Raw genomic sequence first — 57,671 nt, forward strand, 5'->3', positions numbered from 1 at the left:
ATGCTACTTGTTTCTGGCTACGCAAAACGAACTCAAATAAAGTTCATTTCAGCGTAAGCAATTTGGTTCATCACCAAGCGCCTACGCTTATCGGTTGTATCTTGTTAAAGAGCGGTGCTGATTTTTTTGCTTCGCTGCATTCGTTTCGTTTGCTGCGTCGCATTCAGCGAGAGGCCGAACTATACGTGGCTTTTAAAAGTGCGTCAACACCTTGAGTGAAGATTTTGCGAACTAATTACATAAGTCGTTGTTTTAAATGAAATCAAACTTTTCATTTTATTCGCAAGAAAACACGCCTTGCAAAGCATGCACACCACCCTAATCTAGTGAATAAGTCGTTTACGCCACTTAAAGGTGGCCTTGAAGGGTAAAATCATGCCGCACGTACTGATGTATTCCACCGCCGTCTGCCCTTATTGCATTCGTGCCGAACAATTGCTCGCCCGCAAGGGGATTACCGACATTGAAAAGATTCGCGTAGATTTGATGCCCGATCGCCGCGAAGAGATGATGACCCGTACCGGGCGTCGTACGGTTCCGCAGATATATATAGGCGAAACACATGTGGGTGGTTTTGATGATCTGGCTGCGCTTGATCATGCAGGCAAGCTGGATGCACTACTGTCACAGTCGTGATACATCAGACAATCAATGAAGGTGCTTGGCGCTGCGCGGGCGAATCTGCGATGATCTCGCCTGACGTGCGCTATGCATGCTGTCTTTCAATTTAGTTTCAAGTTTGCACAATATAGTCAGGAGTCGCCATGAGCGATCAACAAGTACAACAACCGATCTTCCAGATTGAAAAGATCTACGTGAAGGATATGTCGCTGGAAGTGCCGAATGCCCCTTCGGTCTACCTCGAAGCTACGCAGCCCGAAGTGGAAATGCAGATCCATACAGAAGCCCAGCCGCTGGACGAAGGTTTCTTTGAATCGACCGTTACCGTGACCGTGACCGCCAAGGCGGGTGACAAGACTCACTTTCTGGTTGAAGTGGCTCAAGCCGGTATTTTCCAGTTGCGCAATATTCCGAACCAGGATCTGGAACCGCTGCTGGCTGTATCCTGCCCGAACATTCTGTTCCCGTATGTGCGCGAGACCGTCTCCGACGTGGTGAGCCGTGCTGGCTTCCCGCCGATTCTGCTGGCTCCGATCAATTTCGAAGCATTGTACGTTCAACGCCAGGCACAACAAGCTGATGCTCAAGAAGCTCCCGCTACCATTCAGTAAGGTGCTGTTCGCCACACTCCTGTGTGGCGCAGCACTTCAGGCAGCCGCACTTGAGTTCCGCAGTATTGCGGAACACGGTGCGGTTTTTTATGACGCTCCGGGCGGCAAAGGTAAACCGCTGTTTGCAGTCAGCCGAGGCTATCCGGTTGAGGTGCTGGTCGGTCAAAAGGACTGGAGTCGCGTACGCGATCAGGCCGGTGCGCTGGCATGGGTTGCGACCAAGCAACTCTCTGCGCAACGCAATATTGTCGTGGTGAGGGATAAGGCTGAAGTGCATGCGACCGCTGACAGCAACTCTGCCATTGTGACCCGCGCGGAGAAAAGCGTGATTCTGGAATTGCTGGAGCAAGGCAAAACGGGCTGGATCAAGGTTCGCCATCGCGACGGTGCCGTGGGCTTTGTGAAAGTGGACGAGGTATGGGGCGTATGAAGATTGCGGTGTTAGGTGCTGGTGCATGGGGCACCGCGCTAGCCATCCATTTTGCGCGCTTTCATGCTGTCTCACTGTGGTCACGTGATGCGCAGCAGGCTTCCTCCCTACAGTCAGACCGTGAAAATACGCGCTATCTGAAGGGTGCCACCTTTCCTGACTCATTGACCGTCACCTCAGACCTGATCGCCGCAACATCAGCAAGTGATCTGATCCTGGTGGTGACGCCGATGTCCGGATTGCGCCCGTCCTTGACGTCCTTGGTCGCACTCAATGTGACAACACCGGTACTCTGGGCGTGTAAGGGGCTGGAAGCCAGTACGATGTTATTAGGGCACCAGATTGCAGATGCAATCCTGCCAGCCTCGCAAGCACGCGGGGTGTTGACTGGCCCCAGCTTCGCCCAGGAAGTGGCCGCTGGTTTGCCTGCTGCACTGACACTGGCCTCCGAAGATGGTGAGTTCGCCGCCGATATGGCTGCCAAGTTGCATTCCAATAAGGTGCGGATTTATTCGTCGACTGACATCGTCGGCGCTGAAATTGGCGGTGCAGTAAAGAATGTCATGGCGATTGCTGCAGGTGTAAGTGACGGACTAAAGCTGGGTCACAATGCACGCGCCGCAATGGTCACACGTGGGCTGGCCGAAATTATCCGCTTCGGTACTGCACTGGGTGCGCAGGCATCTACCTTTACTGGATTGTCCGGCTTGGGCGATCTGCTACTGACGTGTACAGGCGATCTGTCACGCAACCGACGCCTGGGTCTGATGCTGGCAGAAGGTAAATCTCTGGAGCAGATTCTCGAAGCACTGGGTCATGTCGCCGAAGGCGTGCCCACCGCACGGGAAGTCTTGCGCCAGGCCGCTCAGCTTGGGGTAGATATGCCGATCACCGCAGCCGTATGTGCCATGCTGTTTGACAGTGTATCCGCCAAGGATGCAGTGGACGGCTTGATGGCACGTATGCAGCGTGACGAAGGTCGCTGATCCGGAATGGCCGACTGTTAAGCTTGCTCAGTCGGCCACTTTTCTAAATCTCTTGTCTCACCCTAATGCCTGGCCCAAAACGCCAGCTGTGCCTCGATGAAGGCGGCTTCATGCGAGATAAAGGGTGCATGCCCTGCCCCTTCGTGCATCACCATTTCCGCACCTGTATTTGCTTGTAGCCAGTGACCCGCTTCCGGTGGCGTCATGCGATCACGATCGCCATATTGCAATAGCATGGGACAGGACAAAGATGGTATCTGGGAACGCAAATCTGCATCGCGCAGAATGTCGAGTCCGGCCATCAGTGCTGCTCGCTGTGGAATTGGACGTGTCGCGAGATGGGCTTGCAGGGTGCGCAACACGCCCCTCCCTTCTTTGCTTCCCATGACCTGCAGACCAAGAAACATATCCAGTGTGGCTGCATAGTCCGAAGCGAGGCTACTGGCAAACTGGCTCAGCGTGGATTCGGGGGTAGCGCATTGCCAGTCAGCCCGCTGCATAAATGCCGGGGATGAGGCGCACAGCGTCAGCGAACGCACCTTCTCGGGTTGATGCTGCGCCCAGGTTACACCGACTGCGCCACCGAGTGACCAGCCAAGCACGTGAACAGGTAAGGGAAAGTGACGATCGAGGGCACCCGCCAGACCCGGCAGCGTGTACGGCTCGATCATTTCACTATGTCCACACCCCGGCAGATCGACAATGTGTACGCAGTATGCTGCGGCAAGCGCATCGGCAATACGCTCCCATACGGCGCCATGAATGCCCCAGCCATGAATCAGCACGACATCATCGCCGCGGCCTCGGGTATCAATATACAGACTCACACAATGTCCTTAAGGGTGCCGATGAGTTGATCAATATCGTCGCGACTGTGCGCAGCTGACAAGGTAATGCGCAGACGTGGTGTCGCGACAGTTGGCGGGCGGATGGCACTGACCCAGAGGCCTCGCTCCCATAACAACTTTGATGCAGCCAATGCCTGTTCGCTGGATGGCATCAGTACAGGCTGAATGGCCGTATGGGAGGACATGAGATCGAGCTGCAGCCCCGCCATTTGCGCACGAAAATAGCCAATATTGTCGTGCAGTGACTGAATGCGCGCAGGCGATTGCCGGATCAGTCGAAGCGCAGCAATACCCGCTGCAGCATTGGCGGGCGGAACGGCAGTGGTATAAATGGCGGTGTGAGCGTGATTGATGAGCCAATCGATCAAGACTGTCTCACCCGCGACAAACGCACCACTACATCCAGCAGCCTTACCCAGCGTTGCCATATAGATGAGCTGCGGAGACTGAATTTTCGCCTCCGCGAGACTGCCTCGCCCGCCACCCAGCACACCGAAGCCATGTGCATCATCGACATACAGCCAGGCCTGGTAACGCTCGGCCAGCATCAGCAAGTCAGCCAGCGGCGCGCAATCACCATCCATGCTGTAAACCGCATCGACCACGATGAGTTTGCGACGCGCCGGCGCATCACGCAGCAGACGTTCAAGATCGCCAAGATCGTTGTGCCGGAAACGCTTGAAGTCGGCACGACTGAGAATGCAGGCATCGTTCAGCGACGCATGATTCAGTCGATCGGCAAATACTGCATCACCGCGCCCAACCAGTGCAGCGATGACGCCGAGATTGGCCATATAGCCGGTCGCAAAGGTCAGCGCAGCAGGCATCCCGACACAGTCGGCTAAATCCTGTTCCAGTTGTGCATGCAACTGATGATGTCCGCACACTAAGTGCGAAGCACCGGAGCCACTCCCTGCTTCATTGAGCGCTGCAACTTGCGCTGCGATCAGATCGGGATGATTGGCCAGCCCGAGATAGTCATTGCTGCAGAAGTTCAGACGGGATTGCCCGTCCACTTCCACATGAACATGTTGCGGGGAAGACAGGATTTTACGCTGACGATAGGTGTGATTGATTTGCCGCTGGTGCAAATCTTCAGCAAGTGCATCAAGCAGAGGGTGCGGGGTTTCCATGGGTGGGATTGTATGCGGCTTGCGCACAGTCTGCTATTGTTCGCATCCATTCCCTCTTTGAATCAAGAAGCCTTTGCAATGCTGATTACTGCAACCCGTATCCCGGATGTGCTCGTCCTTGACCCCAAGGTGTTTGGCGATGAGCGCGGTTTTTTCTACGAAAGCTTTAACGAAAAGGCTTTCCTGAAAGAGACAGGCGTCACCACCACCTTTGTGCAGGATAACCATTCGAAGTCTGCCAAAGGCGTGCTTCGCGGATTGCATTATCAGATCCAGCAACCACAGGGCAAACTGGTGCGGGTGATTGCGGGTGAAGTATTTGACGTGGCTGTCGATCTCCGCCGCACCTCACCGACATTCGGCAAATGGGTGGGCGAATTCCTGAGCGCGAACAATAAACGCCAGATGTGGGTGCCGCCGGGATTCGCCCATGGCTTTCTGGTCGTGTCCGATTACGCAGAGTTTCTGTACAAGACCACAGATTACTGGGCACCGGAATTCGAACGCAGCATTGCCTGGGATGACCCCGACCTCGGCATCGAATGGCCGCTGGAAATGCCGCCGATTTTATCGGGCAAGGACCAGAAGGCCGTTCGCTTCAATGAAGCTGAGTTATTTGATTAACCCGTTGCTACAGTTCTCTGACCACCCACTTCAGGCCGCTATCGTCGGGATGCGGCTTGATGGTGAAGGCAAGCTTTTTCATCAGCCCCAGCATGGCGGTATTGGACGATAAAATCTCGCCTTCCATGGTCTGCAGGCCTTTGTCACGGGCGGCATCAAAGAGCGCCGTCATCAGCAAGGCACCCAATCCCTTCCCCTGCCATTGATCGCCGATAGAAATGGCAAATTCGCACGTCTTGCGATCGGGATTGATGGTGTAACGGGATACACCGGCCATGCGTTCTTCTCCGTCCACAGTCACCGTTGCAACGAGCGCCATTTCACGGGCGTAATCAAGCTGGGTAAAGCGTACCAGCATGACCGGCGAGAGTTGTTTCAGTGTGCTCATAAAGCGGTTGAAGCGGCTTTCCTCGGACAAATCCTCGGTCACAAATCGTTGCAGCTCATCGGCATCTTCCGGGCGAATCGGCCTGAATACACACGGCGAGCCATCCTTGAGTGTGCCCTGACGGATCAAATGGCTCGGCCAGGGATGAATCGCCATGTGTTCGTAGCGCTCCATGCCCTCAGGCTGCGAGGCAACGATCACGCTGGCATCCACTGCCACAACGCCATGCTCATCCACAATCAGCGGATTGAGATCGAGCTGTGCAATTTCCGGTAGCTCGCACACCATTTCCGACACGCGCACCAGCACATCGGCCACGGCTTCGATATTGGCCGGCGGCAGATTGCGGAAGGCATGCAATGCCTTCACGATGCGGGTGCGTCTGATCAGGGAGTGCGCGATATCTTCATTAATCGGCGGCAAGGTAACGGCGACATCGCCAAAGACTTCCACCGCAATCCCGCCTGCGCCGAAGGCAATCACCGGACCAAATACCGGATCGCGGCTGACCCCGATCATCAGTTCGCGGGCATGTCGTCGGCCATGCATGGCCTGAACCAGTAAGCCATGCACAGAACCTGCAGGCAAGCACGCGTCCATCCGCGCCAGCATATCTGCGGCAACTTCGCGCACCTGATCTGCATTGCGCAGATTGAGCGCGACCGCATCAATATCGGTTTTATGGATCAGGTCGTCAGCGTCTACTTTCAGCGCTACCGGAAAACCAACAGTGCTGGCGGACATGGCTGCTGAATCGGCATCGGCAGCAAATGCAGTGGTGACAAAGGGAATCTTGAACGCCCGCATCAGCGACAGGGTTTCCGAAGCATTCAACAAGGTACGGCCTTGCGCAAGGGCTTCGCGAATGCGCTTGCGGGCAGTCGTTACATCCGGCTCACTACGTAGATCGAGCGGGCCGGGCGTTTGCAAACTCAGCTTCTGAATGTACTGGTACAGTGCCAGGCTGGCGAAGGCTTCGATCGCATACTCGGGGGTGGAGAACCAGGCCATTTTTGCTTCGGCCAATAGTCGGCGTGATTGCGCTACGCGCTTGTCACCCAGCCAGACCAGCATCAGTAATTTGCCGTATTTCGCCTTCAGATCAATCATCGCCTGTGCAGTGGCAATGTGATCCGTGCCTGCTTGCGGGGTATAGATCACCAGCACGCCATCGACCTTGCTGTCTTGCAGGCAGGCTTCGGTGGCGGCAAGAAAGCGTTCAGGCGGTGCATCGCCGAGTAAATCCACCGGATTGGCGTGATTCCCTACCTCGGGCAGGATCTCGTTCAGGCGGGCAATGGTTTCATCACTGAGTTTGGGGCATTCGATCTGCATGTCGCGCGCACGATCAAGTGCCATGCGCCCCGTGCCGTAGCCATTGGAAATGATCGCTAGCTTGCGACCGGAGGTGCGGTAGTTGGCGGCCAGCATGCGCGCAGCAATATTGAGCTGCGCCATGGTATTCACCCGCAGCACGCCGACGCGGCGCATGGCGGCATCGAAGGCATCATCACTGCTGATCAGCTTACCCGCATGGGTGCGCGCACCTTCCGCCCAGCCATTCCCGCGACCGACTTTCATCGCCACCACGGGTTTGACACGGCCAGCGGCACGCACGGCACTCATAAAGGTACGTGCTTCACCAATATCTTCGAGGTAAAGCAAGATCCCGCGTGTATGCCCGTCATGCGCCAGAAAATCGAGAATCTCACCAAAATTGACGTCGGCTGCGGCCCCCAGCGAGATGACATGGGAAAACCCGACATCGTGAGCCTCCGCCCAATCGAGCATCGCACTCGCGACCGCACTGGATTGCGATACCAGCGCCAGATTGCCGGGCTTGATGCGCCCTTCGTAGTTCAGGGCGACGAGTCCATCTGAGGGTTTGGCCAGCCCCAGCAGATTGGGGCCGAGCAGTCGAATCTTGAGCTTGGCGGCCAGCGCCTTGGCCGCTTCGAGGATCGGGCGATTGTGGCGATCTAGCGCCACAAAATCACGGGAGATAATGAGCACGTGGCGCACACCCGCCTTGCCGCACTCTTCTACGAGTCCGAGCAGAGTACTGGCAGGCGTCGTGATGATAGCCAGATCGACCGGGCCATCGGGCAGATCGCCCAGACGATGCCAGACTTTATGATCGAAGACTTTGCTGTGGCGAAGGTTGACGCCGTAGAGTCGCCCTTTGAATGGCGCATCCAGCAAATTGCGATATACGCGGCTGCCAACCGAGCCTGCCGTTTCCGATGCGCCAATCACGGCGACGGACTGCGGCTGAAACAAGGGGGCAAGATAATGCGCCTTCATGGCACTCCAGTGATCCATGATCGGGCTCCACAGGCAAATCAACGAGGTACGCGGCAGACCCTCTTCCGCCGACTGTCGCCGAAAACACCGGGCGACACGCTATGAAGTGTAGTGGCTTTGCAGCGATTCGCCTTGTGCTGGATCAGAGGTTGTACTTGACCCAGCGCATCCACTGACTGAAAAGCTGCGGGTCAAGCCCCGCGATTACGGAGCGCTGCCACACGTCGTCATCCCAGTAATCGTCGTGATAGAGGCTGGTCATCTGTCCGCCTGCTTCCGCCAGAATCAGGCATCCGGCAGCGTAATCCCACAGCTTCTGACCACCATGTACATACACATCAAGGCGACCTGCAGCCAGAAAGCACCAATCAAGGGTGGAAGCGCCAAAGTTGCGCTGGCTACCATACGGTGCAATCGCGGCAAGGCGCTGCGGCAGACGGCCCCCCAGCCATTTCACTTCAACGCCCGCAACTGCATCCGACATCGCGGGTACGTGTTTCTTCAGTGGCAGCCGCTGACCATTCATCCATGCGCCCTGCCCAGGCTCGGCGTAAAACAGTTCATCGGCGACCGGATTGTAGATGACAGCAAGGATCGGACGCCCCTGCTGCATCAGCCCGACCGAAATGGCGAAGTAAGGCAAACCATGGACGAAATTGGTGGTGCCATCAATCGGGTCGATCACCCACAGCTTGTCATGCTCGCGCCAGAGATCCTGCTGCTCGGCATCGGTCATTTCCTCACCCAGCACCGGACAATTCACAATGGTGGGGAGGGAGCGCTCCAGTGCATGCTGGGTTTCGACATCTGCCTCGGTGAACAGGGTGCCATCTTCCTTGCGATTGCTGCCGACGCGCAGGAAACGCGGCATCAACTCGGTGGCTGCCGCTTCCTTTACAACCGCTACTACCTGTTCAACCAGAGGGGACATCGTCATGGTGATTCCTGTATTCGGACTATTGCACTGCCCGGCAGACCTGCTTCATTCAAAAAAATAACGCGCGCCTTGCGTTTTGAGCCACTGACGATGCTGTTTCCATGCAGGACAGGCTGACTCGACCAGCGCCCAGAATCGCGGCGAATGATTTAACTCGGCGAGATGGCACAGCTCGTGTACCACCACATAATCGATCACCTCTTTCGGTGCCTGCATCAGCCGCCAGTTGAGGCGAATCGCCCCACTGGCACTGCAGGATCCCCAGCGCCCGCGCGCACCGGTCAGCGCCAGCGATTTCGGGGTCAGACCTCTTTCGGCCGCGATGGCATCAAGCCGCTGGCGGAGATAAACCCGCGCCTCGCGCTGCATCAGCGTCTGCAATTGCTGCGCAGGGCTGTGCGCACTCGTTGCGCTGAGACGAATCTCGCCCGAGGGCACATCCACGCCAACGGGCTTGCCATGCACAATGCGCATTGGACTCCCTAGCCAGTCCACTGTTGCACCAAAGGTAATCTGCGGCACAACCAGCGCTTCGCGTCGGGCCAGGCGATCGAGAATCCAGCGCGCTTTACTGTGCAGGACCTCATCAAGATCACGCATGGGGAAACGGGCGGGCACTGCCACCCGCAATCCGGAGGCATCTACCATCAGGCCGATGCTGCGCCGGGACCGCCGCTCCACCGTGTACTCGATGGATTGACCACCCAGCTCGATGGCACGGCGCACTGCAGAACTAGTCATCCCCGGCTTCGGCAAGCAAATGGTCGACAACATCGGCGAGGTTATCCATCACCAGCGTCGACTCCGGCAATCCGCCAGCTGCCAGCGTGCGCATGCCCTTGCCTGTGCGCACCAGAAAGCTGGGGGCACCCACGGTTTCGGCGGCCTGCACATCGCGCAGACTGTCGCCCACCACCGGTGTGAGCGACAATTTGACATCAAACCGCTGCGCGATATCGAGATACATGCCGGGCGCCGGTTTGCGACAGCTGCATTTCATATCGGCCGTATGCGGGCAGAAGAAAATGCTGTCGACACGGCCTCCCACCTTGGCCAGCAAGCGATGCATTTTGGCGTGCATGGCATTGAGGTCGGCCGTGGTAAAGAACCCGCGGCCAATGCCGGACTGGTTGCTGGCAATCACCACCTTCCAGCCTGCATGGTTCAGCCGCGCAATCGCTTCGAGACTGCCTTCCAGCGGCACCCATTCGGCCGCTGATTTGACGAAATCGTCGCGATCCTTGTTGATGACACCATCACGGTCGAGAATGATCAGTCTGGTCGGCACGTTGATTACTCGGCAAGCAAGGACAAATCAGCGACCTGATTCATCAGCGCGGACAGCGCCGACAACAGGGCCAGACGGTTGTTTCGCACAGCCAGATCATCAGCCATCACCATCACGGTGTCGAAGAAGGCATCGACCGGTGCCTTGAACGCGGCCAGTTGTTTCAGCGCACCGGTGTAATCGTGCGCAGCCAGTGCAGTCTCAATGGCCGGGCTCAGCTTAACCAGCGCGCCATGCAGATCCTTTTCGGCGGCGTCGGCCAACAGATCAGTACGAATCGCTGGCAGCGACTGGCCTTCAGCGACATTCTTTTTCAGAATATTGCGGATGCGCTTGTTGGCGGCAGCCAGCGACGTGGCTTCCGGCAGTGCCTTGAATCCGGCAACGGCATCGAGACGCAGTGTTACTTCGTCGAATGTGGCCGGCAGAATCGCCAGCACTGCATCGATATCAGCAGCAGGATAGTTGGCTACCAGCAGATTTTTCAGGCGATCCAGTGCAAAGGTGTACACGCCATTGACCGTATCTGCTGCTACAACGCCAGCCGGGAAAGCAGCAGCCACCTCAGCCAGCACGGCACGCAGATCCAGCGGCAAACGGGCTTCTACCAACATACGCATCACACCCAGTGCGGCACGGCGCAGCGCAAACGGGTCTTTGTCGCCGGTCGGGATGAGACCAATGCCCCAGATACCCACCAGCGTTTCCAGCTTGTCGGCCAGCGCAACCGACAGGGCAATCGGCCCTTGCGGCAGGGAATCGCCGGCAAAGCGCGGGTGATAGTGGCCTTCGATCGCTTCTGCCACCGCTTCATGCTCGCCATCCAGACGTGCGTAGTAGGTGCCCATGATGCCTTGCAGCTCGGGGAACTCACCCACCATATCGGTCAGCAAATCGGCCTTGGCCAGATGTGCGGCACGGCCTGCAATGGCTGCATCGCCGCCCAGCAGGGTTGCAATCTTGCCCGCAATGGCTTCCAGACGGGCAACACGTTCGAGCTGGCTACCAATCTTGTTGTGGTACACCACATTGGCCAGACGCGACACACGGCTATCCAGACGATGCTTCTGATCCTGCTCGTAAAAGAACTTGGCATCACTCAGGCGGGCGCGCAGCACGCGGCCATTACCGTGAATGATGTGGCTCGGATCGGCGGTTTCCAGATTGGATACGATCAGATAGCGGTTACTGAGCTTGCCTGCGGCATCCAGCAGGGGGAAATACTTCTGATTCTGCTGCATGGTCAGAATCAGGCATTCTTGCGGCACCTTGAGGAACTCGGCCTCGAATTCGCCTTCAACTACAACAGGCCATTCAACCAGACCATTCACTTCGTCGATCAGGTCGTCGCCCGCAGCAATCGTCGCGCCCAGTGCAGCAGCACGTGCATTGAGCTGCTCGACGATACGCGCACGGCGCTCGGTCCAGCTGGCCACAACCTTGCCGGCGCTGCGCAGGGTCTCGGCATAGGCATCCGCGTGCGCGACCGACACGTCGCCGGTACTCAGGAAGCGGTGACCGCCAGTCACACGGCCAGCCTCAAAACCCAGCGCGCTCACCGGCACCACATTGGCACCATGCAGTGCGATCAGGCCATGCACGGGACGGATAAACTGGGTTTCCAGTGCGCCCCAGCGCATCAGCTTGGGTGCGGGCAGCTTTTTCAGTGCGTCGGCAATCACACCGGTCAGCAGGCTAGCCAGTGGCTCGCCCTTCTTTTCGCTCTTGAACAGAAACACGTCCTGCTTGCCATCCGAACCACGTTCGAGCTGATCCAGCTGATCAGCACCCAGGCCCACCGAACGTGCAAAGCCCAGCAAGGCGGGCGTCGGCAGGCCATCCTTGAAGCCTGCCACCACAGCCGGCCCCTTGCGTTCAACGACGCGGTCGGGCTGCACAGCGGACACGCCCGCAATGGCAACCGCCAGACGGCGCGGACTCGCAAACTCAGTCACAGCTGCATCTGCAGCGGCGAAACCCAGTTTTTTCAGCTCATCGGCAATCGTGCCAGCAAAGCTGGCAGACAAACGTGCCAGCGCTTTCGGCGGCAGTTCTTCGGTAAACAGTTCAATCAGCAGCGTATCGGTGGTCATTGTCGTGAGTTCTGTCGCAATTCATTGTTCGATGCGCCATCTGGGCACATCGGCTTAATCATCATCTGAAGCGTGCTTGGTAGCCGCAATCTTGCATACCTGCGAATAAAAGTTTTCCTGGAAGGTGCCGGGTAGCGGCCGAGAAAATTCCCATGAATATCCGGGAATATCGCGGCGAATGACAAGATCGTCATCTTTGTCCCAGCGCTCCACAGCGACACCGGCCATCTTGCCGCTCTCGCAATCAATTGCAAACCGCGCAAATTCCTTGCGGAAGCTGTCCTCATCCTCGGCAGAGGACTTCTGGTCTTCCTTGAAGGTGCGCAACACCCAGACGTAGGTCCAGGGCGTGACCGGCTTTGCAGGCTCGCTCTTGATATGCAGCGCTCGCTTGATCTTCTTCCAGGTCGGACTTTCTTTCGGCTTCCGAACCTTTTCCGGGCCGATACTGGCATACGACACCTTAATGTCGAAATCCTTCATCTGCCCGAATAGCCTCCAGTCCCCTTCTTTTTCTTCGGGAACAGGTTCAGGCCCCAGTGCCTTGATATCGCTTTCGTAACTACCGCAACCGGCCAGCAACACGACACCAAGCATCAGGACCCGGGATTTCATGGCTAATCCTTTTTCAACATGGGGAAGCCCAATGCCTCGCGCGCGTCGTAATACGCCTGCGCCACACCGCGTGACAGATTGCGGATCCGGCCAATATACGCCGCACGTTCGGTCACCGAAATGGCACCGCGCGCATCGAGCAAGTTGAAGGTATGACCCGCCTTGAGAATCATTTCATAGGCAGGCAGCGGCACCGCAGCTTCCAGCAGACGCTTGGCTTCGGCTTCGTAATCGTTAAACTGGCGGAACAGCAGCTCGACATTGGAATGCTCAAACGCATACTGCGACTGTTCGACTTCGTTCTGATAGAACACGTTGCCATAGGTGACAGGCGTGCCATCAGGCAGATGCGTCCAGATCAGGTCGTATACGTTTTCGACGTTTTGCAGGTACATGGCCAGACGTTCGAGGCCATAGGTAATCTCGCCCAGTACCGGCTTGCAATCGAGGCCGCCAACCTGCTGGAAGTAGGTAAACTGCGTCACTTCCATGCCGTTCAGCCATACTTCCCAGCCCAAGCCCCATGCACCCAGTGTCGGATTTTCCCAGTCGTCCTCGACAAAACGGATGTCATGAACCGTTGGATCAATGCCCAGTTTCTTCAAGGAACCGAGGTAGAGATCCTGAATATTGTCCGGCGACGGCTTCAGTACGACCTGAAACTGGTGGTGCTGGAACAGGCGGTTGGGGTTTTCACCATAGCGGCCATCCTTGGGGCGGCGGCTAGGCTGCACATAGGCGGCATGCCACGGTTCCGGGCCTAAAGCTCGCAGAAAGGTGGCAGTGTGAGAGGTGCCTGCGCCGACTTCGGTATCGTACGGCTGCAAAAGCGCGCAGCCCTGGGCATTCCAGTAGTGCTGCAGCGTGAGAATAATTTCCTGAAAAGTCAGCATTGTTACTATATCTGATCGCATTGGCGGACATTCGATTCTACTTGCTTTACGCAGTACCACAAGTACTTGACTCAATTACCCTGCTGCAATGCCACAATTTGGCGACGCCTGGCGTGCCCAAAACCATTCGGACAAGGCACTTGCCTCCATTGGCCGGGCAAAAAGCCACCCTTGCGCCACATCGCACCCCTGCTCTTTCAGGAATGCGAGCTGCACTGCCGTTTCGACACCTTCTGCGACCACGCTCAGATTCAAGCTCTGCCCGATTCTGACCACGGCACTTGCCAGCGCCCTGTCTTCGGCATCCTCGCCTAAATCTCGTACAAAACTCTGATCCAGTTTGAGTTCATGCACCGGAAAGCGTTTCAGATAGCTCAGACTGGAATAGCCCGTCCCGAAATCATCCACAGAAAGACATACACCCAGCTGCTTGAGTGCCTTAAGTGTTTCAAGTGGATGGTATTCATCGAGCATCATCACACTTTCCGTGATCTCTAGCGTCAGGCGATCGGGCGCAATGCCAAACTCATCCAGCAAAGCCGCAACTTCATGCTCTAGCCCCTCCTGACGGAATTGCTGTGGCGACAAATTAACCGACAGGGACGGCACGCGTACCCCCTGCGCATCCCAGCGCGCCAGCTGTGCGACGGTTTCACGCAGCATCCACGACCCCAGCGCCTCGATCAGACCGGTCTCTTCTGCCAGCGGAATAAACCGGGCGGGAGAAATCATGCCCCACTCGGGATGCATCCAGCGCGCCAATGCCTCCACGCCATACAATGACTCGTCCCGAATCAGAATTTGCGGTTGATAGTGCGCCAGCAACTGACCTTCATCCAATGCCGTCCGCAAGGCCGCTTCCATGCGCAGACGTTCGGCAGCCGCCTGATTCATCTCTTCGTGATAGAAGCGGAAGACCCGATTGGGGGATGCTTTAGCCTGATGCATAGCCGTATCGGCATTACGCATCAGGGATTCGAAATCTGCCCCATCCTCCGGATAGACGGCAATACCGATACTGGCGCCGACAACCAGAATATGTTCCCCGAGCGTGATGGGTTCATTCACTACGCCAATCACCTTACCTGCGACCCGCTCTGCGCCCTGACGATTGCAGTTGGCCAGAACAATGACAAACTCATCCGCACCGATCCGGCCGACGGTATCGTACTCTCGCACCACCGCATCCAGCCGATGCCCCATGATGTCGAGAAATGCATCGCCAGTCTGATGCCCGAGTGAATCATTGATATTCTTGAAACGATCCAGATCCACATACAGGAGCGCCATCGAGCGCCCCTCCCGCTCGGCTCGCAAAATGGAATGCTGCGCACGTTCAGCCAGCATCGCCCGGTTGGGCAAACCGGTCAGAGGATCAAAAAAGGCAAGATGATGTATTTGCGCCTCGGCTTCACGCTGCGACAGAGCCAGCGTCACAAGATGCACACAGGCATCCACCACACGACGATGAAATCGGTCTGCGTCACGTACTTCGCGGTAGTAAATGGCAAATGTCGCCTGCACCTGACCAAGACGCGTCAGAATAGGAGATGACCAGCAGGCTCGCAGGCCATGTTGCAGTGCCAGATCCTTATAGGCAGCCCAAAGCGGATCATGCGCGATATCTCTTACAAACACCGGCTTTCGCAACCAGGCAGCCGTCCCGCAAGAGCCAACATCCGGTCCGATGGATAGCCCATTGATTGCATCGCAGTACGCTTGTGGCAATCCCGGCGCTGACCCCGGTCGCAAATATCCTTGCTCATCCACCATCACAATGGATGAAATCAGCTCGGGTGCAATCTGATCCACACCTGAGGTAATCAGATCAAGAATGGTATCCAGTGCCTGCCCTTCGGCTAGCGCTTCAATGACTCGATACTGCAGATCAAGCAACTGATCCAGCCGACTCATGGATGCAAGATCGCGTATGGTCGCCACCAGATAGATCTGGCCGGAATACTGGATGGGAAAGGTTGAAACTTCGATCAGCCCGGTGCGCTGTTTGGTGTTCCAATGGGCACGAAAGGTATCCACCCCCGTGAGCATGGTGCGCTCCCAGATGCGCTGCCAGTCTGACTCCGCCATCTGCTCGCTAAAAATCGCCGCCTTCTGACCGATCAATTCATCTTTATGCGCACCCGTCATACGCGCCACGGTCGCATTCGCAAATACCACCAGACCTTCTCGATCGAACCACAGCACACCAAAACGCGCAGCCTCAATCGTCATTAAGGCCATCAGCTTGGATTGACGCATGCTACCGGTCAGACCGCTGTCATGCACCATGGAGATAATAACCGGGCGCTCATTCAGCAGCGTGGTTGATGCATAGACATCTACGGCGCGCACTGCACCGGACGCCAGGCGATGATCAAAATGGAAATACCGGCGCCCTTCAGCTGCCGCATGCTGCATCTCTTCTGCCACGCGATTGGGCGGCAGAACATTGATGTCAAAGATTCGCATCGTCCGCAATTGCGCTACTGGCCAGCCATAGAATGCGGCAGCCGCACCATTGGCATCCAGCACACTACCATCATCCGGATCAATCACCAGAATGGGGGCGCGCGTTGCGTCGAACAGCTCACCACACAGGTGATTGCCGATTGTCTGTCCAGCAGGAAGAGCAGGTGGCAGGTTGGAGTCGGACATGGCATAGGTAACGCGAGCTCAGTCAGATTCAGTCTAGACTCTGGCGCGCATTTTTGCCCCGATAACACACCCCACCCATCAGACCGATGAATAAAATCAACAAAAGTGGTGAATTTCTACACCACCCATGTTTAAATATCCGCAACGTTACCCAGACCTTATTCCGGAGTTTTTCATGGCAAACAATGCAGAACTACATGCCCGCCGCCAAGCCATTACCCCCCGTGGCGTAGGTGTGATGAGTGATTTCTTCATCGACCACGCCCGTAATGCAGAACTCTGGGATATTGAAGGTCGACGCTTTATCGATTTCGCGGCAGGCATCGCCGTCCTGAATACCGGCCACTGCCATCCGAAAATTACAGCCGCAGTTCAAGCCCAGCTGGGCCAGTTCAGTCACACCTGCTATCAGGTTGTACCGTACGAAAGCTACGTGACACTGGCAGAAAAGCTGGCCGAACTGACGCCGGGCTCGCACCAGAAGCGCGTGTCCTTCTTCACTACCGGCGCTGAAGCCGTAGAAAATGCGGTCAAGGTGGCGCGCGCCGCCACCGGACGCGCTGGCGTGATTGCTTTCTCGGGCGCCTTCCACGGTCGCACCCACATGGGCATGGCACTCACTGGCAAGGTGGTGCCGTACAAGGTTGGCTTTGGACCGTTCCCTGCCGAAATCTACCACCTGCCCTTTCCGATCGAATCCCATGATGTCAGCGTCGATGACTCGATCAAGGCACTGCATACCCTCTTCAAGGCCGATGTCGATCCCAAGCGCATTGCCGCCATCATCATCGAGCCTGTGCAAGGCGAAGGCGGCTTCTATGTTGCCCCGCCGGAACTCATGCGCGCCATCCGTAAAGTGTGTGATGAACACGGCATCCTGATGATTGCCGACGAAATCCAGACCGGCTTTGCACGTACCGGCAAGATGTTTGCCATGGACCACTACGATGTTCTGCCCGACATGATGACGCTGGCCAAGAGTCTCGCCGGTGGTTTCCCGATTTCCGCACTGGTTGGCCGCGCAGAGATCATGGATGTCCCCGCACCGGGCGGCATGGGCGGCACTTACGCCGGTAGCCCGCTGGCTACAACAGCAGCGCTGGCGGTGCTTGACGTGATCAAGGAAGAAAAGCTGTGCGAACGAGCCAACCAGCTGGGTGCAGCCCTGAAAGAGCGGCTGAACAGCCTGAAATCGTCGGTGCCGCAAATCGCCGACGTACGTGGTCTGGGCTTTATGGTGGCGGTCGAATTCAACAAGGCAGGCACACACGAACCGGATCCGGATTTCACCAAGAAGGTACAGGCCGAAGCCCTGAAGCGTGGCCTGATTTTGCTGACCTGCGGCGTGTACGCCAATGTGATCCGTTTCCTGTCGCCCATTACCATCGAAGATGCCGTGTTTGCCGAAGCACTCGATATCATCGAAGCCGCGATCAAAGCGTAAGGAATAGACCATGCTGAATCTGAACGATCCAAGCCTGCTCAAACAGCAATGCCTGATCAACGGCGAATGGTGTAATGCCGACAATGGCGAAACCTTCCCGGTGACCAATCCGGCGACGGGCGAGATCATCGCCCATGTGCCGAAGATGGGTGCCACTGAAACGCAGCGCGCGATTGATGCCGCCGAACGTGCCTGGCCGGCCTGGCGCAGCAAGACGGCTAAGGAACGCGCTGCTGTCCTGCGTAAATGGTATGAACTGATTGCCGCCAATATTGATGATCTGGCACTGATCCTGACCAGCGAACAAGGCAAGCCCCTGACTGAGGCCAAGGGGGAACTAATGTCCGGCGCAGGCTATATGGAATGGTTTGCCGAGGAAGCCAAGCGTGTCTATGGCGAAACGATTCCGTCGCCATGGGCTGACAAACGCATCATGACTCTGCGCCAGCCCATTGGCGTTGCAGCAGCCATTACGCCGTGGAATTTCCCGCACTCCATGATCCCGCGCAAGGCAGGTCCGGCGCTGGCAGTGGGTTGCCCGATGATTCTCAAGCCCGCCAGCCAGACACCGCTCTCGGCTCTGGCACTGGGCGAACTGGCGCAGCGTGCAGGCGTACCAGCGGGCATTTTTTCGGTGCTGACCGGCTCTGCTCGTGCAATTGGCGATGCGCTGTGTGCATCCGACACCGTTCGCAAACTCAGCTTTACCGGCTCGACAGAGGTCGGCCGCCAGCTCGCAGCCAATTGCGCGCCGACTTTGAAGAAGCTGTCGCTGGAATTAGGCGGGAATGCCCCCTTCATCGTGTTTGACGATGCCGATATCGATGCAGCGGTCGAAGGTGCGATTGCGTCCAAGTTCCGCAATGCTGGTCAAACATGTGTCTGTGCTAACCGTCTCTATGTCCAGTCTGGCATTTACGATACATTCGTGGAAAAGCTGGCAGCCGCAGTTGCCAAGTTGAAGATCGGCAATGGTACTGATGCAGGTACGCAAATTGGCCCGATGATTGATGCCAATGCGGTACTTAAAGTGGAAGAACACCTGCAGGATGCGATCGCCAAGGGTGGCAAAGTTGTTCAAGGTGGCAAACGTCATGCATTGGGCGGCACCTTCTTTGAGCCAACGGTTGTATCCGGCGTGACACCCGCCATGAAAGTAGCCAAGGAAGAGACCTTTGGCCCGCTCGCACCTGTCTTCAAGTTCGAGACAGAAGCCGAAGTCATTGCCTACGCAAACGATACCGAATACGGACTGGCATCGTACTTCTTTGCCAAGGATCTGGGACGGGTGTTCCGTGTTGCCGAGGCACTGGAATACGGCATGGTGGGCGTGAATACGGGCTTGATTACAACAGAGGTCGCGCCATTTGGCGGGGTAAAACATTCTGGCCTTGGACGCGAAGGCGCACGGCAGGGCATGGATGAATATCTGGAAACCAAATATGTCTGCCTGAGTGGAGTGTAGTCTTTTCGCTCAACGGCTTGCTTTATGCTTGCATTAGCGCTTGCACGAAAATCAAGCAAGCGCTAATATAGCGTTAATCACGTAGATTTTGTATGTGAACTGTTTCCTCCTCCTCTTCCCGTGTAGGCCTTGGCCGAAGCGGGAATTTTTTTATCTATTAGATTCGTTTTATTTATCTTTCGCGTCTATTTCAAGTCTTAGTTAAACAATTTATATTGCAATCGTTTGCATTAACGTGCATTTGCTTTTGCAACACTTCCACACGTTTTTACACTTTCTTGTCAAACCTTTCCGCCCCCTGAATGCCTTACAATGCCGAGCCTGCACGAGGCAACAGTGCGTCGTGCATTTTTTGTATATTGAAAGAGTTGGCAGCGCATGCGTTCAAGTGACGCCTCATTGACCTGTGAGTTTCCACCCGCCAGTCAGGCGGATGTTGTTGTGCCTATTCGCAGAAATACCTTGCGCGGCGCAAGTGTATCCCTTGTCGTCCATGTCATCGCCTTGCTGCTCATGCGCCCGCTCATCATGGATCAGAACGGTGATGGCGGTGAAACACCCATTTCAGTCGAACTGAATCTGGAAGACTTACCCGGCAAACAGGCAGCGGAAAGCGCCCCGCCTCCACCTCAAGGTCAGCCGGATCAAGTGCCTCGCGAGACCCCCCCGCAACATCCGGTTCAAGCGCACCCGGCAGATACCCGCCGCATCATCGCGACTAATCGCCCTGCTACGCCGGACACCCCCACCATTCCTGCATCGCCCCCCGAGCCACAACCGCGTCGCGTGCCACCGCCCCCAGAAGAAGTCCCTCCGCCTCCGCCCGGCATGGATTTTTCTACTTATGTGCAACAACGCATGTCGCAACTGCCAAAATCGCAGGGCGGCGCTGGCAGGACTGCTGAACAAGATGCCAATGCAGCACGTGACGCCATCATTGCCCGCAATCTGAAACGGCCGGGCACAAGTGGTTTATTCGAGATTAGGGACAGATCTGCCTACAAGGCGACCATTAGCTTCAAGGGCTGGACCGTATCGCAAAGCAGCGCCAGACAGTCCCTATTTGATGTCAGAGTTGAACCGGGTGATGATATTGAACGTGCGATTATCCGCAAGGTGATCGAGATCACACGCCAGTACTATCCAACCGAAGCACCGTGGCATATCGAACGACTGGATCAAACGTATCCGCTCTCCATGCGCCGCGAAGATCAGGCTGCAACAGAGGATTTTCTTATGCGTGAGTTTGGATTCTCATCCGGTAAATCTACTCCCGGTAGAGGACGCTAAGTTATCATGCAGGCAGAAGATCTGATCAAGCTCGTCCACACCAAGATGCCCTTTGGCAAACACGCCGGGACACTGATTGCCGATTTGCCGGGCAACTATTTAAACTGGTTTGCCCGCGAAGGATTTCCCAAGGGTGAAATCGGACGACTGCTGGCCTTGATGCAGGAAATGGATCACAACGGGCTGCGGTCCATGCTGGATCCGCTTCGCCACCCATGACGACTACACCTTAACAACGGGACGGGAAACGCATGAAACTCGGCTACACCATCATTTACGTTCCAGATGTCCCGGCCTCACTGGTGTTCTTTGAGCAGGCATTTGGACTTTCACGCAAGTTCCTGCATGAGTGTGGCACCTATGGAGAGCTGGATACGGGTGCAACTACCCTGTCATTTGCCTCACACGCGCTAGGCGACATGAACTTTGCCGGTGGACATGTGCATGCCGATACATCGCAACAGCCGCTGGGCTTTGAAATTGCATTGGTGACCGCGGATGTCGCATCCGCCCATGCCCGTGCACTGGACAGTGGCGCACGCGAGCTTGCTCCACCACAGGTGAAGCCTTGGGGTCAAACGGTTTCTTACGTCAGATGCCCGGATGGCATCCTGGTCGAGCTGTGCTCGCCTATTCAAGCCTGATCCATGCTGGACAGACTATCCAGCACCTAATCGGTTGGCCAGTCGTATTCATGATAGACACAAAGCAAAAACCCCACGCCGGAGCATGGGGTTTTCTGTATTCTGTGGTCGGCGTGAGAGGATTCGAACCTCCGACCCCTTCGTCCCGAACGAAGTGCGCTACCAGGCTGCGCTACACGCCGACTTGCAAAGAGCTGCGCATTTTAGGATACCCGCATCCGCCTGTCAACATTGCGGACGGTGCGTCAAAATACGCGACACTCAACAATCAGTTGCTGCGCTCAACTGCAAATACCGCCAACTCACGCATCGCACGTGCAAAATCATTGTTTGGTAAAGCGGCAATTGCTTCGTTGGCCAGTGCAGCTTCGCGGCGAGCCGCTTCCAGTGCGCGCTCAAGCGAACCGCTTGCCTGAACGGCTGCCAGCACTTCGGCAAAGCGATCGGCGCGCGCATTTTCAATCGCGTCACGCACCACCGCAGCCTGATCAGTCGTACCAAAGCGCATGGTATAAATCAGTGGCAGCGTACATTTGCCTTCGGCCAGATCATCGCCAACATTCTTGCCCATCTCTTCGGCACTGGCGGAGTAGTCCAGTACATCATCCACAATCTGGAAAGCCGTACCCAGATGCATGCCGTAGCGCGCCATGGCATCTTCGGTGGCGGCGTCAGACTTGTTCAACAGTGCACCGAGACGTGATGCAGCCTCGAACAGTTTGGCCGTCTTGTAGCGAATGACCTTCAGATAATCCGCCTCATCGAGATCGGCATCCTGAATATTCATCAGCTGCAGCACTTCGCCCTCTGCGATCACATTAGTCGCATCGGCCAGTACCTGCATCACACGCATGTCATTGACCGAAACCATCATCTGGAAAGCGCGGGAATATAAGAAATCGCCCACCAGTACGCTGGCCGCATTGCCGAACAGCGCATTGGCGGTATCGCGGCCACGACGCAGGCTGGATTCATCGACGACATCATCATGCAGCAAGGTGGCGGTATGAATAAACTCAACGACAGCCGCAAGCTCGTGATGGAACGCGCCTTCATAACCCAGTGCGCCGGCAGACAGCAATACCAGTACCGGGCGCAGGCGCTTGCCGCCCGAGCTGACGATGTATTCGGCCACCTGGCGCACCAATACGACATCAGAGTGCAAACGGGTGCGGATCAGGGCGTCGACCTTCGCCATGTCGGCGTCGATCACGGATTTCACGAATTCGATTGACACGGTATTGCCTGAGAGGATGGTTATTCCGATGGGGGACGATTATACCCTGAAAACATAAGGTCTTTGTTCTGACGTCCGGTATTGCCTAAAACTTGACCAAATTCATACGCTTGCGTATAGTGGCGTGCTCCCCGCAACGCGCGGGGCAGTTTTATTTCAGGAGCTCAGTCTATGTACGCGGTCATAAAAACCGGTGGCAAGCAATACAAAGTTGCCATTGGTGAAAAACTTAAAGTAGAACAGATTGCCGCCGACATCGACAGCCAGATCGTACTGAACGAAGTACTGATGGTGGTTGACGGTGAAGCGGTTTCGGTTGGCACCCCTGTTGTTGCGGGCGCTACCGTCACAGCAACGGTTGTTTCTCATGGTCGTCACGACAAGGTTCGCATCTTCAAGATGCGCCGTCGTAAACACTACCAGAAGCGCCAAGGTCATCGTCAGAATTTCACCGAAATTCGCATTGACGCCATCGCCAAGTAATCCAGGAGTACCCACATGGCACATAAAAAAGCAGGCGGTAGTTCCCGTAACGGCCGCGACTCGGAAAGTAAACGCCTTGGTACCAAGGTTTACGGTGGCGAGCTGATCAATGCTGGTTCCATCATCATCCGTCAACGTGGCACCAAGTTCCACGCTGGCGTGAATGTTGGCATGGGCAAGGATCACACCCTGTACGCCAAGGTTGACGGCTACGTGAAGTTTGTCGTCAAGGGCCCGCTGAAGCGCAAGACCGTTGTGGTCGAGCCCTACACCGGCGCTGAAGCCTAATTATCAGGCAAACGTGGAACCGGCTGCCGCCAAGTGATTGGCCAGGGTAGCCGGCGACACGGAAAAGCCCTATCCCCGCGATAGGGCTTTTTTCCATTTCTAGCCCCTTGATCATTCGGGATCGCTTTCCGGACGAACTGGGTAGTCTAGACTAGCATCACCGGGAAATCGATTTCCCAACCTGGCAGACACGCAGCCCCGGACGAATGGGTCGTCCGTACACAGGGCGCCGGCTCTCCTGCCCGGCAACATCTTACGAGTTAGGCAGAACATGAAATTTATTGACGAAGCGCGCATCGAAGTCATGGCAGGTGATGGTGGCAATGGCTCCGCATCCATGCGCCGTGAAAAATTCATCCCCCGTGGTGGCCCCGATGGCGGCGACGGCGGCAAGGGCGGCAGCATCTGGGCGAAAGCCGACCGCGATATCAACACGCTGGTGGACTACCGCTTCGTCAAGCAATACCGCGCCAAGCACGGCGAAAACGGTCAGGGTCGCGACTGCTACGGCAAGGGCGCGGACGATGTCGTCCTGCGCATGCCGGTGGGCACCCTGATTCGCGATGCCGTCACAGATGAAATCGTGGCCGATCTGACTGAAGATGGTCAGCAAGTACTGATCGCCAAGGGCGGCAAGGGTGGTCTGGGCAACCTGCACTTCAAGTCATCCACCAATCGCGCACCGCGCCAGTTCACCCATGGTGAAGAAGGCGAACACCGCGAGTTCAAGCTGGAACTGAAGGTACTGGCAGACGTAGGCTTGCTGGGTATGCCCAATGCAGGCAAATCCACGTTTATCTCTGCCGTGTCTGCTGCCCGCCCGAAGGTCGCCGATTATCCATTTACCACACTGCACCCCAATTTGGGTGTGGTGCGTATCGACCACAACCGCAGTTTTGTGATCGCCGACATTCCGGGTCTGATCGAAGGCGCCGCCGAAGGTGCTGGCCTCGGTCACCGGTTCCTCAAGCATCTGGCCCGCACCGGTATTTTGCTGCACATCGTCGATATCGCACCGTTCAATGAAGAAACCGACCCGGTGCGTGAAGCCCATGCGATTGTGGAAGAGCTGCGCAAGTACGATGAAGCGCTGTATCAGAAGCCACGCTGGCTGGTACTGAACAAGCTGGACATGATTCCGCAAGAAGAGCGCGACGAGCGCGTGAAGGCCTTCCTGGAAGCCTATGGCTTCCCGATGACCGAACCGGATCCGTACGCGCCTTTTGATCCGATGGCACCCCGCTGGTTTGCCATTTCTGGCCTGGCAGGTGAAGGTACACAGCAATTGTGCTGGGCGATCATGGATTACCTGGATGCAACACGTCCGATGCGTCAGCCCGAAGCGGTAGCAAAAGAAGCTGAAGTCATGATGGAATACGATCCGACGAAGGACTAAAGCAGCACGTGAAATGTGAAACGTGAAAGGTGAAACGTCGTTTCGCTCTCTGTCTTTCCTGACTGGATCATTCTGACTGACTGTGGCTGACGAAAAACTTGCTGACTTTCTAGCCGCCGGACTTTCTCCGGCGGAAGTGCCGCCGCTTGCCGACCTGCTACCGGCGCGCCCGCTCATTGCTGCCTTTATCACCCTGTTCCACGGTACCGAGGAGCAGGTACTGGCACGTCTGATGGTGCTGCGTGAAATTGCCAGTCGCGGTCACGAACCGCGCTGGTCGCCCGCACAACTGGAAGCCCATTTCATCTATGTGAATCCAGTGAAGCTGCGTACTGTGCTGCACAGACTGCGCGATAACGGCCTGTTGCTGTGGGATGCCGACGAAAGTCTTTATCAGATTGCAGAGGCCGGCCGTATCGCACTGGCCTCGCTTTCTACGCTGCTCGCGTTTTCGGAACACGATGCCGAACTGGGTTACCTGACCGCACAGGCGGCAGGTCAGCAACAGCTTGGGCGTGTTTCCAATGAAACACTGCAGCATCTGCTGGCTCGCCTGAACGAGCTGTACATGCACTTTGAAGAAGCACTGGAATCGCAATCCGAATTCCAGATTCTCAAAGCACAGAAGCGGCTTGAATCGGTGTGGCGCTGGGTAGAAAAAGGCACAACAGTCATCCGTGAAATGTTTGCGGATGAGTCGCTGGATCGGCGGATGCTGGATCAGGTGCAAGCGATCGGGATGGCGCAATCGCGCATCCTGCGGCTCACCGGAAGCTTCCAGCGTCGACTGAACCAGTTGCAAGGCCAGCGTGTCCATCTGGGGCAGTCCGGCCTGACGTCGACCGATATCGCCGACTGGCTGCGAACCGCATCCCAGGGTACGCTGACCACGCTGGTTGAGGGCGAACTGCGCTTTGCGCCGCATCCGACCTTCGCGACGTGTCATGAATTGCTGGATATCGCCGAATTCGAGCTGGTGGAACGCGAGCGACTCGGCCTGGAAGCAGTCGTGCTGCCCAACAAGGTGGCCGCGCCGGACCTGGCCATGCCAGATGCCGAAAGGCTGTTCGCAGCCGAAGCATTGTACGAATCGCTGCGCGACATCCGGATTGAATCCACTTTGGCGGACGCCGTGCTGGCCGATACCTATGCCGAGACGGCCTATCGTCTATCGTTACTCAGTTTGCTTGGCGACAAGGATGCTGCACTGGAAAACAGTGTGGTGGGCGATATCGTGAAATTGCCGATTTCGCTTCAGCATGGTGCCGATGTCACCTTGCTTGATCATCCCGAGGTCGCAGCCATGACGGTTGGTCAATTGCGTCGGGCAGACGCTCAATGAGTACCCTTTCTCTTATTTCATTCGTGGATGCCGCCATACGCGCAGCATCCATGATCCTGCATGGAGCATTCCCGCATGAATGACGCACTAGCCATTCTCTGCGCCCGGCTCATTACGCATCGCTATCTCCCCCGTACCGATCCGCTGGCACGCCGCGCCTTGGTGGATGACGACTTTCGTCAGGGGCTGGAACGCCGTCTGGGTGAGGCCGGATTGATTCTGCTGGAAAATCCCTACGCCGAACATATCGGGGTGGCGCTGTCGTCCGATCTGGAAGCATTTGTATTCGGGGACGGTGAGAGCTGGCTTTCCAACAATATGGGTCTGCCACGCGATGCAATTGCACTGCTGGTAGTGATCTGGGCATTGATTATCCTGCCTAAACGAGAGCGCCAGGTCTCCCGCGCGGAAAAAGACAAGGAAAATCAGGGCGATATGTTTGTCAGCGACAAGCCGATGCAGCATGGCGAAGCGGTCTCCGTGGGGATTTCCGAAGATGCACTCTATGCTGACTTCCGTGAACGATTGGGCGGCAAGACACGGATGAATGCCAACCTTGGTACGCTCGCACGTCTGGGCCTGATCGAACGCCGCAATCGCATGGTGCACGAAGGCCCCCTGCTCGACCTGATGCTGGACTATTCGACGCTGGCCCCGCGCATCATTGAAGGCGCGCTGTCGGATGTGCTCCGTCGCAGACAATCCGAAACCACCCAACAACCTGAACCCAGCGAAACCCGATAACCATGTTTCAATTCCGCAGCATCGAAATGCGCAACTGGGACTTCTGGCAAAGCATCGAGGTTCCACTGGATGCGCAGATTGTCACCATCGTGGGGCCCAATGGCTCCGGTAAAACGACCTTGCTGGACGCCCTGCGCACTTTGCTGGCCCTGCCCTGCTCGGGTCGCCGCGACTACAAGCGCTATGTAAGAAACTCGTCGCAGCCAACCGCCTGGCTGCGCGCCGTAGTCAACAACCCGCGCAATACCTCGGCGGATATCTTCCGTCAGCGACCGTTCTGGGCCATCAGCGATGATACCGTCACCCTGTTCTGCCGCATTTCGCGTCAGGGTGGCGACTGGGTGCGCCATTACGCGATTGCCGCCGGACAGATTGAACTGACCGAAGAAAGCGAGAAATCCCTCACCTGGCTGGGCGTGCGCGATTACAAGCTGAATCTTGAACAGGCAGGTCTCACCCGTGCGATTGCCGAAGTGCTGGCACTGGAGCAGGGTGACACTGACAAACTGTGCGAATACGGCCCCAAATCCCTGCTGGATCTGGTGTTTCAGGTATTCGGCGACAAAGCCGTGCTCGATAACTATCAGCATGCCCGCAACGAACAGCGCGAAGCCGAACAGGAGCTGGAAGAGCTGACCCACCAGCTCGATGGCCTCGGTGCCCGCGTCGAACAGATGCGTGTCCGCGCCCAGCGCTATGATGACTGGCGCATGCTGGAAGTGGAAGTGGCCAAGCTGGAACGCAGCGTCCTGCCTGCCTTGCGCTATCTCGATGCCTGGGATTCGCTGATGGGCTACGTGAATCAGTTCAAGGGCATGCGGCGCATGCTGAAAACCCGTCAGGATGAACTGGCCGTCCATGAAAGCGAACTGGCTCGACTGAATCAGGATGCCGAATCGGCCATTACCGCCGAAGCAGAGGCTGATGCACGCTACAAGGCGCTGTTCGGCCCCTTTCAGCAGGCAGGTAGCGAAGCACGTGCCGCCGAAAAATTACTGGAACAACGCAACCGCATGCAGGCGCTGGCCGAAGCCGAATCCGGCGCCGATGCTGGCAAGCTGGCCGACAAACTCGGCAATTTGCGTACCGAACAGGGCGAACTGCAAGCCACCATCAAGGCGCGCAAGCAGGATCGCGATACCCTGTCCAGTCTGCAATACACCCTGCAAGGCGGCAGCCAGCCGCTGGAGCCGTTTGTGCGCCAGATGCGTGCTGCGCTGGATGAAGCCGGTATCGTGCATCATCTACTGACCGAAATCGTGGAAGTGCGCGACAACAGCTGGCAGGACGCCGTCGAGGCCCTGCTGGCTCCTTATCGCCACATCATTCTGCTGGAACGCGAGCAGGATCGCGCCAAAGCGTTTTCCATCGGCCAGCAGCTGCGCTATCGCCATTTTATCGTGCCGGAAAAGGAAGCCATTCCATTGGCGACGCCGGGCTCGATTCTGGAGATTCTCGACTTTAAACGCGATGCGCCGGGCTGGCTGACCCGCCAGATGAATCAGGTGCGCCGCGTGAAATCGGTGGAAGCCGGTGCAGAGGTACAGGGCGACTGGATCACCCGCGAGGGCTACCACAAGGAACGCCGTGGCGCGCGCCACATTGGCGTCGATCCGCGCGATCATGCCTTTGGCGAAGCCGCGCGCCGCTCGCGTCTGGACGAAATCAGCCGCAGCCTGCGCGATCTGAACCAGCTGATTCTCGATCTGGAAACCCGTTCGGTTGAACTCGGCCGCGAGATAACCAGCCTGCAACTGTCACTTGCCGGCATGGATGCCGTGCAGCAATTGGCCGCTCGCAGCGATGAATTCGCTGCGGCCGAAGCCGCGCTGCCAGAGTTACGTGCCGAAGCACAGCGTCTGGGCGAGGCACTGGCGACCGAGCAAACGCAACTGGAGACAGTTCGCAAAGCCGCGCTGGAAGCACGCCTCTCACGTCAGAAAACCGAACTGACCCGCGATGCGTTGCTCAAGCAGGTCAGCGAATTGCTTGCGCAGGTGGAGTCCCGCCAGCTGGAACAAACCCGCCAGATTGAGGCGGCCAAGCGCCTGCGCAGCGAACTGGCGGAACACGGAATCGACGCCGCCACCCTGCCCGCTCTGCGCGAGGAATGGGGTTCGGTTCAGGCCGTGCGCCACGAAATCGAGCGCCAGCGCCAGCGCCTGGAGCAGGGCGACTGGGAACGTGATGCCATGGTGCTGGAGCTGCGCGAGAAAATGCAGCAGGACTTCGATCGTCTCGCCAACGAAACACAGGCGCGCGCACAAAGCGTGGCACGCGCCCATGAACTGACCAAGGAAGCGCGTGGTGCCTATATCGCCAAACTGCGCGCCACCGTACGTGCCTACGGCCAGAATGTCACCCGGCTGGGCGCACTGGCGGGCATTTCCGTGGAAGTCGAACCGCCGCATCTGGACAACGATGACACCACGCTGGCGCAAGCTGGCCTATCAGTCAAATTCGACTTCGACCAGAAGGGTCTGATGGGCCTGAATGATGGCGAAGCATCCGGTGGCCAGCAGGTGATGAAATCGCTGATCCTGCTGATTGGCCTGATGATGGATGAAGACAATCCGACCGGCTTTGTATTCATCGACGAACCCTTTGCCCACCTCGACGTGCTCAATATCGACAAGGTGGGGGCATTCCTGCGCGCCACGCAGGCTCAGTACCTCATCACCATGCCGCTGACCCATAACGTCAACGCCTTCGCCCCGAGCGAGCTGACCCTGTGTACTTACAAAAAACGACCGGGCGAACGCTGGGCACCGGTCATCAGTCAGGCTCGCCGTCGGGTGACACCTGCTGCTACAACCACCTCAACCGCTTCAAGCTGACGGACACCGATCATGAAAAAGCAGACCTTCCCGTTTTTCGCCACGTGTCCGCGCGGGCTTGAACAGATTCTTGCCACCGAACTGGTGCACCTCAAGGCACAGGATGTCACCGCCACCGATGGTGGCGTGGCCTTTAATGCCGACTGGCTGACCATGATGGCCGCCAACGTACACAGCCGCGTCGCCTCGCGCATTCTGTGGAAGCTGGCCGAACGTCCTTACCGCAACGAGGATGACGTCTATCAGCTGGTCCGCAGCGTGGAGTGGTACGAACTCTTTGATGTGAGCAAGACCATCAAGGTATCGGTCACTGCCATCAAGAGTCCGCTCAAGAGCCTCGATTTCCTGACGCTGAAGATCAAGGATGCCGTGTGCGACCGCTTCCGCGCCAAACTGGGCGAACGCCCGAGCGTGGATACACGCGAGCCAGCCATGCGCATTCAGGCATTCCTGACCGACAGCATGGCCTCTGTCTATCTCGACACTTCCGGTGAGGCGCTGTTCAAGCGGGGCTACCGTGTGGCGTCGGGCGAAGCGCCGCTGCGCGAGAATCTGGCTGCCGGTATCCTCAAGCTTACCGGCTGGGATGGCGTCGAACCGCTGTTCGACCCCATGTGCGGTAGCGGCACCTTCCTGGTTGAAGCCGCGATGATCGCCCTGAACATTCCGCCGGGTCTGAACCGCTACTTTGCCTTCGAGCAGTTCAAGATGTTTGTCCCTGCAGCGCTGGATCGCGTACGCGAAGCAGCCAAGGCTGGCATGCAACCTCTGCGTCCGCTGCCGATTTTCGGCAATGATATTGACCGCGCCGTACTGGAAACTGCCCGCGAGAATCTGGAAGCAGCCGGCCTCGCTGATTGCGTGGATATCTGGGTGGATGATGCGCTCACCTGCGAAGCCCCGATGGATCATGGCGTGCTGGTGTGCAACCCGCCTTATGGTATCCGCCTGGACGAGCAGGAACATCTGGGCAAGCTCTACCCGGAAATCGGCCACGCCCTGAAACAGCGGTTCTCCGGCTGGCGTGCGTACTATTTCACTGGTGATCTGAGACTGGCCAAGCTCATTCGCCTGTCAGCCAGCAAGCGCACCGTACTGTTCAATGGCGCGCTGGAATGCCGCCTGTTTGAATTCAAGATGGTGGCAGGTAGCAACCGCAAGGCTGAGGAATAATTCCGCCATGCAGGTGAGTCACTTGTTCCAGTGTCTCACCTGCTCGCGTGCCGTGGCATCACCCAGATAGCGGGCGACTATACGCTCAAAGGTACCATCATCGCGCAGTGTTTCAAACGCATGCCGTAGCGTCTCCCGATCATCCGGATGAATCGTTTTCATATTCATGGCAATGCCAACATGAAATGTCCCTGCGTCAGGCATTGGCATTACACGTACGTAATTATTGAGCCCACGCCGATCTAATTCCCACTTGTACACATAGGCATTCCCCACGGTCGCATGAATGCGGTGCAAGACCATCATCTGAAACAGTGATTCTATCGACTGGATGGTATGTACCTGCGCTGGCGGGATCGTCTTCAGCCAGTCATCCACCCACTCGCCGTAACTTGCCCCATTCAGTACACCTAAACGCAACCCTGCCCCCAGATGCGTCCCGCGAATCAACGAAGCATGTGAACGCAATACAATGAGCTCGGTACTGGTGCGCATTAGCGGAATAAAATGTATTTCCTTTTCCTGTTCGGGATTTGACAGCGTGAAAGCCGGGCCCACCACAATCGATTGTCCGGCAAAGAAGCGTCTGGCGGCACGCGCCAGCGGCACTTTTTCCAAACGAAACTGGCACCCGGTTCGCCGCGCCACCTCGCGATACGCATCCAGCAGAAATCCCGTTTCCCGACCAGATGCATCCTGATTGCTTGCGTATCCGAGTTCACCGTAAGCAACGGGGTAGGGGTGATGGCAGGCGGCAATCCCCTGAGCGCACACTATAAGTATGCCAACGATACCCACAATTCGAGGACTGACTGCTCCACGGCCAAGCACAACAGCTCCTACACCATTCACATCACTTTTTCTTTATAGGCCACTCACCAATACTAGCTTGGCACCTTACAGAAAATCATTCGTCACATCGCCCATGCCATGAATCCACCGCTATACCAGCATCAAATCAAACTGATACAATACTTTGCTATTCCTGTGCTTGCTGATGGCTAGCACGTTCGGTATTTTTTCCAACACTATTCAATTTCACTAAAATGAAACTATCGAAAATTTCTTGGCTTGTCTCATTTGCTTGCGCTTGCCTCTCAGCCCTGTCTGCAGACTTTTCCGGCATTCCCACTGCAACCAAACTGCAGGCCATTGATGTCAAATCTGCCGAATTGAATCGCACCGCTGAGTTTTCAGCATGGCGCAGCCATCTCGATGGCACGGACAAAATTGGTGCGTTCATGTCTGGGATGTTCTGCACTAATTCTCGCGATATCTATTTCACAAAAGATACAAGCGACTGGGTCAAAGCAGATTTACAAAGACTCTTTAAGGAGGAAGCCATCAAGCATGGCTATCCGAGAACCATCGCATCGCAATCTGCATTTGATGAAAAGCTCGGCAGCGAGGCCACCTTTAAAGTTGGCGCAACCCTAATAGACTTTAAGTATAAAGCCTGCGGCGAGACAAAGGATCTGCGTGGAAAGTCTTATATGAAGGTAAAATGGGAGTTGTATTCCCCCCTTCTGCAATCAGTCGTCTACAGCAATACAGTAGAATCATCATTCTCAAATGAAACAGGCTCATCCCTAAATATTGATGACTTCTTCGACCCATTATTGCGAGGCAACATCGACAACCTCTTCGCCGATGCAGCCTATGTGGAAACATTCAAGACTGGCGGAAAAAGTAAAATTGAGAAACTACCACCACTCCGAATTGCAGGCGGAATAAAAGAGACCATTCTGCCACAATTTTTTTCCAAGCAACTTCTGCCGGGCGTAGTGACAATTGAGAGTAGCATTGGAAGTGGATCAGGATTCTTTATCGGTAAAGACGGTTACTTGCTAACTAATCAGCATGTGGTTGGAGGGGCTAGGTACGTCAAAATCAAGCTTGCCGATGGCAGATCGATTGTGGGTGAGGTTCAGAGAATGAACTCTCAGAGAGACATTGCCCTGATCAAAGCAGAATACTCAGCCGAACATACGCTCTCATTGAGCAAGGCCAAAGGAACAGTGGGCAGTGCCGTTTACGCCGTTGGGTCTCCGCTTAGTCAGGAGCTGGCAGGTACGGTAACACAGGGCGTCCTGAGTGCTTACCGTACCATTGAGGGAACCACATATATTCAAAGCGATGTTTCAATCAAACCCGGCAATAGCGGTGGCCCCCTTGTTAACAATGAAGGACAGGTCATCGGCGTCGCAGCACTAGGCATGACAACGGGTGGCATTGCCATGTTCATTCCGATTAGCGAAGCGATTGAACAGCTCTCTATCGTTCTCGACTAATTCCATTTTAAAGAGTGGAGGGGAACACCCCCTCTACCCTATTCATACCAGCCTGACATCATGATGAAAATTTTAATTCTAATTTGCATGCTTTTAACCACAACGAGTCTGACATACGCGGGAACACTTGAAATACCAATCATCCCGCCAAAGCAGCCGTTAAATATCCAATCCAGACTCCCAAACACCAAACTAACCACAAATATTATTTCACTGAAAATAGACTTACCGGAAGGTGCACTCACAGGCGCAATGGCTGATCGCTTTTGTGATCATGGTCAGGCCATATTCCACAACCCAGAAGAGCCTGAATTTTCCACCAAACAATTCAATCGACCGCTGACCCAAAAGTCGGCCTCACTTGGCTATTCGACATACAGTCCTGACACCTCTATTTTCGAGCACAAAATCGGAACGGATGCTGACATTTCAATTGCAATCAGCATCACCGATTTTAAATTTAAAACCTGCATTACCGATTATTTCAATGGGTCTTTTAAGATTTACGGAAAAGCCTATATTGCAGGCAATATTGAAGCAAAGCTAGCCCAAACACAGGAAATCATTTACAAACAGTTTGTCGACAATTCAGTGAATGCTGAAAAAGGGTCCGCAATGGATTTAGTCGACTTTATGACATCTATCTCGGACGCGCTTGTTGACGCAATTCTTGCAGACCCCAAATATGTTGATGCATACTTGAAGGCACATGATCCAGCGCCCCAGATCAAATGAAGATCTTCAACCGCTTTTCCGACTTCCTTCCCTACTACCTGGCCGAACATCGCAACCGTACCTGTCGGCGCCTGCACTTTATCGGCAGCACATTGGTATTGGTGTGCCTGGCCACCGCAATCCTTCGCCAGGAAGCCATCTGGCTAGCAGGCATGCCGGTAGCAGGATATGGATTTGCCTGGATCGGCCATTTCGGATTCGAGAAAAATCGACCTGCGACCTTCACCTATCCTCTTTATAGCTTGATGGGCGACTGGGTGATGTATGCCATGATGCTGACCGGACGCATCCCGTTCTGACGCATTTCACCCTTTAAATCTGTCGCAATGCCCGCATGTAAGGGTTTCCACCGATCTATCCTTTGGAGATACGCATGAAACTGTACTTCTCGCCGGGTGCCTGCTCACTGGCTGTCCATATTGCCCTGCACGAAGCAGGCCTGAAAGCAGACGCCGTCAAGGTCGATCTGCGCAGCCATACACTGGCGGATGGTACAAACTACTACGACATTTCGCCGCGTGGTTACGTGCCATTGCTGGAGCTGGATGATGGCAGCCGCCACTCCGAAGCATCTGCTTTGCTGCAATACGTAGCAGATCAAGTGCCAGAGGCCGGTCTGATTGGCGAGGTACGCAGCCTTCGCCGTCTCGAAGTGACCAAATGGGTAGGATTTATCAGCACAGAGTTGCACAAGACCTTCGGGCCGCTATGGAATCCGGCGACGCTTGACGCCGTGCGCGCCCAAACCCTGGATCGTCTGGCAACCCGACTGAAGGATGTCAATGCACACCTGGCGACGACAAGCTATCTGGCAGGTGACTACAGTATTGCGGATGCCTACGCATTTACAGTGATCAACTGGGCGAATTTCCTGTCGATTCCGCTGGCAGATTACCCGCATATTCAGGACTATATGGCGCGCATCGCTGCTCGCCCAGCCGTACAGGCGGCGCTGGCAGCAGAAGGCCTGAACAAGTAAGGTTGATGCTCCCTATCGGTTGAAAAATCAGGGCCTGCATCATTCGATGCAGGCCTTGTTTTATGTGTCAGCACGCATCTCGCATTACTTGATGTTGACTGCAAATTGATTAATTGTCATTTGACCAAAGCCACCATCCTGCGTTGCAATTTCGGCCCCCAGGCTGACCATAGACAGATAATTTGCCGGATCAATCAGACCGCGCTGGACACAATAGTCGATCATGGCTTTTAGATCGATCGTTCCTGCGTACACCGGAATCTGGTGCGGAGCAAATACGATAAAAGCTCTGGGCGACGAGGGTGGCGTAGTTTGTGCCTGGAATGTGGTGCTGGCATACACGTCGAACAGCATATTGCCAATCGTGACTTGGCCGACCGATGGCCACCAGGCAGGGTTCATGTTTTTGTAGTCAAGCCAGACCATGATTTCCGACTTGATGACATTGTTTTCCGTATCTGAAGCATGCGTTGTAAAAAATAAATCGTAGGCCAAATCGTACGATCCAGTCGAAGTCAGATTAACTTCTGCGCTAGCTGTTAACCCTTTGAGCTGACTGACCTGCAGAGGCAGTTTACTCGTGGAAGATGCATGCCCATGCCAATTCGGATTCAATCCATACATTACATTCGGGTAGGCAAATATTCCGGCGGCTTTTGGATTGGTGGGCCAATTCCAATTAAATGAATATTGATATCTATTTTGCGGCGTGACAGAACGGATGACACATTGGCTATAGGTCTGGCCGGGCAATAGATTCGATAATCCCCAAGCATCATTATTGTAACTCAGTTCGCCATCTACAAACTCGCCAAAGGGATCGCAATTTGTAGCAGAAGTCAGCGCAGGAGTTGGCTGGGGATTGGTCGCGGAGGTACTCCCTCCCTTCCCTACACATCCCGCCAGCGCGCCCATCATGAGTAGCAGACCGATTGAACGCTTCATTTTCTCTCCCGCTTATATTAGCTATTTTAAAATTAGTAAAAGGCTGTATTCAAACATACAAACCTTTTTCAAAAATACGTTTCACCGTGGTGATATTCGCCGCTCCGAATACTGCCCGCATTAAATAAATCGGGTCAAGTCATTTTCAGTAACATACCCAGACATCAACATGCATGGCTTACATAAACATCGGAATGACGGTATACCCACCCCGGCAAACGATTATTAATTTGAATAAAAGTACAATTTAAATATTTCCGATCACACGCATCCACATCAGCTATGCCGATGCATGATTCCAACTGCATTCCACACTGAGAGGCATAAAAAAACACCAGCGGGTCGGCTGGTGTTATGGGTATCGCCAGCGTTGAAATCAGGCTGGCACGATGATTCCCTGATCCGCCGGCATCGTCGCCGAAATCTCGCGAGATCCGGCCAGCAGCGCCAGCCGCGCCACCACACCATAGGCATAGAAGCGATTCGGTGCACAATCGGGCGTCGCATTGCAATCGGGCACAGTACAGGGGGTCTCGAAGGCCAGCGGCTTGAAGACTGCGCCGGGCGCATTCAGGTTTTCGTGGATACCACGCTCGGTATGGACGCGGTAGAAACCGCCCACCACAAAGCGATCCATCATGTAGACCACTGGCTCGGCCACAGAATCTTCGATCGTCTCGACGGTGACCACGCCTTCCTGCACGATCACATCGCTGACTTCCACGCCTTCCTTGATGACGGCCATCTTGTTACGCTGCTTGCGGTTCAAGCCGATCACTTCTTCCGGCGAGCGCACGCTCATCACACCCATGCCATAGGTACCGGCGTTGGCCTTAACGATGGCGAATGGCTCGGCATCAATGCCTTCATCCTTGTACTTGATGCGGGTCATGTTGAGGATGCGCTCGACTTCTGCCGCCAGACGCTCTTCGCCTTCGCGTGACTGGAAGTCCAGCTGGTCGACATGACCAAAGTAGGGATTGATGTACCACGGATCGATCCCGATCAGGCGCGCAAAATCGGCGGCAACGGTATCGTATTCCTTGAAATGGTTGGTTTTGCGGCGCATGAACCAGCCCGCATGCAGGGGCGGCAGCAAATATTGCTCGATGCCTTTCAGGATGTCCGGAATGCCAGCCGACAAATCATTGTTCAGCAGCACGACGCACGGATTAAAGCCCGCCACCCCCACGCGATTGCCATTGCGCACCACCGGTTCCAGCGTCAGGCTGGCGCCATTGGGCAGTTCCAGCGTCGTGGGTTCGGTGATTTCGGGATTCAGCGAGCCGATTCGCACCACCAGCCCGGCCAGACCCAGAATGCGCTGCAGCGCCGCCACATTGGTCAGATAAAACTGGTTGCGGGTATGGTTTTCCGGAATCAGCAGCACGCGGCGCGCATCCGGACAGACCTTTTCCAGCGCGGACTGGACTGCATGCACACACAGAGGCGTGAAATCGGGATTCAGGTTATTGAAGCCGCCCGGGAACAGATTCATATCAACCGGTGCCAGCTTGAAGCCCGCGTTACGCAAGTCAACCGAGCCATAAAAGGGCGGGGCATCCTCCAGCCATTGCGAACGGAACCACGCTTCGATCTCGCATTGGGATGCAAGAATCTTGCGTTCAAGGTCCAGCAGCGGGCCTGTCAGTGCTGTGGAAAGGTGAGGCACGGTCATGGCGATACCCTTTATTGGTTGGGTGCAAACAGCATAAACCAGTTCGCACCAGAAAACAGAGACGCTTTATCGGCCCACTGATCAAGCGTTCCGGGCGTCCAATCAAACTTATGTTAGGGCATTGTGCCCGGATTCAAGGGTACACTGGCAAGACTGACACAATATGAACATGCGCCGGACGCGACTTCCATGCAACATCACACACTTCAATCCCTGATTGACCTTGGCCGCCAGCAGCTCGGCCTGCCCGCGCTGGAAGTGCGGATGCTGGTCGAACACGCAACCGGCTGCACACGGCTACAGCAAATCGCCCATCCAGAGATGCGGGTCGATGCTGAGCGCGCCAGCGCCTGCCGCGATGTACTGACCCGCCGTCATGCAGGTGAACCTGTGGCCTATCTGGTGGGTGAGCGCGAGTTCTTCGGGCGGTCTTTCAGGGTCACGCCTGCGGTACTGATTCCACGTCCCGATACAGAATTGCTGATCGAACTGGCACTCGCACGCCTGCCGCAATCGGCACGGGTGATTGATCTCGGTACCGGCTCCGGCATCATTCCGGTGACGCTGAAGCTAGAGCGACCTGATCTGGATGTATCGGCCATCGATCTCAGCCCGGATGCACTTGAGGTTGCGCGCAGCAATGCCGATCGATTGAACGCATCCATCCGCTTTCTGCAGGGCAGCTGGTATACACCACTGGACGCAGGCGAGCAATTTGCCATGATCGTGTCCAATCCCCCCTATATTGCCAATGAGGATCGTCACCTGAGCGAAGGCGATCTGCGCTTCGAGCCTGCAATGGCCTTAACCGATTTTTCGGATGGACTGAGCCATATCCGCGAGATTGTGGCAGGCGCCCGCTCCCGGCTGCAGGCTGATGGCTGGCTGCTGATGGAGCATGGTTTCGATCAGGGCGAAGCGTGCCGCGCGATTCTAAACGCGCACGGTTTTAACGATGTGGCGACCTGGACTGACCTGGCAGGATTGGATCGAGTGACTGGCGGCCACTCTCCACGATTCCTCCATAATCCCCGGCCATGATGAACCCTGTCGCAACCAACAACGCAAGGAGTTCTCCATGAAAACCCGATTCACCGTACTTGCCGTTTTGATGAGTGCAGGGGTACTGGCCTGTGCCGGAGACAACATGCCGCCTCCGCCCGGTGATCACGATCAGCCGCCACATCACCATGCACGCCGTGAACCACCACCAGAGGCCTTTACCGCTTGCGAAGGCAAGCAGGCGGGCGATAAAGTCACCGTCAAGACACCGCGTGGCGATACGCTGCAGGCTAGCTGCCGCAAACACGGCGACAGCAAGCTGTTTGCCATGCCAGATCGCCCGCCGCGTGAGGGGGGACGTCCCGATGGTCCACCCCCCAAGCAGGACTAAGTTTACGGCATGACTACCGTCCGACTATCCGACAAGCCGCGTCGTTCGATTGGCATCACCTTTTTTGTGGTGTTGCTGGGTACCTTGCTGATCGTCATCAGCGTACTGGCCGGGCTATTTCGCCTGAGTCTGGGGAGAGGACTCGACGACTATCTGGCCCGCATCGAACTGACGCGGCTTGATCGGGTAGAGGATGTACTGCAGCGCCGCTACCAGCATCACGGTGATTGGTCGTTTGTGCGCGGACCGCGCGATCTGCTTCCCCCGCGAGGGGCACAGGAGCGACCACCACCTCAGCGTGATCCCGATGACCCACGCCCCCTTCCCATGCAAGGTGACCTGCTGGGCATCGGGCCGCGCCTGATTCTGTTTGATGCAGGTGGCCAGCATCTGGCCGGCCCACCACACGACCCGCATCGCCCCCGCCGAGCCATCCATTCGATGGACGATGGCCGTGTCATTGGTTTTCTCGCACTGGCAGGTGCGCCGGGCAACAGCGATATGCTGGCCAGCGAATTCCTGCGGGCGCAAACCCGAAATCTGCTGTGGATTGCCCTTGTCGGGTTAGTGGTTTCAGCCATCGCGGCAGCATGGCTCGCACATTCACTGCGGCAACCCATACACGCCCTGATGCTGGCCGCACGACAGCTTGCTAGCGGTAAACTAAACGCCCGCGCCCATCTGCACCGCTCCGACGAACTCGGAATGCTGGCCGATGATTTTAACCGCATGGCCGAGCAGATCGAACAGTATGAACACTCGCGGCGGCAGTGGGTGGCCGACACCTCGCACGAGCTGCGCACGCCCTTAACCGTCCTGCGCGCCCACAGCGAAGCGATGCGGGATGGTGTCATGCCGCTTGATGCACGCGGACTGGACCGGATCGACGCCACGCTTGCCGAGATGGAACGACTGGTAACCGATCTGCACCAGCTGGCACGGGCAGACGTCGGCCAGCTAGGGCTGAAACCGGTATCACTTGATTTACCCGCCCTGATCGAAGAAGTAGCCGCTCAGTTTGCCGCCCCCATGCAAAAGTCAGGATTGACACTTGAGGTGCATGCGCACCCTGCCATCCTGAACGCCGACCCCGACCGGTTGCAGCAGGTACTGGTCAATGCACTTGGCAACAGCCTGCGCTATACCGATCGCGGCGGCATCGTGCACATCAGCTGCCAGCAGAATGGCCCGCTCACCGATATTCTCATTGAAGATTCTGCGCCCGGCGTACCAGACGCGGCTCTGCCCCGCCTGTTTGAACGCTTTTATCGGGTAGATGCATCGCGTAATCGCGCTCAGGGCGGCTCGGGACTGGGACTCGCTATCTGTAAAAGCATTGTCGAGTCCCATGGCGGCCAGATTAGCGCCAGCCATAGCCAGCTGGGTGGGCTGTGTCTGCGCATCTTGCTCCCGACACAAGCCAGTTATAAGAAAGCCGCACGATGACGCAGGGCACAGTCTGGGTAGCCGAAGATGATCCGCGCATTGCCGAAGTGGTGCTGGCCTATCTACAGCATGCTGGATGCACTACCCGATATTTTGATCGGGGTGATGCGGTACTCACCGCACTCGATGAATGCCAGCCCGATGTGCTGCTACTCGATATCATGATGCCGGGACTGGATGGTGTCGCGGTCTGTCAGGCCATCCGGCAGCGCTTTCAGTTTCCGGTTTTAATGGTCACGGCGCGCGTCGAAGAAATCGACCGCCTGCTGGGATTCGAATCCGGTGCCGATGACTATGTCTGCAAGCCCTTTAGCCCGCGCGAACTGATGGCACGCGTGAAGGTGCATCTCCGTCGCCGACCATCCGCCACACCCGAGCCAGCTGTGTCTGCCTCGCTGTTTGTGGTAGACGAGGCCGCCCAGCGCATCCACTGTCAGGGTCAACTCCTCAATCTCACGCCACAGGAATTCAGGTTACTGATGGTGCTGATGCGTTCGCCGGGGCGGATTTTTTCGCGCGCTCACCTGCTTGAGCTCGCCTACGACCACAGCCGTGATGTGTTTGATCGTACAGTGGATAGCCACATCAAAAATCTGCGCAAAAAGCTGGCGACGATTCTCCCCGATCTGGATGTAATCCATTCGGTGTATGGCGTCGGCTACCGCTTCGAGCTCTGACCCTACCGTTTGTATCCTGCTTCACGCTCTCCACGATTGCTCCACATTGTGACCTCACAGTGACGTCATGCGGGCTCACCCGCGTTGCCAAGAGGAGCACATCATGCAACGTCGTTTCATCACCGGATTATGCTGCCTGACCTTATCCGGACTATTGTTTCCCATCACCGAATTGCGTGCGGCAGATCCGCCTCCCAGCGCCAAAGCACAATTGGGGCAATTGATTTTCAATGATCCGGCCTTGTCGGCGTCAGGACGGCAATCGTGTGCCAGCTGCCATAGCCCTGCCGACGCCTTCAGCCAGCCCGGCAGCCGTGCAGCCCCCCTTGGTGGCCTGCGTGGTGATTTGCAAGGCCCGCGCAATACGCCGACGGCCATGTATGCGCAGTACATTCCCGGCTTTTCACTCAATGGTGCGATTGCCGCACCCGGCCAGATTGCCGTCACGGGCAAGGCAGTCGGGGGCTTTCTGATGGATGGTCGTGCGTCGACACTGGCCGCTCAAGCGCAGCTGCCTTTCATTACCGTATTTGAAATGGGGAATGCCAACTCCACCGCAGTCCTGAATCGGCTCAAGCAGCGCCCCTATGTCACACAGTTAGCCGCCCTATATGGTGCCGCTACCTTAAATGGTGGCGATGCTACACTGGCCGCGCTGGGAGACGCCATTGCCGCGTTTGAAAGCCAGACGCCGCAACTCAAACCCTTCACCAGCAAGTACGATGCAGTGATTGCAGGCAAGGCTAGCTTTACCCCGGCGGAAGCCGACGGATTGGCCATTTTCAACAATGCCAGTCGCGGCAATTGTGCGGCCTGCCATAGTAGTCAGCCATCGCAAGGTGTGCCAGCTCTCTTTACCGACCATGCCTACCGAAATCTGGGTGTGCCACGCAACTGGGACATTTCCTATAACAACGACACCACGATATTACCTGCCTTTATTCCCGCTAATGGCCTCGCGCTAGGCGCACCGAACCATCAGTATTACGACATGGGATTGTGCGGCCCTTTCCGCACCGATCTGAGCGGCCTGACATCATTGTGCGGACAATTCAAAACCCCAACCTTGCGCAACGCAGCCCTCAAGCATGCCTACTACCACAACGGCGTGTTCAAGGATTTGCGCACCGTAGTTGGCTTCTACGCCACGCGTACCGCCAATCCGTCCCGCTGGTACAGACGCGCCGATGGCAGCGCGGATATTGTCTTTAATGACCTGCCCACTCAGTATCGCGCCAATGTGGTTACCACCATCCGCCCATTCACCCCAGCAGGTACGGCTACGCCCAGCCTGACACCTGCCGACGTACAGAATCTGGTCAGCTTCCTCTGCACCCTGACTGATGGATTTGACCCGAGCAATCCGGCCGCCTTTGTTCCACCCGCTCAGTGCCGATGAAGGTGCTCGAAGCAATCGCAATAGGTATCTGATTACGCAGAAAAACAGCAGACGGCGTGCCGCCCGTGCACGACCGTCTGTCATTTTTTCTACAGCCATCTACAATAGGCCAATCGAACAAGAACATGGAGACACCCATGCATGGCCAGCCAACGGTACTCGAGGAACCGCTGCAGCACCTCCGCGCGACGATTGATCGCGGTGAGCATGCCCATGCAGAGTCCGGTTTGCGCGCCTACCTGCAACAGCATCCCGACGACATTGCCGCCCTGGATATGCTGGGAGACTTGCTTGCGCTGCTGCACCGGGATCTAGAAGCCGCCGAATTCATCTGTCGCGCCTTCCTGCTCAAGCCCGAAACCGCATCGAACCCCAAGATGCGTGGCCTTGCATGCTATGTACTCGGCAGGAAAGATGAGGCCATCGCCATCTACCGAGACTGGCTTGCACGCGAACCGGACAATCCGGTTGCACGCCATATGCTGGCGGCTTGCAGCGGCGACGGCGTGCCCACACGCGCCACCAGCGAATACGTCAGCCATATTTTTGACGAATATGCGCCCGTATTCGACCAGCGCTTGCGCGGACTGGGTTACTGCATTCCCGAACACATGCGGGACATACTCGCCGCTCGCGCCGCACCTGACGCCCAGTGGGATATTCTGGACGGCGGCTGCGGCACCGGTCTGCTCGGCCCCTTGATCCGCCCCTGGTGCCGAACCCTGACAGGCGTGGATTTATCCGAAGGCATGCTCGATCATGCAGAAAAATACGACTGTTACGATACATTGCATTGCGAAGATCTGGAGCGTTTTCTGGCCGATCGCCCGGAGCAGTTCGATATCATCTGTATTGCCGATACGCTGATTTATTTTGGCGACTTGCGTGCAGTCTTGCATGAGGCCTTTACCGCATTGCATCCCGGTGGCACATTGATGTTCAATACCGAGCGATGTCCGCAGGCACCGAATGGCTATCTGCTTGAGGTGAACGGGCGCTTTAAACATGCCAGTGATTATGTCCGCAGCACGCTCGCGGAGACAGGATTTACAGATCTCGCCGCAACCGACATCAGCATCCGTAGCGAACTGGGCGTACCCGTTTCGGGCGAACTGATCTGCGCCATTAAGCCGGCGCTATGATCATGCAGACGCCCGACCTGTTCGACGAACCCGGACAGATCACGCTGCACACCCTTGCGCCTGGCGCCACTTTGCTCAGGGGCTTCGCCTTGGCCTCTGCGGAAACGCTCTACACTTCGATTCAGTCGATGCTCGCTCGCGCCCCCCTGCGTACCATGCATACACCTGGCGGGCGACCGATGTCAGTCAATACAAGCAATTGCGGCGATTTTGGCTGGATCAGTGACGCTCGTGGCTATCGCTATGCAGCGTGCGATCCCTTATCCAGTCAACCCTGGCCAGACATGCCCGATCCATTGCGCCAGCTCGCAACGAATGCCGCTCAAGCGGCGGGATACCCGCATTTTGAGAGCAATGCCTGTTTGATCAATCGCTATGAAGTCGGTGCACGGATGGGTCTGCATCAGGATCGGGACGAAGCAGACCTGACACAACCGATTGTTTCTGTTTCGCTTGGTTTGTCCGCTCTGTTTCTATTTGGTGGATTGAGTCGCACCTCACCCACCCGAAAGGTACCGCTTGACCATGGTGATGTGGTGGTGTGGGGTGGCCCTTCACGCTTGGCTTTTCATGGTATTCAGCCACTTGCCGCCGGGCATCATCCCCTCACCGGGCCATATCGATTTAATCTAACGTTTCGCTACACGGCTTATGCATTCGGCACATCCCGCTAAGCACTACGGTGCTGATGCAGCCACAATTGCAAGTCTGCCACCACCGCTGCCGTGGCCTGATGCAGCTCGGGAAAAGTTGCACTCAGACAGGCTGCATCCCCTTGCTTGATCGCAATTTCTGCCCATTTCATGCGTTCAACAAAGGCTGGCTGAACCACCATGCCAAATGATCCCTTCAGCGCATGCATCGCCCGGAAAGCTGCATCGGCTTCGCCGGCCTGCCACAGATTTTCAACTTCCCGCATCTTGTTTATGGCCTGATTAGACAGATCAAACAGACTCAGAAACAGCTCGGCCCGGGTTTCCTCATCCAGTTCCAGCAAGGGCAGCAAGCCATCTGCGGTAAACAGACTATGCGCTTCGGGATGCGCCTGCGGGATCTCTCCCGCCGCTGCGACAGCCTCGGGCAGGAGAGCCCCCTCCGGCATCGGCCCCAGCTGCCGGATAATCGCCGCCAGCATCTGCTTGCCATCAATTGGCTTCGCGACCACATCATTCATGCCAATGGCCTTGTATGATGCTGTCTCTTCCTGCATCACCGCAGCGGTCATGGCGATGATTGGCACCGGGTCATGCAGCTGTTCGCGTATGGTTCGGGTGGCTGTGGTGCCATCCATAATGGGCATATGTACGTCCATGAGGACGACGTCGTAACCATGATCGCGTGCGGACAGACATTTCACTGCCTCGGCACCATCAACCGCCATGTCGATGTGCGCCCCGGTTCGCTCCAGCAAGCCCTTGGCGACGATGCGGTTCATTGGATTGTCTTCTACCAGCAGGATACGCACCCCGTCGAGGCGTTCCTCCTGTGCAACTTCAGGTTCATTGTTCTGCGTTTCGGTATGCTCGTGCGCAATGGCTTCGTACACTGCATCGCGCAAACTGGATGCCGTGACCGGCTTCACCAGCAGTCTGGCACCGGTCGCTGCCAGTGGATTACCCACCATCTGATCCAGTTCGTACGGGGTCAGCATCACAATAATCGGCACACTCCCAAGTGCCTGAAGCATGCCGAGCGCCTCCAATCCGAACGGCTGCACCCACGACCAATCCAGCAAAACGGCATCACAACTGGGCGCACTGGTGATATCAGCGACCACATCATCCGGCAATTGCGGACGGGCTGCGCCACTCACATGCGAATGCCATCCCCAGCCTCCCATATATACCGCAAGTGATGCTGCAGCATCCGGGTTATCGTCAAGAATCAATACCGAATAGGTTTTGCCATCGGTGCGGTGCTTGGCTGCTTCGGTGAGGGCGTGCGCAAACGGCAAGCTGACGCAGAACTCGCTGCCCTCGCCTTCGCGGCTATCTACTGTAATCTCGCCATGCATGAGTGAACTGAGTTGCTGGGTAATCGCCAGTCCGAGCCCTGTGCCACCAAACTTGCGCGTGGTAGAGACGTCTGCCTGGGTAAAGGGCGAGAACAGCCGTTCCTTCTGCTCTTCCGACATCCCGATACCCGTATCTCGCACCGAAAAGATCAAACGGGTACCTGCTTCGTCCGGCGTATTGTGTACCCGGATAAACATCGCAACCTGACCGTGATGAGTAAATTTAAGGGCATTACCGACCAGATTGATCAGCACCTGCTCCACACGCATCCCGTCACCCACCAGCTGCTCCGGCACGCCTGCGCCGATTCCGATGACCAGGTCGATATCTTTACTACGCGCCATGGCACTCATGATGGAGGCCACCGCGTTGACGATCTGGCTCACTTCAAAGGGGGCAGATTCAATTTCCAGGCGCCCCGCCTCGATCTTGGAGAAGTCGAGAATATCGTTGATCACATGCAGAAGCGCACTACCGGCGCCTTGAATCATATTGATGTACTTGCGCTGCTCCACATCGATTCGTGTACGTTCGAGCAATTGCGCGGCACCCAGCACGGCATTCATCGGCGTACGCAGCTCGTGGCTCATATTGGCCAGAAACAGCCCTTTGGCCTGACTTGCTGCTTCGGCCGCATTCTTTGCATCTTCGAGCTGCTGCGTGCGACTCTGCACGCGCTCTTCAAGTAAGGTATTACTTTTCTGCAGCTCGGTATTGAGTGTCAGAATCTGCGCTTCCACGTAGCGGCGTTGCAAACCCGCCATGGCTCGCTCGACCAGCTTTGCTACGTAACTGGCATGCAGCACATCCGAACGCTGCCAGTTACGCTGCTTGTCGATCGTACCGACCGCCAGCAAACCAATCACCTTATCGCCGGTGCGCAGTGGGACTTCCAGTACCGAACGCAGATCGACAAACCACTCGAGCTCGCTCAATTCCGAGCGGTATGGATGCAAGCGGCTATCGTGCACCACCAGTGGATCGCGCAAGGCACGCAGTTGATCCAGATACTGACTGAAACCCGCCAGCGTCAGTCGCGTACCCAGCGCATCCTCGGGATCGGCTGCGCGACACAGCAGCACGCCACCCTGAAATGTCCAGATCGATACGCGATCGACATCCAGAATGCGCTTGCTGGCCATACTGATCTGCTGCAAGACCTCGCGCCCCCCCTCGTCAATACTCGGGGTACACGACAATTCGAGGAGCAACTCGCCCGGCGGCTTCTTGCTGAGATCGTACTGATCAATATCACGAGTACGTTCCTTGGCCGTCAGCCTGTTCATCTCATCCGATGCTTTTTGATGCACGCGGGCAAAATGCAGCGCACGATCATACTGTGCGCGTTGCTCGTCAATCAGCGACAAGCGCAGACTAAACTTGGCCACCGCATTGAGCATGCGATTGGATTCGGCGTACTCAAGCGCATCGCAATAAATCCGGTACGCTTCATCAACCTGGCCACTGACTTCGTAAATCCGCCCCATGGTGTCGGCAGCGGCACTACGCAACCAGAGGTACTCACATTCGTCTGCCAGCGACAAGGCACGCTGTGCCATCTCGTGCGCAGAGGCAATATCCCCGGCCTCCAGGCGCAAATGCGCGAGATGCCAGAGTGCTTCGGCCTCATACTCATCAATCTGTCCCTGCCGCGCTTCAAGCAAGCCAATACGAAAATAGCTTTCTGCCTCTTCCGGGCGATCATTCAGATTCACCCCCATATTGATGGCGATTTTGGCAGCTAGGTAATGGTTAGGGAGCGGTAATTGGCGCTGTAAATGCCCGGCATCCTGATGAAAGCGGATAGCACGCTTCAGCTCACCGACAGCGCAATAAATCTGACCAAGCCCGATACGCGCTTCAATGCCGGTGTACAGCTCGCGGCACAGCTCGCTGGTATCGATACAGCGGCTCCAGTAGTTGATGGCGTCCTGATAGGCGCCCTGGGTATACAAGGTACGTCCGATCGCCAGTTGCAGATAAGCGGCCTGCCTGGGCAGCGAATGCTGCTCGGCGATCGATAAACCCGAGTAAAGATCATTGATGCATTCGGGAAAACGCCCCAAGCGTTCCAGAATGAAGAACCGTTCATAGAGCGCGTCTAGGCCGACTGCATACTGGCCAGACGCCAGCGCCTCGCTCTCCAGGCTGGCCAAGCGATCAATCGCCATCCCCGGATGCGCTCTGGAAAACGCCTTGATCCGCTCAAGCACGTTGTGCATGGGCCACTCTCGTTCCTTGCATCACACCTAACGCTACCGTTTCATATGTCTGACAAAGCAATTATATGAACTCGGCGCGCGCTCTGCCGAAAACGACGGTGCCGCACGTCTGCTGGCGATGTCTGGGTTAGCGCAGACGCGGATGGATGAAGCGCGAATGCTTCCACCGGTCACCCAGTGATCCAAACCCCTGAAACACCGAATTTCCCGCAGAACGAGGCGTTTACTCGGATCAAGCAGGTACGATGGCAATCAAAAAGGGCACCCGCGGTGCCCTTGATGTTTCAGCGGATCGAGCCGCCTATACGGGCGGCTGATCAATGGTAACGGTTTCGCGTGACGCACCCACCGGTGCGGACGGCTGCGCCTCATCCCGCTTAAAGAGTGCCCACAACGAGTACACGCTCAGGAAGGTGCCAATCGGGAAACTGAGTAAACCGAACACATTGGAAATAATCAGCCAGATACGCGCCAGTTCTTGCCCCCTTAAGTACAAGACCCCCGCCACCACATCCAGCAAGCCAAACGGCACGATAATAAAGGCGGCAATCCCGCCCAGGATCGCAAATACCCCCGTCACCTGGCTATCTTGCGCAAGCGCCGCCACCCCGCCAAAAAACAGCGATATTGCCATGAAGGCCAGCAGACCGATTCCTCCGCGAACAATCGACAGGACTGCCGCTATTTTCTTGTGAATATCCATTATTTCCTCATGAGATTTTGTATGTGATACAGACTGCACCTAACGCAGCCAGCCGGTCATGCTACGCCTGCGCAAGGCCGTCCCACAAGGATCGGAGGGATTTATACGGCATGATATGGCTTGGTGTTGTATCTGCCATGCATCGTGTGCCGGATTAGCCCAGCTTTTCCCGCAATCCGCACTCATCAAGCCATTGCAGTAGCGCAAGCAGGGCGGCGCTTGCGTGTGCCTTGCTTGGATAAACCAGCCAGTAATCACTCAGCGCCAGCGCATAGTCGGGCAAGACGACGTGTAGCGCCCCATCACTGAGTGCCTGTTCACACAGATAGGCCGGCAGCATGGCAATGCCCTGTCCGAGGATGGCCAGCTGCTTCAGATAAGCAATGCTATTGCTGCTCTGACGGGGGACAGGCATGGGAAATCCAGCCTCTCCTGCCGTACTCCGGTAGCGCCATTGCGCCGTGGCAGGGTGCACCAGACAGGCATGCAGTGCCAGATCTTCGGGACGCGAAGGCGTTCCATGCGTCGCCAGATAGGCTGGACTCGCCACCAGCACCCGGCGTACCTGCCCCAGTCGCCGCGACACGAAGCTTGAATCTTCCAGCCGCCCCATCCGAATAGCCAGATCAATACCTTCGCCGATCAGATCGAGGTGGGCATCCGTTGCGAAGACCTCCAGCGTGACGTGCGGCCAGCGTTGCTGGAATCCGGCCAGTACATCGGGCAAGAGCGTCTGCGTTGTGATATCGGGCGCAGTAATACGGAGTTTGCCGGCTGGCTGTCCGCTCAAGCGTGACAGTGCGGCCTCACCGGCCAGTGCAGCGTCGCGTACCCGCTGGCAATATTCAAGATAGGTTCGCCCCGCATCGGTGAGACTCAGCTTACGGGTGGTTCGGTGCAGGAGGCGCAGATTCAGGCCGGCTTCCAGCTCGGCAATGCGCTGGCTGACCGTGGATTTGGGCAGACCGGATTGCGTGGCTGCGGCGGTAAAACTTCCCGCTTCCACCACCAGTGCAAAGAGTGCCATGGTATCGAGTGACTGCATGGATTATCCACTCAGGCGAACAGTGATTCCGGATTATAGCGACTAATCAAGGCAATCTGATCGCCGTACACTGCCAGCCAGTGAGAGATGACTCACACATCACGCAAGGAGCAAGATCATGAAAGCACTGACTGTTGTCGCCACCATTACGGCCAAGCCGGGTACCGAAGCCATCGTTGAACGCGCCCTGCTGGATCTGATCGAGCCCAGCCGCAAGGATGCAGGTTTTATCCAGTACGATCTGCACCGCGATCTGGATCGCCCGAATGTATTTGTGTTTTACGAAAACTGGGCCAGCCGCGAATTGCTCGACCAGCACCTGAACACCCCGCACCTTGCCGAATACCAGCGCAAGGTAGAAGGCATGATCGAAGGCTGGGATCTGAAGCTGATGGAACGCATCGTCTGATGCACGGCAGGTTGAGTGCGCCCACTCCCGCGCTGAAGCTTCAGCGCGGGGCCACGTACACCTCATCCGGACAATTTGCAGAATACCTGTTTTACCGCACAATCAAGTATGAACACCCGCCTGCTTGCGGGCATACCTTGTCTCTGGAGCTGAAAGATGAATATCGCTGAACTGGTCACCACCCGCCGCACTACCAAGGCGTTTGATCCTGCCCGCAAGATTGCGCCGGAGACTTTTGCCCAGATCGAGACATTGCTGCGGTATTCCCCTTCTTCGACCAATTCGCAGCCCTGGCACTTTGTGATTGCCTCGGATGAGGCAGGCAAGGCATTGATTGCCAAGGCATGCGGCGATACGTTTGCGTTTAACGATGCCAAGGTACGCAATGCGTCGCATGTGATTGCATTTTGCACACGGGCGACCATCGACGAAAGCTATCTGGCGACACTACTGGATCAGGAAACCACGGATGGCCGCCTTGGCGATGACACTGCACGCGCGAATCAGCACAAGGGGCGCGCCCGTTTTGTAAATATGCACCGTTTCGAACGCCGCGATGCCCAGCACTGGATGGAAAAGCAGACCTATCTGGCACTGGGGACGCTACTGCTCGGTGCCGCCGCGCTGGGCGTGGATGCCTGCCCGATTGAGGGCTTTGACAATGTCACTCTCGACGACGTGCTGGGCTTGCGCGACAAGGGTTATACCAGTTCGGTGCTGGTGGCATTAGGCTACAGCAGTGCGGATGATTTCAATGCCAAGTTGCCGAAATCGCGCTTGCCTGCAGAGACGATTTTTACCCGCCTGTAGGCTTACAATCTAAAGCGTGAGACCGCATCCGCCAGCAGTACCGCTTGCTCCTGCAAGCTGCCGGCTGCGGCGGCGGCCTCTTCCACCATTGCCGCATTCTGCTGGGTCATGTCGTCCATTTGCGTGACTGCCAGATTGATCTGTTCGATCCCGGCGCTTTGCTCGGTGGACGCATGGGAAATATTCCGCATGATGCCGCTGACGTTCTGCACTGCGCTGACCAGATCGGCAATGGTTTTACCTGCATCATCCACCAGTCGTGTCCCCTGATTCACCTGCTGCACCGAGTTCTCGATCAGTGATTTGATTTCGCGGGCGGCACTGGCGCTCCGTTGCGCCAGATTGCGTACTTCACTGGCGACGACAGCAAAACCCTTGCCCTGTTCACCGGCACGCGCAGCCTCGACGGCAGCGTTCAATGCCAGAATATTGGTCTGGAAGGCGATACCGTCAATCACGGAAATGATGTCGACAATGCGGCGCGAGGAATCATTGATACCGTCCATGGTCGTCACCACTTCACCGACCACCTGCCCGCCTTGCCGCGCCAGATCGCTGGCGTTGGTCGATAGTTGATTGGCTTCCTGCGCATGTTCGGAATTGAGTTTCACGGTGGCCGTCAGCTGCTCCATGCTGCTGGCGGTTTGCTCCAGATTGGCGGCCTGGCTTTCGGTGCGGCTACTGAGGTTCATGCTGGCATGGGCGATTTCGACTGCAGCGGTGCGAATGGTTTCGGCGGATAGTTTGATCTGGCCAATGATGTCTGTCAGCGAAGCAGCCGTCCCATTTCCACAGTCTTTCAGGCGGGCAAATACGCCCATGCAATCGGACTCTATTCGCTGATCCAGCTCACCCCGCGCCAGTGCCTGCATCAGACGCTCGATATCGGCCAGCGAATGCTCGGTGCTATCCATGAGTTTATTCAGATAGTCCGCCAGCGTGCGGTAGAAACCTTCCTTGCCGTCCAGAGACACGCGCAGATCGAACTCGCCGCGAGCGGCCGCACCAACCACGGCCTCAATATCATCCTGTGCGCGCAGCTGATCGGTCACATCCAGCCATTGCCCGACCGACCCCATATACTGACCACTCGCCGACAGGATGGGTGTGGTGCAGATATCAAACAGGCGGCCGCCAATATCCAGACGTGTTCGCACCGTTTCTTTCAGGCCGGCCAGCCGCTTGAGGGCAGCCGCCGGGTCATCATAAAAATTGCCGATGCTGCTGCCGACCAAGTGTTCAGGATCAAGTGCGGGCCGCTGGATTTTCAGTTGCGGCGCCAGTTTGCGCACGGTCTGCTGCAGGACTTTGTTGATGTAGAGAATCCGTCCGTCCTGATCGACGATGCGGATCGGCACCTCGACATTATCAAGTGCGGTAATGATGCGTGCCTGCTCAGCCTCATGTTGTCTGGCTGCGGCTTCGGCCGCCAGCGCTTCGGTTTCGTCGTGCCATTCCAGCGCGGTCCCCAGTCGTTTGCCATGTGCATCCACAACCGCATGAATATTGACCGCAAAGTGGCGTCCGGCAATCACTTCGCGAATCAATTGCGGCGCAGGCGTGTCGCCAGCGCCCCCTGACTGGAGGGAGGTTGCAAACAACTGCTGGATTTCGATGACATTCAAGCGTTCCAGCGCAAATCCGGGCATCCTGGTAAGCAGCCCTGACGCCATGATCCGCAGGTATGCCTGCATGGCTGCGTTTGCGTATACGATCCGGTTATCTGCACCTGCCACCATCACCGCTGCAGCAGAACAATCCAGCGCAGTACGCACACTCGCATTTTCTTCGGCAACCTCACGCTCGCGCGCCAGCGAGTCTTTCAGGCTCAGGCGCATACTGTCGAGTGCAATCAGCAGCCTGCCAGCCTCGCCTGCGGCATCCACCGTGCCACCATACGCGTCCAGATCGCCTGCCGACACACGCTCTGCCATACGGATCGCCCGACCCAGTGGCATGCTGACCCACAGACGCGTGGTGATCAGCAACACGGCGATAATCGCCAGCACCAGCGCCAAGCCGCCCCAGGCGATGGCCGATTTCACCCTGCCCACTTCGCCGGTAAATTCATCCATATAGCTGCCGGTGGCCACAATCCATCCGAGCGTGGGTTCCTTGGCGTAGACCACCACTTTGTCGCGCGCGCGCTTTTCACCCAGCGAGGCATTGAGCCAGGGATAACGGATGGTGCCCTCGCCCTTTTCCAGCATCTCGCGGATAAAGTAGCGTCCGCTGTCGTCTTTGGCGTCATAAAGGCTCTTGCCAGTCGAAGTCGGATGGATAATGGCCAGACCCGGAGTGACCTTGCTATCCAACACATAGGCGTAGCCCGTTTCCCCCATTCTGACAGCGGAGATGGCCGCTTTGAGCGATTGAAACTGGCTGGCCAGATCTAACGCAACTACCCACACCCCGGCATCGTGCCCAGCGAGATCCTTGAAGGGATGCGCACGTACCAACCGTTCCCCATCACCCATTTTTTCCAGCGAGGCTGATTTGGACATGGAAAGTAATGCTGACACACGCTCTGGCGCAATGAAGGCCTGACGCGAGCCCGAGGTTTTATAGGATGAATATTGCAGTGCATATGCGCCATTTTTGCTCTGATAAATACTGACATCCACCCCGAGCGATTGCGCCATCGCATCCAGACTTGCCACATCCGGCGTCAGCATGCGTTTTGCCAGCAGCGTCGGTGCGCCTGCTTCCAGCGCCATTTGCACCCCTGCATCTCGCCGCTCGAAATCATCCCTGAGCGAAACACTGTACTGTGAGACCAGTGCAATCGTTTGCGCATTGCTGCGGCGAAGTTCTTCCATGCCGCGTGCTTCTAGGTGCTGCGTAAGCCAGCTACCCAGCAGCCCACCTACGACAGCAAGTACCGCTAGTGTGACCGTAATCAGGCTGACATTGAGCCGAACCGCAATATTGAGATGAGCAAGGCGAGACCGGATAGCATGCATGATGGATTTCGTTGCGCAGAATATCCTTTGTTATAGACGCTCAGCCAGATGCGGCATCCGTTCAGGACAATTGGTCATTCCCGATACACTTTCTTACCTCTGACACATAAAATTCTGCCAATCGCTTGCTTGCCACCCTACAATCGTCCGCATAACACAACGATACGAGGGACACCCCATGATTGCCGCTTCTGCCGCGCAAGCTCAAGCCTTGCTGCGTGATACCTCCCACTTCCAGTGGTTTGTGATTCCCATATTGCTGCTGGTTATCCACGCCTACGGCGAGCAGATCGCCGAGCGGCGCTGGCATGTGGTGCTGGCTGGTCTGGCTTTCTGGCTGATGGACTGGATCAATGAAATTGCCAACGGGCTGGTCTTTCACTTCAGCGGCTTCGCGCCTTTGTGGGGCACGCCGGGCTCGTCTTCTCTGGTGATTCTGATTGGCCTGAATATCGAAATCACCTTCATGTTCGCCATCATGGGGCTGTTTGCAGTGCGGACGCTGCCTGCCGATCGGCAGCTGAAGATTTTAGGCATCAATAATCGCTGGCTGCTGGCTACGGTCAACTCGGTTCTGTGTGTATGTGTGGAACTGTGGCTGAATCACATCGGTGCGCTGACATGGGAGTGGCGCGGCTGGAACATCTGGTCGCCCCTGCCGATCTGGGCACTGGGCTATATGCCGTTCTTTATCGTGGCATATAAGGTGCACGATATGGATAACCATCGCGCCCGCATCAAGCTGGTCGCCAGCCTTGCTGCGATCGTCATCGCCGGTCTGGCGATATTTGGCGGCATCCTAGGCTGGATCTGATCGTGGACAGGAGAGGCATGGCTGCGGTTTAATGCCGTCATCCTGACCGACGCCAGTGCTTATGGACCTCAAGACCCTTGCCGCCCACCTGAAACTGTCGCAAACCACCGTCAGCCGCGCGCTGAATGGTTATGCCGACGTCAGCGCCGCTACGCGTGCGCGGGTAGTACAAGCGGCAGCCGAACTGGGCTACGAGCCGAATCCCGTGGCGCGCAATCTGGCGCTGGGGCGGGCCAACGCGGTGGGCATCGTCTACCCCATCGAGGTGGACGATGTCGCCGATCCGCGTTTTCTGGAAGTGGTATCTGGCATCACCGAGGCGCTCAGCGAGTCCAATGTCGATCTGTTTCTAGTCTCGGCCACACATCATGGCGAGCTGGAAACGTATTCGCGTCTGATCCAGAGTCGCCGCGTCGATGGCTTTGTACTGGCACGCACGCTGGTGGATGATCCACGCATCGATTTCCTGCAACAAAGCGGTGTGCCATTTCTGGGCTATGGCCGCACGGCACATTGCGAGGATTATCCCTGGTTCGATTTCGATAATGCCGAAGGGAGTGTGCTGGCCGTCGAACGTCTGGTATCGCTCGGTCATCGGCAGATTGCCTATATCCATGCTTCGCTGCATTACAACTTTGCCTATCAGCGCCATGAAGGATTTGTGCGTGGCATGCAGCAGGCAGGCGTGCCGCTGCGCAATGAGTGGATGATTCAGGCGGCGCTATCGCAATGCGCTGGCTACGAAGCAATGATCAAGCTACTGGAGCAGCCCGAACTGCCCACCGCCGTGTTCATCGACAACAATCTGGCTGGCGTCGGGGCAATTGGGGCACTGGTGGATCGCGGGCTGACCATCGGCAAAGATATCTCCATCATCGTCTACGATGGCGTACCGCCCGATTCGCTGCTCACCAAATCCGGCATGAAAGTTACATCGGTCATTCAGCCTACGCAGCAGCGCGCAGGCGACAGCATGGCCGCCCTCATCCACCGCGTCCTGCGCCGCGAAGAAGTCCCGATGACGGAATTACAGGTGTTGTGCCAGCCTGCGCTATTGCCGGGGGATTCGGATGGGGTGGTGGGTTAACGCACCCACACTGCCACCGTCCGCGCCGGCACAGTAAATTGCCCCGCTACAAACGATGCAGTTTTTACCACTGCATCCGCCCCGCTTACCTGAGCCGGGTGCAGTCGCCATGGCTGACGTTCGCTATTGGCCAGCACAAACGTCGCCGCATCCGCACGCGCATTAAACATCAGCAGCGCCTCGGCAAATGGTGAACCGGACAATCCGCGCCCATCAATCCGCATCACAATCACGCCCGGCTGCTGGTTCGGGCCGACATCCGGGAAACTGACCCGACGGGTAATGGCTGCAGCATCGGGCAGATGAAAGAGTGGCGAACTCGTGCGGATGCGCAGCAAGTCTTTGAATGTTTCGCGCGTCCAGCGGATGTCGGCGCCGCTGACCTGCAGCGCAGGATTCGCCAGTAACGGCTGCATCACCGGCCAGTTGCTGCCATTGTCTGCCTTGGGTGGCAGGCCTACCGCCCAGTTGTTGTGTTCGCCCCGCCAGTCGATCCGGTTGAACCAGTCGCCCGCATCAAAGGTATTGCGATCCAGCGATTTGGAGCGCAGCAGCTCGTCGCCTGCATGGAAAAACGGCACGCCCTGCGAGAATGCAACGGTGGCCAGCGCCACGATCTGCGCACGGGCGCGATCTGCGGTTGAGGTGTTCAGCGGCAGTTTGTACTGGTTGATGTCAAACAGCGTTTCGTTATCGTGAGCACTGACGTAAGTGATGGTTTCCCCTGGCTCACGGGCATAGGCCGCAGGTGCGTCGTGGTAGCGGAAAGCATCTCCCCGCATCACCTTGCCTGCCGCATCGCGCATCTGGAAGCCCGCCAGATTGCCAGCCAACCCTAGCCGGATGAGATCCTGCGCATGCAGGGCATCGGCCAACTGTTCGCCAGTACAGGGCACGCCATCGTGCGGCGTCGCACATTGTCCGTTGGCAAACCCCTGATGGCGGGCGATGTCCGCGCCATTGTCGTTATAGCCGCCGCCGCGCACAGCATCGCGCTGGCGGTCGGAAAACGATCCGATGCCAGTGCCTGCCAGATTTGCCTGTCGAGCCTGTACAAAGCGGCGATCATGTTCGACTTCGCCAAAATCCCAGCCCTCACCGTAGAGATAGAGGTCGCGCCCCGTCGAACGCCTGAGTTCGGCTTTGGCAGCTTGCATCGCGGCCAAGGGCTGATGCCCCATCAGGTCAAAACGGAAGCCATCTACGCCATAGTGCACTGCCCAGGCGCGCAGACTGTCGATCATCAGGCGCGCCATCATGGCGTGCTCAGTGGCGGTATTGGCGCAGCAGGTGGAGTCGGTTGTGCGTCCGTCTGCATCCAGCCGGTAGTAATAACCGGGGACAATGCGGTCGAGCGGCGTCCGGCCGTCTGACCCCGAATCGGCGGTGTGGTTGAACACCATATCGGTCACCACACGCAGACCGCTGCGATGCAGGTCGGCCACCATGGCGCGGAACTCGCGAATACGGGTCAGGCCATCCGCACTCGTAGCATACGAACCTTCTGGCGTGGCGTAATGCAACGGGTCGTAGCCCCAGTTGAAGCCATCACGATCATGCACGCGCATGACTTCAGCCTGCTGTTGCTCGCCATCGCCCGGCCAGTTTGGATCGATGCGGGGTGAGTCGATATGCGCTGGATCTTCGTTGACCGAGGAGAAATCTGCTGGCGGCAGCAAATGAATATGCGTCAGACCGGCCTGCGCAAGCGAGGTCAGATGGCGCATGCCATCGCTGTGCGTATTGCTAAAGGCGAGGTATTTACCGCGATGCGCTGCCGGCACGGACGCGTCCGAGATTGAAAAATCGCGGATATGCAGTTCGTACAGACTGATATCGGTGGGCTTAATAGAGGGCAGATAGCGGTTTGCAGTCCAGCGTACCGGCTGCGTGGCAGCCGAATTCAGATCAACGAACAAGCTACGTTCACTGTTTTGCGACAAGCCCGACGAGTAAGGATCAGTGGCTTCGCGAGTGATGAAGCTTCCGGCCTGAAAGGAATAGCCCGTTACCCGGTAGCGATAGTAAAGGCGATTGATCCAGCTGCGCGGCCCCGCTGTGCGCCATACGCCGGAAGCAGCATCGCGCTGCATGGCCTGCACGTGTTCGCCTTCGCCACGTGGCCCGGTATAGGTCACCAGTTCGACGG

Annotated in this window: 52 protein-coding genes and 1 tRNA gene (1 of these 53 running past the window's edge); 33 read left to right on the forward strand and 20 right to left on the reverse strand. The window is 56.7% G+C overall.

Annotation, left to right across the window (positions count from 1 at the left end):
• From KSF73_05910 to KSF73_05930, 5 genes are all read left to right on the forward strand, one after another.
• The coding region (locus KSF73_05910; protein ID MBV1775245.1) for a hypothetical protein at positions 1-215 on the forward strand (215 nt) is incomplete at its 5' end.
• 157 nt (positions 216-372) lie between these two features.
• On the forward strand, positions 373-636 hold the full coding sequence (gene grxC, locus KSF73_05915; protein MBV1775246.1) for a glutaredoxin 3: 264 nt from the start codon (positions 373-375) through the stop codon (positions 634-636).
• Positions 637-764: 128 nt separating this feature from the next.
• On the forward strand, positions 765-1,232 hold the full coding sequence (gene secB / locus KSF73_05920) for a protein-export chaperone SecB (protein ID MBV1775247.1): 468 nt from the start codon (positions 765-767) through the stop codon (positions 1,230-1,232).
• A complete protein-coding gene (locus KSF73_05925; protein ID MBV1775248.1) occupies positions 1,201-1,662 on the forward strand; it encodes a hypothetical protein in 462 nt (153 codons plus the stop codon). The genes secB and KSF73_05925 overlap by 32 nt, the downstream gene beginning before the upstream one ends.
• A complete protein-coding gene (locus KSF73_05930) occupies positions 1,659-2,648 on the forward strand; it encodes an NAD(P)-dependent glycerol-3-phosphate dehydrogenase (protein ID MBV1775249.1) in 990 nt (329 codons plus the stop codon). The genes KSF73_05925 and KSF73_05930 overlap by 4 nt, the downstream gene beginning before the upstream one ends.
• A 62-nt stretch (positions 2,649-2,710) precedes the next feature.
• Here KSF73_05930 and bioH read toward each other — a convergent pair whose 3' ends face one another.
• Together bioH and bioF are read right to left on the reverse strand one after the other, a co-directional pair.
• Positions 2,711-3,475: a pimeloyl-ACP methyl ester esterase BioH gene (gene bioH / locus KSF73_05935; GenBank protein MBV1775250.1), complete on the reverse strand. Its 765-nt coding sequence runs from the start codon at positions 3,473-3,475 to the stop codon at positions 2,711-2,713.
• Positions 3,472-4,629: an 8-amino-7-oxononanoate synthase gene (bioF, locus tag KSF73_05940; GenBank protein MBV1775251.1), complete on the reverse strand. Its 1,158-nt coding sequence runs from the start codon at positions 4,627-4,629 to the stop codon at positions 3,472-3,474. Before bioF ends, bioH begins: the two co-directional genes overlap by 4 nt.
• A 78-nt stretch (positions 4,630-4,707) precedes the next feature.
• Between bioF and rfbC the strand changes: the two genes are divergently transcribed.
• Positions 4,708-5,253, forward strand: a complete 546-nt coding sequence (gene rfbC, locus KSF73_05945; protein ID MBV1775252.1) for a dTDP-4-dehydrorhamnose 3,5-epimerase — start codon at positions 4,708-4,710, stop codon at positions 5,251-5,253.
• A gap of 7 nt (positions 5,254-5,260) precedes the next feature.
• On the opposite strand, the gene KSF73_05950 is transcribed toward rfbC, so the two are convergent.
• From KSF73_05950 to KSF73_05985, 8 genes are all read right to left on the reverse strand, one after another.
• Positions 5,261-7,963 carry a bifunctional acetate--CoA ligase family protein/GNAT family N-acetyltransferase gene (locus tag KSF73_05950; protein MBV1775253.1) on the reverse strand — a complete coding sequence of 901 codons (2,703 nt, stop codon included), beginning with the start codon at positions 7,961-7,963 and terminating at the stop codon, positions 5,261-5,263.
• A 124-nt stretch (positions 7,964-8,087) separates the two neighbouring features.
• Positions 8,088-8,882: an inositol monophosphatase family protein gene (locus KSF73_05955; GenBank protein MBV1775254.1), complete on the reverse strand. Its 795-nt coding sequence runs from the start codon at positions 8,880-8,882 to the stop codon at positions 8,088-8,090.
• A 45-nt stretch (positions 8,883-8,927) separates the two neighbouring features.
• Positions 8,928-9,623, reverse strand: coding sequence for a M48 family metallopeptidase (locus KSF73_05960; GenBank protein MBV1775255.1), 696 nt, complete (start codon positions 9,621-9,623; stop codon positions 8,928-8,930).
• Positions 9,616-10,170, reverse strand: coding sequence for a D-glycero-beta-D-manno-heptose 1,7-bisphosphate 7-phosphatase (gene gmhB / locus KSF73_05965; GenBank protein MBV1775256.1), 555 nt, complete (start codon positions 10,168-10,170; stop codon positions 9,616-9,618). Before gmhB ends, KSF73_05960 begins: the two co-directional genes overlap by 8 nt.
• A 5-nt stretch (positions 10,171-10,175) precedes the next feature.
• Positions 10,176-12,263, reverse strand: coding sequence for a glycine--tRNA ligase subunit beta (gene glyS / locus KSF73_05970; GenBank protein ID MBV1775257.1), 2,088 nt, complete (start codon positions 12,261-12,263; stop codon positions 10,176-10,178).
• Positions 12,264-12,317: 54 nt separating this feature from the next.
• Complete coding sequence (locus KSF73_05975) at positions 12,318-12,878, reverse strand: hypothetical protein (GenBank protein ID MBV1775258.1); 561 nt, start codon at positions 12,876-12,878, stop codon at positions 12,318-12,320.
• A 2-nt stretch (positions 12,879-12,880) separates the two neighbouring features.
• Positions 12,881-13,771 (reverse strand): glycine--tRNA ligase subunit alpha, encoded by an 891-nt coding sequence (glyQ, locus tag KSF73_05980; GenBank protein ID MBV1775259.1) that lies wholly within the window; start codon positions 13,769-13,771, stop codon positions 12,881-12,883.
• Positions 13,772-13,846: 75 nt separating this feature from the next.
• Positions 13,847-16,426: an EAL domain-containing protein gene (locus KSF73_05985; protein MBV1775260.1), complete on the reverse strand. Its 2,580-nt coding sequence runs from the start codon at positions 16,424-16,426 to the stop codon at positions 13,847-13,849.
• A 175-nt stretch (positions 16,427-16,601) separates the two neighbouring features.
• Here KSF73_05985 and gabT point away from each other — a divergent pair, with 175 nt between their 5' ends.
• The 5 genes from gabT (at position 16,602) to KSF73_06010 (ending at position 21,269) form a co-directional block, all read left to right on the forward strand.
• A complete protein-coding gene (gene gabT / locus KSF73_05990; GenBank protein ID MBV1775261.1) occupies positions 16,602-17,870 on the forward strand; it encodes a 4-aminobutyrate--2-oxoglutarate transaminase in 1,269 nt (422 codons plus the stop codon).
• 10 nt (positions 17,871-17,880) lie between these two features.
• Entirely contained in the window at positions 17,881-19,335 is a 1,455-nt protein-coding gene (locus KSF73_05995) for an NAD-dependent succinate-semialdehyde dehydrogenase (GenBank protein MBV1775262.1), read from the forward strand.
• A gap of 378 nt (positions 19,336-19,713) precedes the next feature.
• Entirely contained in the window at positions 19,714-20,625 is a 912-nt protein-coding gene (locus KSF73_06000) for a hypothetical protein (protein MBV1775263.1), read from the forward strand.
• A gap of 6 nt (positions 20,626-20,631) precedes the next feature.
• Positions 20,632-20,844: a DUF3820 family protein gene (locus KSF73_06005; GenBank protein MBV1775264.1), complete on the forward strand. Its 213-nt coding sequence runs from the start codon at positions 20,632-20,634 to the stop codon at positions 20,842-20,844.
• A gap of 32 nt (positions 20,845-20,876) precedes the next feature.
• Entirely contained in the window at positions 20,877-21,269 is a 393-nt protein-coding gene (locus KSF73_06010; protein MBV1775265.1) for a VOC family protein, read from the forward strand.
• A gap of 105 nt (positions 21,270-21,374) precedes the next feature.
• On the opposite strand, the gene KSF73_06015 is transcribed toward KSF73_06010, so the two are convergent.
• Both KSF73_06015 and KSF73_06020 read right to left on the reverse strand, forming a co-directional pair.
• Positions 21,375-21,451: transfer RNA gene (locus KSF73_06015), tRNA-Pro, on the reverse strand.
• An 86-nt stretch (positions 21,452-21,537) separates the two neighbouring features.
• A complete protein-coding gene (locus KSF73_06020) occupies positions 21,538-22,467 on the reverse strand; it encodes a polyprenyl synthetase family protein (protein MBV1775266.1) in 930 nt (309 codons plus the stop codon).
• A gap of 210 nt (positions 22,468-22,677) precedes the next feature.
• Between KSF73_06020 and rplU the strand changes: the two genes are divergently transcribed.
• The 7 genes from rplU to KSF73_06055 all read left to right on the forward strand — a co-directional run bounded on the left by rplU (position 22,678) and on the right by KSF73_06055 (position 30,769).
• On the forward strand, positions 22,678-22,989 hold the full coding sequence (gene rplU, locus KSF73_06025) for a 50S ribosomal protein L21 (GenBank protein MBV1775267.1): 312 nt from the start codon (positions 22,678-22,680) through the stop codon (positions 22,987-22,989).
• A 15-nt stretch (positions 22,990-23,004) separates the two neighbouring features.
• Entirely contained in the window at positions 23,005-23,277 is a 273-nt protein-coding gene (gene rpmA, locus KSF73_06030) for a 50S ribosomal protein L27 (protein ID MBV1775268.1), read from the forward strand.
• Positions 23,278-23,548: 271 nt separating this feature from the next.
• Positions 23,549-24,673, forward strand: coding sequence for a GTPase ObgE (gene obgE, locus KSF73_06035; GenBank protein MBV1775269.1), 1,125 nt, complete (start codon positions 23,549-23,551; stop codon positions 24,671-24,673).
• 82 nt (positions 24,674-24,755) lie between these two features.
• Positions 24,756-26,015 (forward strand): hypothetical protein, encoded by a 1,260-nt coding sequence (locus KSF73_06040; GenBank protein ID MBV1775270.1) that lies wholly within the window; start codon positions 24,756-24,758, stop codon positions 26,013-26,015.
• 75 nt (positions 26,016-26,090) lie between these two features.
• Entirely contained in the window at positions 26,091-26,759 is a 669-nt protein-coding gene (locus tag KSF73_06045) for a hypothetical protein (protein ID MBV1775271.1), read from the forward strand.
• Between the two features lie 2 nt (positions 26,760-26,761).
• A complete protein-coding gene (locus KSF73_06050) occupies positions 26,762-29,596 on the forward strand; it encodes an AAA family ATPase (GenBank protein MBV1775272.1) in 2,835 nt (944 codons plus the stop codon).
• A 12-nt stretch (positions 29,597-29,608) separates the two neighbouring features.
• Positions 29,609-30,769 carry a class I SAM-dependent RNA methyltransferase gene (locus KSF73_06055; GenBank protein MBV1775273.1) on the forward strand — a complete coding sequence of 387 codons (1,161 nt, stop codon included), beginning with the start codon at positions 29,609-29,611 and terminating at the stop codon, positions 30,767-30,769.
• Positions 30,770-30,787: 18 nt separating this feature from the next.
• On the opposite strand, the gene KSF73_06060 is transcribed toward KSF73_06055, so the two are convergent.
• Positions 30,788-31,600, reverse strand: coding sequence for an ABC transporter substrate-binding protein (locus KSF73_06060; protein MBV1775274.1), 813 nt, complete (start codon positions 31,598-31,600; stop codon positions 30,788-30,790).
• Positions 31,601-31,815: 215 nt separating this feature from the next.
• On the opposite strand from KSF73_06060, the gene KSF73_06065 reads away from it, so the two are divergent.
• The 4 genes from KSF73_06065 (at position 31,816) to gstA (ending at position 34,774) form a co-directional block, all read left to right on the forward strand.
• Positions 31,816-33,060, forward strand: coding sequence for a S1C family serine protease (locus tag KSF73_06065; protein MBV1775275.1), 1,245 nt, complete (start codon positions 31,816-31,818; stop codon positions 33,058-33,060).
• A 60-nt stretch (positions 33,061-33,120) separates the two neighbouring features.
• Positions 33,121-33,795, forward strand: coding sequence for a hypothetical protein (locus tag KSF73_06070; GenBank protein ID MBV1775276.1), 675 nt, complete (start codon positions 33,121-33,123; stop codon positions 33,793-33,795).
• Positions 33,792-34,094 carry a DUF962 domain-containing protein gene (locus KSF73_06075; GenBank protein MBV1775277.1) on the forward strand — a complete coding sequence of 101 codons (303 nt, stop codon included), beginning with the start codon at positions 33,792-33,794 and terminating at the stop codon, positions 34,092-34,094. Before KSF73_06070 ends, KSF73_06075 begins: the two co-directional genes overlap by 4 nt.
• A gap of 74 nt (positions 34,095-34,168) precedes the next feature.
• On the forward strand, positions 34,169-34,774 hold the full coding sequence (gene gstA, locus KSF73_06080; GenBank protein MBV1775278.1) for a glutathione transferase GstA: 606 nt from the start codon (positions 34,169-34,171) through the stop codon (positions 34,772-34,774).
• Positions 34,775-34,858: 84 nt separating this feature from the next.
• Here gstA and KSF73_06085 read toward each other — a convergent pair whose 3' ends face one another.
• Both KSF73_06085 and gshA read right to left on the reverse strand, forming a co-directional pair.
• Positions 34,859-35,719, reverse strand: a complete 861-nt coding sequence (locus KSF73_06085) for a hypothetical protein (GenBank protein MBV1775279.1) — start codon at positions 35,717-35,719, stop codon at positions 34,859-34,861.
• Between the two features lie 376 nt (positions 35,720-36,095).
• Positions 36,096-37,397 carry a glutamate--cysteine ligase gene (gshA, locus tag KSF73_06090; GenBank protein ID MBV1775280.1) on the reverse strand — a complete coding sequence of 434 codons (1,302 nt, stop codon included), beginning with the start codon at positions 37,395-37,397 and terminating at the stop codon, positions 36,096-36,098.
• A 189-nt stretch (positions 37,398-37,586) separates the two neighbouring features.
• Between gshA and prmC the strand changes: the two genes are divergently transcribed.
• The 7 genes from prmC (at position 37,587) to alkB (ending at position 44,128) form a co-directional block, all read left to right on the forward strand.
• A complete protein-coding gene (gene prmC / locus KSF73_06095) occupies positions 37,587-38,438 on the forward strand; it encodes a peptide chain release factor N(5)-glutamine methyltransferase (protein ID MBV1775281.1) in 852 nt (283 codons plus the stop codon).
• A 37-nt stretch (positions 38,439-38,475) separates the two neighbouring features.
• Positions 38,476-38,790: a hypothetical protein gene (locus tag KSF73_06100; protein ID MBV1775282.1), complete on the forward strand. Its 315-nt coding sequence runs from the start codon at positions 38,476-38,478 to the stop codon at positions 38,788-38,790.
• Between the two features lie 9 nt (positions 38,791-38,799).
• A complete protein-coding gene (locus KSF73_06105; GenBank protein MBV1775283.1) occupies positions 38,800-40,236 on the forward strand; it encodes a HAMP domain-containing protein in 1,437 nt (478 codons plus the stop codon).
• Positions 40,233-40,913 carry a response regulator gene (locus KSF73_06110; GenBank protein MBV1775284.1) on the forward strand — a complete coding sequence of 227 codons (681 nt, stop codon included), beginning with the start codon at positions 40,233-40,235 and terminating at the stop codon, positions 40,911-40,913. The genes KSF73_06105 and KSF73_06110 overlap by 4 nt, the downstream gene beginning before the upstream one ends.
• 103 nt (positions 40,914-41,016) lie before the next feature.
• Positions 41,017-42,312 (forward strand): diacylglycerol kinase, encoded by a 1,296-nt coding sequence (locus KSF73_06115; GenBank protein ID MBV1775285.1) that lies wholly within the window; start codon positions 41,017-41,019, stop codon positions 42,310-42,312.
• A 137-nt stretch (positions 42,313-42,449) separates the two neighbouring features.
• A complete protein-coding gene (locus KSF73_06120; GenBank protein MBV1775286.1) occupies positions 42,450-43,454 on the forward strand; it encodes a methyltransferase domain-containing protein in 1,005 nt (334 codons plus the stop codon).
• A 2-nt stretch (positions 43,455-43,456) separates the two neighbouring features.
• Entirely contained in the window at positions 43,457-44,128 is a 672-nt protein-coding gene (alkB, locus tag KSF73_06125; protein ID MBV1775287.1) for a DNA oxidative demethylase AlkB, read from the forward strand.
• On the opposite strand, the gene KSF73_06130 is transcribed toward alkB, so the two are convergent.
• The 3 genes from KSF73_06130 to KSF73_06140 all read right to left on the reverse strand — a co-directional run bounded on the left by KSF73_06130 (position 44,125) and on the right by KSF73_06140 (position 49,439).
• Entirely contained in the window at positions 44,125-47,691 is a 3,567-nt protein-coding gene (locus KSF73_06130) for a response regulator (protein MBV1775288.1), read from the reverse strand. The two genes, alkB and KSF73_06130, sit on opposite strands and share 4 nt — an antisense overlap.
• A 301-nt stretch (positions 47,692-47,992) precedes the next feature.
• The gene (locus KSF73_06135; GenBank protein ID MBV1775289.1) at positions 47,993-48,394 is read right to left on the reverse strand and encodes a hypothetical protein; all 402 of its coding nucleotides are present in this window, start codon (positions 48,392-48,394) and stop codon (positions 47,993-47,995) included.
• A gap of 154 nt (positions 48,395-48,548) precedes the next feature.
• Entirely contained in the window at positions 48,549-49,439 is an 891-nt protein-coding gene (locus KSF73_06140; protein ID MBV1775290.1) for a LysR family transcriptional regulator, read from the reverse strand.
• 118 nt (positions 49,440-49,557) lie between these two features.
• On the opposite strand from KSF73_06140, the gene KSF73_06145 reads away from it, so the two are divergent.
• Positions 49,558-49,848, forward strand: coding sequence for an antibiotic biosynthesis monooxygenase (locus tag KSF73_06145; protein ID MBV1775291.1), 291 nt, complete (start codon positions 49,558-49,560; stop codon positions 49,846-49,848).
• A 156-nt stretch (positions 49,849-50,004) separates the two neighbouring features.
• Entirely contained in the window at positions 50,005-50,658 is a 654-nt protein-coding gene (gene nfsB, locus KSF73_06150) for an oxygen-insensitive NAD(P)H nitroreductase (GenBank protein ID MBV1775292.1), read from the forward strand.
• A gap of 2 nt (positions 50,659-50,660) precedes the next feature.
• On the opposite strand, the gene KSF73_06155 is transcribed toward nfsB, so the two are convergent.
• Entirely contained in the window at positions 50,661-53,621 is a 2,961-nt protein-coding gene (locus KSF73_06155; GenBank protein MBV1775293.1) for a Cache 3/Cache 2 fusion domain-containing protein, read from the reverse strand.
• A gap of 178 nt (positions 53,622-53,799) precedes the next feature.
• Here KSF73_06155 and KSF73_06160 point away from each other — a divergent pair, with 178 nt between their 5' ends.
• On the forward strand, positions 53,800-54,435 hold the full coding sequence (locus KSF73_06160; GenBank protein ID MBV1775294.1) for a hypothetical protein: 636 nt from the start codon (positions 53,800-53,802) through the stop codon (positions 54,433-54,435).
• A gap of 61 nt (positions 54,436-54,496) precedes the next feature.
• On the forward strand, positions 54,497-55,522 hold the full coding sequence (locus KSF73_06165) for a substrate-binding domain-containing protein (GenBank protein MBV1775295.1): 1,026 nt from the start codon (positions 54,497-54,499) through the stop codon (positions 55,520-55,522).
• Here KSF73_06165 and pulA read toward each other — a convergent pair.
• Positions 55,519-57,671, reverse strand: partial view of a pullulanase-type alpha-1,6-glucosidase gene (gene pulA, locus KSF73_06170; GenBank protein ID MBV1775296.1) — the 3' portion only. It continues 487 nt past the right edge of the window; the window shows 2,153 of its 2,640 coding nt (coding positions 488-2,640); its start codon lies off the right edge, out of view; it ends in the stop codon at positions 55,519-55,521. The genes KSF73_06165 and pulA overlap by 4 nt on opposite strands.

Source organism: Burkholderiaceae bacterium DAT-1 (assembly GCA_019084025.1).
In the GTDB taxonomy this organism is placed as follows: Bacteria; Pseudomonadota; Gammaproteobacteria; order Burkholderiales; family Chitinimonadaceae; genus DAT-1.

Coding starts and splice junctions, on each gene's coding strand:
- secB (MBV1775247.1), top strand. CDS start 765: ATGAGCGATCAACAAGTACAACAACCGATCTTCCAGATTGAAAAGATC.
- KSF73_05925 (MBV1775248.1), top strand. CDS start 1,201: ATGCTCAAGAAGCTCCCGCTACCATTCAGTAAGGTGCTGTTCGCCACA.
- KSF73_05930 (MBV1775249.1), top strand. CDS start 1,659: ATGAAGATTGCGGTGTTAGGTGCTGGTGCATGGGGCACCGCGCTAGCC.
- bioF (MBV1775251.1), bottom strand. CDS start 4,629: ATGGAAACCCCGCACCCTCTGCTTGATGCACTTGCTGAAGATTTGCAC.
- rfbC (MBV1775252.1), top strand. CDS start 4,708: ATGCTGATTACTGCAACCCGTATCCCGGATGTGCTCGTCCTTGACCCC.
- KSF73_05950 (MBV1775253.1), bottom strand. CDS start 7,963: ATGGATCACTGGAGTGCCATGAAGGCGCATTATCTTGCCCCCTTGTTT.
- KSF73_05955 (MBV1775254.1), bottom strand. CDS start 8,882: ATGACGATGTCCCCTCTGGTTGAACAGGTAGTAGCGGTTGTAAAGGAA.
- KSF73_05960 (MBV1775255.1), bottom strand. CDS start 9,623: ATGACTAGTTCTGCAGTGCGCCGTGCCATCGAGCTGGGTGGTCAATCC.
- glyS (MBV1775257.1), bottom strand. CDS start 12,263: ATGACCACCGATACGCTGCTGATTGAACTGTTTACCGAAGAACTGCCG.
- KSF73_05975 (MBV1775258.1), bottom strand. CDS start 12,878: ATGAAATCCCGGGTCCTGATGCTTGGTGTCGTGTTGCTGGCCGGTTGC.
- glyQ (MBV1775259.1), bottom strand. CDS start 13,771: ATGCTGACTTTTCAGGAAATTATTCTCACGCTGCAGCACTACTGGAAT.
- KSF73_05985 (MBV1775260.1), bottom strand. CDS start 16,426: ATGTCCGACTCCAACCTGCCACCTGCTCTTCCTGCTGGACAGACAATC.
- gabT (MBV1775261.1), top strand. CDS start 16,602: ATGGCAAACAATGCAGAACTACATGCCCGCCGCCAAGCCATTACCCCC.
- KSF73_05995 (MBV1775262.1), top strand. CDS start 17,881: ATGCTGAATCTGAACGATCCAAGCCTGCTCAAACAGCAATGCCTGATC.
- KSF73_06000 (MBV1775263.1), top strand. CDS start 19,714: ATGCGTTCAAGTGACGCCTCATTGACCTGTGAGTTTCCACCCGCCAGT.
- KSF73_06005 (MBV1775264.1), top strand. CDS start 20,632: ATGCAGGCAGAAGATCTGATCAAGCTCGTCCACACCAAGATGCCCTTT.
- KSF73_06010 (MBV1775265.1), top strand. CDS start 20,877: ATGAAACTCGGCTACACCATCATTTACGTTCCAGATGTCCCGGCCTCA.
- KSF73_06020 (MBV1775266.1), bottom strand. CDS start 22,467: ATGGCGAAGGTCGACGCCCTGATCCGCACCCGTTTGCACTCTGATGTC.
- rplU (MBV1775267.1), top strand. CDS start 22,678: ATGTACGCGGTCATAAAAACCGGTGGCAAGCAATACAAAGTTGCCATT.
- rpmA (MBV1775268.1), top strand. CDS start 23,005: ATGGCACATAAAAAAGCAGGCGGTAGTTCCCGTAACGGCCGCGACTCG.
- obgE (MBV1775269.1), top strand. CDS start 23,549: ATGAAATTTATTGACGAAGCGCGCATCGAAGTCATGGCAGGTGATGGT.
- KSF73_06045 (MBV1775271.1), top strand. CDS start 26,091: ATGAATGACGCACTAGCCATTCTCTGCGCCCGGCTCATTACGCATCGC.
- KSF73_06050 (MBV1775272.1), top strand. CDS start 26,762: ATGTTTCAATTCCGCAGCATCGAAATGCGCAACTGGGACTTCTGGCAA.
- KSF73_06055 (MBV1775273.1), top strand. CDS start 29,609: ATGAAAAAGCAGACCTTCCCGTTTTTCGCCACGTGTCCGCGCGGGCTT.
- KSF73_06065 (MBV1775275.1), top strand. CDS start 31,816: ATGAAACTATCGAAAATTTCTTGGCTTGTCTCATTTGCTTGCGCTTGC.
- KSF73_06070 (MBV1775276.1), top strand. CDS start 33,121: ATGATGAAAATTTTAATTCTAATTTGCATGCTTTTAACCACAACGAGT.
- KSF73_06075 (MBV1775277.1), top strand. CDS start 33,792: ATGAAGATCTTCAACCGCTTTTCCGACTTCCTTCCCTACTACCTGGCC.
- gstA (MBV1775278.1), top strand. CDS start 34,169: ATGAAACTGTACTTCTCGCCGGGTGCCTGCTCACTGGCTGTCCATATT.
- KSF73_06085 (MBV1775279.1), bottom strand. CDS start 35,719: ATGAAGCGTTCAATCGGTCTGCTACTCATGATGGGCGCGCTGGCGGGA.
- gshA (MBV1775280.1), bottom strand. CDS start 37,397: ATGACCGTGCCTCACCTTTCCACAGCACTGACAGGCCCGCTGCTGGAC.
- prmC (MBV1775281.1), top strand. CDS start 37,587: ATGCAACATCACACACTTCAATCCCTGATTGACCTTGGCCGCCAGCAG.
- KSF73_06100 (MBV1775282.1), top strand. CDS start 38,476: ATGAAAACCCGATTCACCGTACTTGCCGTTTTGATGAGTGCAGGGGTA.
- KSF73_06105 (MBV1775283.1), top strand. CDS start 38,800: ATGACTACCGTCCGACTATCCGACAAGCCGCGTCGTTCGATTGGCATC.
- KSF73_06110 (MBV1775284.1), top strand. CDS start 40,233: ATGACGCAGGGCACAGTCTGGGTAGCCGAAGATGATCCGCGCATTGCC.
- KSF73_06115 (MBV1775285.1), top strand. CDS start 41,017: ATGCAACGTCGTTTCATCACCGGATTATGCTGCCTGACCTTATCCGGA.
- KSF73_06120 (MBV1775286.1), top strand. CDS start 42,450: ATGCATGGCCAGCCAACGGTACTCGAGGAACCGCTGCAGCACCTCCGC.
- alkB (MBV1775287.1), top strand. CDS start 43,457: ATGCAGACGCCCGACCTGTTCGACGAACCCGGACAGATCACGCTGCAC.
- KSF73_06130 (MBV1775288.1), bottom strand. CDS start 47,691: ATGCACAACGTGCTTGAGCGGATCAAGGCGTTTTCCAGAGCGCATCCG.
- KSF73_06135 (MBV1775289.1), bottom strand. CDS start 48,394: ATGGATATTCACAAGAAAATAGCGGCAGTCCTGTCGATTGTTCGCGGA.
- KSF73_06140 (MBV1775290.1), bottom strand. CDS start 49,439: ATGCAGTCACTCGATACCATGGCACTCTTTGCACTGGTGGTGGAAGCG.
- KSF73_06145 (MBV1775291.1), top strand. CDS start 49,558: ATGAAAGCACTGACTGTTGTCGCCACCATTACGGCCAAGCCGGGTACC.
- nfsB (MBV1775292.1), top strand. CDS start 50,005: ATGAATATCGCTGAACTGGTCACCACCCGCCGCACTACCAAGGCGTTT.
- KSF73_06155 (MBV1775293.1), bottom strand. CDS start 53,621: ATGCATGCTATCCGGTCTCGCCTTGCTCATCTCAATATTGCGGTTCGG.
- KSF73_06160 (MBV1775294.1), top strand. CDS start 53,800: ATGATTGCCGCTTCTGCCGCGCAAGCTCAAGCCTTGCTGCGTGATACC.
- KSF73_06165 (MBV1775295.1), top strand. CDS start 54,497: ATGGACCTCAAGACCCTTGCCGCCCACCTGAAACTGTCGCAAACCACC.